52 protein-coding genes and 2 riboswitches (1 of these 54 cut by a window edge) are annotated in these 57,671 nt (G+C 41.6%); of the genes, 8 read left to right on the forward strand and 44 right to left on the reverse strand.

Going from position 1 to position 57,671, the window contains the following annotated elements:
* Positions 1-180: 180 nt before the first annotated feature.
* From B1R93_RS12345 to secA, 13 genes are all read right to left on the reverse strand, one after another.
* Positions 181-342 (reverse strand): sporulation histidine kinase inhibitor Sda, encoded by a 162-nt coding sequence (locus tag B1R93_RS12345; protein WP_245308275.1) that lies wholly within the window; start codon positions 340-342, stop codon positions 181-183.
* 21 nt (positions 343-363) lie between these two features.
* Positions 364-448: riboswitch (cyclic di-GMP riboswitch) on the reverse strand.
* Positions 449-492: 44 nt separating this feature from the next.
* On the reverse strand, positions 493-717 hold the full coding sequence (locus tag B1R93_RS12350; RefSeq protein WP_088104252.1) for a DUF2198 family protein: 225 nt from the start codon (positions 715-717) through the stop codon (positions 493-495).
* A gap of 27 nt (positions 718-744) precedes the next feature.
* Complete coding sequence (locus B1R93_RS12355; protein ID WP_088104253.1) at positions 745-1,941, reverse strand: PDZ domain-containing protein; 1,197 nt, start codon at positions 1,939-1,941, stop codon at positions 745-747.
* 278 nt (positions 1,942-2,219) lie between these two features.
* On the reverse strand, positions 2,220-3,671 hold the full coding sequence (locus tag B1R93_RS12360) for a S41 family peptidase (RefSeq protein WP_088104254.1): 1,452 nt from the start codon (positions 3,669-3,671) through the stop codon (positions 2,220-2,222).
* Positions 3,672-4,237: 566 nt separating this feature from the next.
* Positions 4,238-4,978 carry a flagellar motor protein MotB gene (motB, locus tag B1R93_RS12365; RefSeq protein WP_088104255.1) on the reverse strand — a complete coding sequence of 247 codons (741 nt, stop codon included), beginning with the start codon at positions 4,976-4,978 and terminating at the stop codon, positions 4,238-4,240.
* Entirely contained in the window at positions 4,971-5,771 is an 801-nt protein-coding gene (motA, locus tag B1R93_RS12370) for a flagellar motor stator protein MotA (protein ID WP_088104256.1), read from the reverse strand. Before motA ends, motB begins: the two co-directional genes overlap by 8 nt.
* 122 nt (positions 5,772-5,893) lie before the next feature.
* Positions 5,894-7,174: a murein hydrolase activator EnvC family protein gene (locus B1R93_RS12375; protein ID WP_088104257.1), complete on the reverse strand. Its 1,281-nt coding sequence runs from the start codon at positions 7,172-7,174 to the stop codon at positions 5,894-5,896.
* Positions 7,175-7,237: 63 nt separating this feature from the next.
* A complete protein-coding gene (gene ftsX, locus B1R93_RS12380) occupies positions 7,238-8,131 on the reverse strand; it encodes a permease-like cell division protein FtsX (RefSeq protein ID WP_088104258.1) in 894 nt (297 codons plus the stop codon).
* Complete coding sequence (gene ftsE / locus B1R93_RS12385; RefSeq protein ID WP_088104259.1) at positions 8,121-8,807, reverse strand: cell division ATP-binding protein FtsE; 687 nt, start codon at positions 8,805-8,807, stop codon at positions 8,121-8,123. The genes ftsX and ftsE overlap by 11 nt, the downstream gene beginning before the upstream one ends.
* A gap of 933 nt (positions 8,808-9,740) precedes the next feature.
* Entirely contained in the window at positions 9,741-10,097 is a 357-nt protein-coding gene (locus B1R93_RS12390) for a c-type cytochrome (RefSeq protein WP_088104260.1), read from the reverse strand.
* Between the two features lie 60 nt (positions 10,098-10,157).
* Entirely contained in the window at positions 10,158-11,030 is an 873-nt protein-coding gene (locus B1R93_RS12395; protein WP_088104261.1) for a YitT family protein, read from the reverse strand.
* Between the two features lie 263 nt (positions 11,031-11,293).
* Positions 11,294-12,407 (reverse strand): peptide chain release factor 2 gene (prfB, locus tag B1R93_RS12400; protein WP_133058642.1). Its coding sequence is split into 2 segments (ribosomal slippage): positions 11,294-12,334 and positions 12,336-12,407, totalling 1,113 coding nucleotides; the frame shifts between segments, so codons are not numbered across the junction.
* Between the two features lie 82 nt (positions 12,408-12,489).
* Positions 12,490-15,006 carry a preprotein translocase subunit SecA gene (gene secA / locus B1R93_RS12405; protein ID WP_088104262.1) on the reverse strand — a complete coding sequence of 839 codons (2,517 nt, stop codon included), beginning with the start codon at positions 15,004-15,006 and terminating at the stop codon, positions 12,490-12,492.
* Positions 15,007-15,485: 479 nt separating this feature from the next.
* Here secA and B1R93_RS12410 point away from each other — a divergent pair, with 479 nt between their 5' ends.
* The gene (locus B1R93_RS12410) at positions 15,486-16,136 is read left to right on the forward strand and encodes a glycoside hydrolase domain-containing protein (RefSeq protein WP_088104263.1); all 651 of its coding nucleotides are present in this window, start codon (positions 15,486-15,488) and stop codon (positions 16,134-16,136) included.
* Between the two features lie 55 nt (positions 16,137-16,191).
* Here B1R93_RS12410 and hpf read toward each other — a convergent pair whose 3' ends face one another.
* The 6 genes from hpf to cspD all read right to left on the reverse strand — a co-directional run bounded on the left by hpf (position 16,192) and on the right by cspD (position 21,274).
* On the reverse strand, positions 16,192-16,743 hold the full coding sequence (gene hpf / locus B1R93_RS12415) for a ribosome hibernation-promoting factor, HPF/YfiA family (RefSeq protein ID WP_088104264.1): 552 nt from the start codon (positions 16,741-16,743) through the stop codon (positions 16,192-16,194).
* Between the two features lie 135 nt (positions 16,744-16,878).
* Positions 16,879-17,814 carry a 5-oxoprolinase subunit C family protein gene (locus tag B1R93_RS12420; protein WP_088104265.1) on the reverse strand — a complete coding sequence of 312 codons (936 nt, stop codon included), beginning with the start codon at positions 17,812-17,814 and terminating at the stop codon, positions 16,879-16,881.
* Positions 17,807-18,583 carry a LamB/YcsF family protein gene (locus B1R93_RS12425; protein WP_425348954.1) on the reverse strand — a complete coding sequence of 259 codons (777 nt, stop codon included), beginning with the start codon at positions 18,581-18,583 and terminating at the stop codon, positions 17,807-17,809. Before B1R93_RS12425 ends, B1R93_RS12420 begins: the two co-directional genes overlap by 8 nt.
* Positions 18,555-19,295, reverse strand: a complete 741-nt coding sequence (gene pxpB / locus B1R93_RS12430) for a 5-oxoprolinase subunit PxpB (protein ID WP_245308276.1) — start codon at positions 19,293-19,295, stop codon at positions 18,555-18,557. Before pxpB ends, B1R93_RS12425 begins: the two co-directional genes overlap by 29 nt.
* Positions 19,296-19,390: 95 nt before the next feature.
* On the reverse strand, positions 19,391-20,878 hold the full coding sequence (locus tag B1R93_RS12435) for an S-layer homology domain-containing protein (RefSeq protein ID WP_088104268.1): 1,488 nt from the start codon (positions 20,876-20,878) through the stop codon (positions 19,391-19,393).
* A 198-nt stretch (positions 20,879-21,076) separates the two neighbouring features.
* Positions 21,077-21,274, reverse strand: a complete 198-nt coding sequence (gene cspD, locus B1R93_RS12440) for a cold-shock protein CspD (protein WP_088104269.1) — start codon at positions 21,272-21,274, stop codon at positions 21,077-21,079.
* Positions 21,275-21,561: 287 nt separating this feature from the next.
* Here cspD and B1R93_RS23005 point away from each other — a divergent pair, with 287 nt between their 5' ends.
* Both B1R93_RS23005 and B1R93_RS12445 read left to right on the forward strand, forming a co-directional pair.
* Entirely contained in the window at positions 21,562-21,732 is a 171-nt protein-coding gene (locus B1R93_RS23005; RefSeq protein WP_165763802.1) for a hypothetical protein, read from the forward strand.
* 392 nt (positions 21,733-22,124) lie between these two features.
* The gene (locus B1R93_RS12445; RefSeq protein ID WP_088104270.1) at positions 22,125-23,078 is read left to right on the forward strand and encodes a DUF6612 family protein; all 954 of its coding nucleotides are present in this window, start codon (positions 22,125-22,127) and stop codon (positions 23,076-23,078) included.
* Positions 23,079-23,208: 130 nt separating this feature from the next.
* On the opposite strand, the gene fliT is transcribed toward B1R93_RS12445, so the two are convergent.
* The 18 genes from fliT to B1R93_RS12535 form a co-directional block, all read right to left on the reverse strand.
* Positions 23,209-23,589, reverse strand: coding sequence for a flagellar protein FliT (gene fliT, locus B1R93_RS12450; protein ID WP_088104271.1), 381 nt, complete (start codon positions 23,587-23,589; stop codon positions 23,209-23,211).
* Entirely contained in the window at positions 23,579-23,968 is a 390-nt protein-coding gene (gene fliS, locus B1R93_RS12455; protein ID WP_088104272.1) for a flagellar export chaperone FliS, read from the reverse strand. The genes fliT and fliS overlap by 11 nt, the downstream gene beginning before the upstream one ends.
* Before the next feature lie 24 nt (positions 23,969-23,992).
* Complete coding sequence (locus tag B1R93_RS12460) at positions 23,993-25,612, reverse strand: flagellar hook-associated protein 2 (RefSeq protein ID WP_088104273.1); 1,620 nt, start codon at positions 25,610-25,612, stop codon at positions 23,993-23,995.
* A 17-nt stretch (positions 25,613-25,629) separates the two neighbouring features.
* A complete protein-coding gene (gene flaG, locus B1R93_RS12465; protein WP_088104274.1) occupies positions 25,630-25,965 on the reverse strand; it encodes a flagellar protein FlaG in 336 nt (111 codons plus the stop codon).
* Positions 25,966-26,100: 135 nt separating this feature from the next.
* Complete coding sequence (locus tag B1R93_RS12470) at positions 26,101-30,450, reverse strand: OmpL47-type beta-barrel domain-containing protein (RefSeq protein ID WP_088104275.1); 4,350 nt, start codon at positions 30,448-30,450, stop codon at positions 26,101-26,103.
* Between the two features lie 82 nt (positions 30,451-30,532).
* Positions 30,533-30,620, reverse strand: a riboswitch (cyclic di-GMP riboswitch).
* Positions 30,621-30,853: 233 nt separating this feature from the next.
* A complete protein-coding gene (gene hag / locus B1R93_RS12475; protein ID WP_088104276.1) occupies positions 30,854-31,687 on the reverse strand; it encodes a flagellin Hag in 834 nt (277 codons plus the stop codon).
* A 461-nt stretch (positions 31,688-32,148) separates the two neighbouring features.
* Positions 32,149-32,385: a carbon storage regulator CsrA gene (gene csrA, locus B1R93_RS12480; protein ID WP_088104277.1), complete on the reverse strand. Its 237-nt coding sequence runs from the start codon at positions 32,383-32,385 to the stop codon at positions 32,149-32,151.
* On the reverse strand, positions 32,386-32,838 hold the full coding sequence (gene fliW, locus B1R93_RS12485; protein WP_088104278.1) for a flagellar assembly protein FliW: 453 nt from the start codon (positions 32,836-32,838) through the stop codon (positions 32,386-32,388).
* A 116-nt stretch (positions 32,839-32,954) separates the two neighbouring features.
* Positions 32,955-33,536 carry a DUF6470 family protein gene (locus B1R93_RS12490; protein WP_088104279.1) on the reverse strand — a complete coding sequence of 194 codons (582 nt, stop codon included), beginning with the start codon at positions 33,534-33,536 and terminating at the stop codon, positions 32,955-32,957.
* A gap of 17 nt (positions 33,537-33,553) precedes the next feature.
* Positions 33,554-34,750: a flagellar hook-associated protein FlgL gene (gene flgL / locus B1R93_RS12495; protein WP_088104280.1), complete on the reverse strand. Its 1,197-nt coding sequence runs from the start codon at positions 34,748-34,750 to the stop codon at positions 33,554-33,556.
* A gap of 16 nt (positions 34,751-34,766) precedes the next feature.
* On the reverse strand, positions 34,767-36,452 hold the full coding sequence (gene flgK, locus B1R93_RS12500; protein ID WP_088104281.1) for a flagellar hook-associated protein FlgK: 1,686 nt from the start codon (positions 36,450-36,452) through the stop codon (positions 34,767-34,769).
* A gap of 22 nt (positions 36,453-36,474) precedes the next feature.
* The gene (locus B1R93_RS12505) at positions 36,475-36,975 is read right to left on the reverse strand and encodes a flagellar protein FlgN (RefSeq protein ID WP_088104282.1); all 501 of its coding nucleotides are present in this window, start codon (positions 36,973-36,975) and stop codon (positions 36,475-36,477) included.
* A 21-nt stretch (positions 36,976-36,996) separates the two neighbouring features.
* Entirely contained in the window at positions 36,997-37,257 is a 261-nt protein-coding gene (gene flgM / locus B1R93_RS12510) for a flagellar biosynthesis anti-sigma factor FlgM (protein ID WP_088104283.1), read from the reverse strand.
* A gap of 106 nt (positions 37,258-37,363) precedes the next feature.
* Positions 37,364-37,795, reverse strand: coding sequence for a TIGR03826 family flagellar region protein (locus tag B1R93_RS12515; RefSeq protein WP_088104284.1), 432 nt, complete (start codon positions 37,793-37,795; stop codon positions 37,364-37,366).
* 59 nt (positions 37,796-37,854) lie between these two features.
* On the reverse strand, positions 37,855-38,568 hold the full coding sequence (locus tag B1R93_RS12520; RefSeq protein ID WP_088104285.1) for a ComF family protein: 714 nt from the start codon (positions 38,566-38,568) through the stop codon (positions 37,855-37,857).
* Positions 38,568-39,668 (reverse strand): ATP-dependent helicase ComFA, encoded by a 1,101-nt coding sequence (locus tag B1R93_RS12525; protein ID WP_245308277.1) that lies wholly within the window; start codon positions 39,666-39,668, stop codon positions 38,568-38,570. Before B1R93_RS12525 ends, B1R93_RS12520 begins: the two co-directional genes overlap by 1 nt.
* 641 nt (positions 39,669-40,309) lie before the next feature.
* Positions 40,310-41,017 carry a response regulator gene (locus tag B1R93_RS12530; protein WP_088104286.1) on the reverse strand — a complete coding sequence of 236 codons (708 nt, stop codon included), beginning with the start codon at positions 41,015-41,017 and terminating at the stop codon, positions 40,310-40,312.
* Between the two features lie 51 nt (positions 41,018-41,068).
* Positions 41,069-42,202, reverse strand: coding sequence for a sensor histidine kinase (locus B1R93_RS12535; RefSeq protein ID WP_425348960.1), 1,134 nt, complete (start codon positions 42,200-42,202; stop codon positions 41,069-41,071).
* Positions 42,203-42,459: 257 nt separating this feature from the next.
* Here B1R93_RS12535 and B1R93_RS12540 point away from each other — a divergent pair, with 257 nt between their 5' ends.
* Positions 42,460-43,092 carry a YigZ family protein gene (locus B1R93_RS12540; protein WP_088104287.1) on the forward strand — a complete coding sequence of 211 codons (633 nt, stop codon included), beginning with the start codon at positions 42,460-42,462 and terminating at the stop codon, positions 43,090-43,092.
* 60 nt (positions 43,093-43,152) lie between these two features.
* Here the strand turns inward: B1R93_RS12540 and B1R93_RS12545 are convergent, their stop codons facing one another.
* Positions 43,153-44,079: a DMT family transporter gene (locus tag B1R93_RS12545; protein ID WP_088104288.1), complete on the reverse strand. Its 927-nt coding sequence runs from the start codon at positions 44,077-44,079 to the stop codon at positions 43,153-43,155.
* Positions 44,080-44,381: 302 nt separating this feature from the next.
* Between B1R93_RS12545 and B1R93_RS12550 the strand changes: the two genes are divergently transcribed.
* Positions 44,382-45,347, forward strand: a complete 966-nt coding sequence (locus B1R93_RS12550; protein ID WP_088104289.1) for an LCP family protein — start codon at positions 44,382-44,384, stop codon at positions 45,345-45,347.
* 37 nt (positions 45,348-45,384) lie between these two features.
* Positions 45,385-45,540, forward strand: a complete 156-nt coding sequence (locus tag B1R93_RS23010) for a hypothetical protein (RefSeq protein ID WP_165763803.1) — start codon at positions 45,385-45,387, stop codon at positions 45,538-45,540.
* Positions 45,541-45,542: 2 nt separating this feature from the next.
* On the opposite strand, the gene B1R93_RS12555 is transcribed toward B1R93_RS23010, so the two are convergent.
* The 5 genes from B1R93_RS12555 to B1R93_RS12575 all read right to left on the reverse strand — a co-directional run bounded on the left by B1R93_RS12555 (position 45,543) and on the right by B1R93_RS12575 (position 52,274).
* Positions 45,543-46,619: a glycosyltransferase family 4 protein gene (locus B1R93_RS12555; protein WP_088104290.1), complete on the reverse strand. Its 1,077-nt coding sequence runs from the start codon at positions 46,617-46,619 to the stop codon at positions 45,543-45,545.
* 304 nt (positions 46,620-46,923) lie between these two features.
* On the reverse strand, positions 46,924-47,982 hold the full coding sequence (gene csaB, locus B1R93_RS12560; protein ID WP_088104291.1) for a polysaccharide pyruvyl transferase CsaB: 1,059 nt from the start codon (positions 47,980-47,982) through the stop codon (positions 46,924-46,926).
* A complete protein-coding gene (locus B1R93_RS12565; protein ID WP_088104292.1) occupies positions 47,979-49,937 on the reverse strand; it encodes a DUF5693 family protein in 1,959 nt (652 codons plus the stop codon). Before B1R93_RS12565 ends, csaB begins: the two co-directional genes overlap by 4 nt.
* Positions 49,938-49,968: 31 nt before the next feature.
* On the reverse strand, positions 49,969-51,540 hold the full coding sequence (locus B1R93_RS12570; protein ID WP_088104293.1) for a putative polysaccharide biosynthesis protein: 1,572 nt from the start codon (positions 51,538-51,540) through the stop codon (positions 49,969-49,971).
* Positions 51,537-52,274 carry a WecB/TagA/CpsF family glycosyltransferase gene (locus B1R93_RS12575; RefSeq protein WP_088104294.1) on the reverse strand — a complete coding sequence of 246 codons (738 nt, stop codon included), beginning with the start codon at positions 52,272-52,274 and terminating at the stop codon, positions 51,537-51,539. The genes B1R93_RS12570 and B1R93_RS12575 overlap by 4 nt, the downstream gene beginning before the upstream one ends.
* A gap of 292 nt (positions 52,275-52,566) precedes the next feature.
* Here B1R93_RS12575 and secA2 point away from each other — a divergent pair, with 292 nt between their 5' ends.
* Complete coding sequence (gene secA2 / locus B1R93_RS12580) at positions 52,567-54,945, forward strand: accessory Sec system translocase SecA2 (RefSeq protein ID WP_088104295.1); 2,379 nt, start codon at positions 52,567-52,569, stop codon at positions 54,943-54,945.
* On the forward strand, positions 54,942-55,850 hold the full coding sequence (locus B1R93_RS12585; protein WP_088104296.1) for an accessory Sec system S-layer assembly protein: 909 nt from the start codon (positions 54,942-54,944) through the stop codon (positions 55,848-55,850). Before secA2 ends, B1R93_RS12585 begins: the two co-directional genes overlap by 4 nt.
* 347 nt (positions 55,851-56,197) lie before the next feature.
* Here B1R93_RS12585 and B1R93_RS12590 read toward each other — a convergent pair whose 3' ends face one another.
* A protein-coding gene (locus tag B1R93_RS12590; RefSeq protein ID WP_165763804.1) for an N-acetylmuramoyl-L-alanine amidase crosses the window boundary here: on the reverse strand, positions 56,198-57,671 show its 3' portion. It continues 272 nt past the right edge of the window; the window shows 1,474 of its 1,746 coding nt (coding positions 273-1,746); the start codon falls outside the window, past its right edge; its stop codon occupies positions 56,198-56,200.

Genomic DNA, 57,671 nt, shown 5'->3' on the forward strand with positions numbered 1-57,671 from the left:
TCTAACCATATGGAACGCAAATAATACGAATAAACGTTCGTTTAATTGGTTTATCAGCGAAAATGTGGATGTTATCATCATTTTTTCGATTTTATCAGCGATTTTTAAAATTTATCATCATTTTTGACGACTTTATCATCAAAAAAAGACCTGCTGTTAACCACAGCAGGCCCGATTATATTACGTTTCACTTTTTTGTTCTTCTATTAGATGCGTTAAATTTCGTTGCTTAATTTCTTCTAATATAATTTGAATAAAGTTTGGATCTAGCTTAAATTCTTGGGCCTTTTTATACGTTTCAATTAGTAGATTATCGCTAATATGCATAAAAGAAGAGTGCATACAATTCCCTCCCTATAAGTTAACAACTTAGGTCGGTTGCACTACCAGCTCCAAACTATCTCAAGCGCCCACATACAGATAGTTTTTCATCGCTACCTTAAGTATTAATAAAATTATATCATAAAACTACTATTCATCACTATCATAATTTTATATTCCTGGTTTTCTTTTTAGAATATTCCTAGCAATATAAACGCCTATCCCAAAGGAAAGTAAGCCAATTGCCATTATATACCATGGTTTTTCATATATACCTAGAGCGAACAGCATCACCATCCACGTGACGATGCTTGCCCCTAGTAAACTAAACACGACGCGTGTGATTACAACCATAAGAAGGAACGGAAGCACCATCGCTAGCCAAACATCCATCATGAGATAGCCCCTTTACTAAAACAAAAGTTATATAACAGAATCCTGTAGCTCAATATCCTGCCTCACGACTAGCACACCTAGCTGGTGATGTTCACCGTCGTAGAGAGCGCCTTGTGCAAAGCGCACCTCTCCTGCTTCATCTAAGACATCCAGTTTACAAAACGCCGAGTTTCGCTGCAGCGCTTCATAAAAGCTTGTCTCATCCTTCACTGGCTGTCCATTCACTTTCACAATTGTCTCACCGACTTTAATCTCCATCTTCTCAGCCGGACTTCCTGGTATAATCCCAAGCACAACGCAGCCAGTCGGTCGAACAGCAAAATAAGAAGGTCTAGCTTCATCAAGATGCTTCGCAAGCACCCATAACAACTCACGAAAAATAATCGCAATTGCACCTAGAATCACAGCGACATACGGTTCAAAATAACTAACAACCGCCAGTAAGGCTAAAACTAGGCCTAGCACAACGACCCGCTGTCCCATCAACCGAATATGCTGTTGCGGTAATGTTGAGCGAACACTTTGCTGAAAGCCAATTAAAAAAGGGACAATTAACGGTTGAAAGCTTGTCTCTCCTAAAGAGAAGACCGGCCAATATGAAAAGCTCGGGATGATTCCTTCTGGTATGAACAAGCAGACAGGTACGATCCATAAGCGACGAACATCATGAAGGCCAACCCATTTCCCTCGCTTGCTACGCTGAATATGAGGCGACGTATAAATCGAACCATTCTTCTGAATTAATACCCCTTCTGCGATGACGAGAAGTGCAATTAACACTGCCACGTAGTATAGCGGGATTTGAACAGCATCAAGATAAAGCGTCGAAAATACACCATACTCATCTAGGAAGCCGCCAAATGGTTTAAATGCAAGAACAAGCAAAACAGCGCCTAACGCAAAAGCAGGAGACATCCATCTCACTTGAGCCGTTAAAAATGTGACGATATAAGCCAAACAGATGACAATAAGCATCGGTAACGTAAACACGAGTCCAAGAGCTATTGTCACAATTGAAACGATGACCCCGGTAATAATTGACGGCCAAAACGGAATGACAAGGTCTGCAATTCGCCCGTACACTCGTGTATGAAACGAAGCTCGTTCCCTCTTCACTCTTCGTCCGGCCATTAAAAAAATGACAATCAACCCAATATATAAAAGCGGGTGAGCAAAGAAGCTCCCGATTGATAAGACAATGGTTTTTAAGATGTCAATAGTCATAGCGGTTACGCCTCCAACCCTTTCACAAACCAAGCCTGCATCTTGTACAAGCCCTTTTATTTAGTTATACCTTAACCGTCCTTTTTAAAGCAAGACAAACCAAGTCGTTATCGAAACTAATTTCTTCTAGAAGAGAAAAAATAAAGCAGTGGCTCGGCACATTTGCTTACTATGAGACCCACTCATAGCAGCAACGGCTTCGCTCACTGCTTTAGGGGTACTCTACGCTTAAGGTATACCCCTTTTTATTCGACATCGCTCTGGCCAAATCCTTTATGTTACTCGCCTTTAGCCTGCTCACTTAGTAAATCAAGTGCCGTTTGAAGCTGAACATCATTTTCTCGTTCACGAACCTTTTCAACGATTTGCTGTTGCAATAGGGAGGCTGTTTCACCCGTAATCTCCCCTGTAGCATTAAGCTGCTGCTTCTGTTGAAAGGCTTTAACTGCTTCAACCGTTTGCTCGCCAAAGTAACCATCTGTTCTTCCAGGATTATATCCTAATCCTTCGAGCATCATTTGCGCACTCTTAATTTGGTCATTCATCATGTCATACTTTAATGTTTCCTCACCTGATAATGGAATCGTGTAAAAATAATCTGGCTGAAGTACTTCAACAGTTGGGACGACACCTTTTTTGTTAATGTCATTCCCCGCAGAAGTAAGCCATTTAAACAACGATAGCTTAAGCTCACTGCCATCACCGAGCTGAATCGTTTGCTGTACCGTCCCTTTTCCAAAGGTCGTTTCACCAACGACATCATATCCGCCACCTTCAATTAAGGCAGCTGCTAATATTTCTGAGGCTGACGCACTTGAACGGTCTGTTAAACCGATAATCGGATATGGCTTACGCTCCTTCAAGGTCGAAATGTAGCGGACTTTTTCCCCTTCTCGATTTTCAATTTGAACAATTGGCTTTTCATCTGGAATGATTAACTTACCAATCTCCTCGACACTATTCAAATAACCTCCAGGGTTTCCTCTCACATCGATCAACAGGCCGTCAATTCCTTGCGCTTCTAACTCTTTTAATCCTTCTGCAAAACGATCGGCTGTATCTTCTGAGAATGACGTAATATCAAGCAAGCCGACCTTTAACCCGTCGTGCTCAAGAACATCCACCTTCACTGTCTCGATTGGAATCTCGTCACGAACAACAGGAATCTCAATTGGCTCCGTTGTTCCAGGACGTTCAATCGTTAAGCGAACGGTTGTCCCTTTTTCTCCACGGATTTGTAACACGGCTTCATATAATGACAGGCCTTCAATTGTCTCGCCATCTATTTCAATAATTTGGTCATTCGGTTGTAACCCAGCTTTTTCCGCCGGTGACTCTCTGAATGGAGCAACAATCGTTACCTTCCCATCAGTCATACTTACCTCCGCACCAATGCCCTCAAAATGTGAGCCAAGTGATTCCATAAACTGCTGTGCTGTTTCTTCATCCATATAAACCGAATACGGATCATCTAGCGAGCGGAGCATTCCTTCAATTGCTCCCTCTAGTAACTCCTGCTCGTCCACTTCCTCAACATATTGTTCTTGGATAATGTTAAGCGCCTTCGAAAACTTTTCAAGCATTTCTTCATCAGATATCGTGCTCGTTTGACTACCACTTGTAGGGATTGACGCCTGTTCCGGTTCACCTGAAGCTGAATAAAAATAAAACCCACCCATACTAAGCGCAATAACGAACGCAATAATTATTAAGTAACGTTTGCTGCTCATTCTACCACTCCCGCTTCTTCTCAATCCAATCTAGAGTCAACACGACTCTCATACAATCTCTCCCAACATCCTATGAATAGCTTGTACGAAATATGTTGATGCTTACCTACCATTCTAGACAATGACCCTTAGTAAGTCAAAAATCTTCTGTATGTTTCATTTTATATTCTATTGCTAAACAAGGGAATGAATGGTCACTTCGAGGTAGTAGTGCTGGCAGCCTATGAAAAAGAGACTCTTTGTCATGTGGAACGCCTTGCTATGAGGAGGGCACTGAAAAAGGGTGGGTTTCCCTTTTTCCAGTGTCCTTTAAGTAATGTGCGTAGCCGTTGCCCGATTTTGAAAGCCTTGCTACGAGTGGTTTTTCCGTAGCAAGGCGTGCAACGTGCGAAGCCATTACTTCTTCTTTGAGTTACTGCTATGAGTGGGTTTTTCATAGCAGGCGAGCAACGTGTGAAGCCATTGCTACTTAATAAGAGGCACTGAAAAAGGTTGGTTTTTACCTTTTTCAGTGCCTTCTGCTTTTCCCTTTTTCTGTGCCCTCTATAAAAGAGACTCTTTCAGAATCAATCTAGATTGTAGTTCGGTAAAATCATCACTTCAACTCGACGGTTTTTCGCTCTGCCTTCAGCTGAATCATTTGAGGCAACTGGATGATATTCCCCATAACCTGATGCACTAATGTTTTCAGGATTAAGATTTTCATTATCCATTAAAATTTTCATGAAATTGAGCGCTCGAAAGGCACTTAAATCCCAGTTAGAGCGGAAATGATTATTACTAATCGGGACATTATCAGTATGTCCAGCAACGACAATTCTCCGTGGTGGGTCCGTCACAAGCAACTCTGAGATCGTTTTTGCAAGCTCAACCGAGTCTGGGCGGACATCAGCACTACCAGAATAAAAAAGGGCATGATCCAAAATCGTTAATAGCAGTCCATCTGAGGATAAATTCGTCTTAAGCTTCGAGCTCAAATTATTCTCCTCAATATAGCGATCAATTTGTTCCTGAAGCTTCTTTAAATCTAAATGCTCCTGGGCCTTTAAGTCCTCATCATCCTCTTTTGATTTAGACTCCCCCGGTACTGGTACCTCTGGCAATGGATTTGGGTGCTCCATGATTCCTGAGCCTCCATTGAAGTTTTCATTGAAGGCAATCATCATTTGCTGATATTTCACAGCATCAACCGAGCTTACCGCAAATAGCACGATAAAAAGAGCCAGCAAAAGCGTCAGCATATCAGCATATGGAATTAACCACGTTTCATCGATATGTTCTTCATGATGCTGTTTCTTTTTAGCCATTGCCTCCCTCTCCTTCATTGATCAGGTTATTAATCTTTTCTCGCTCTGAATTTGGAGCGTAAACAATTAATTTTTCTACAATTGCACGTGGCGCAACACCCGCCTGAATCGATAATACACCCTCGATCATTAAACTCTTAATCATAATTTCTTGCTTCGATTTACGCTTTAATTTGTTCGCGAACGGATGCCATAGCACATACCCTGTAAATATCCCGAAAAGGGTCGCAACGAAAGCCGCAGCAATCGCATAACCTAATGCGTCAATATCATTTAAGTTTCCAAGTGCAGCAATTAACCCTAATACGGCCCCTAATACCCCTAACGTCGGGGCATATGTACCAGCCTGCGTAAAAATTAACGCCCCAGACAAATGCCGTTCTTCCATCACAGCCAAATCTTCTTCCATCGTATCTTTAATAAATTCTGGCTCTAATCCATCCACGACAAGCTTTAATCCTTGCTTTAAAAATGGATCCTCAATCGAATCTAATTCCTGTTCAAGCGATAATAATCCTTCCTTACGAGCAGTTGTACTCAGCTTTACAAATAGTCGAATTAACTCAACCATCGAAGGAAGATTTTGCGTTTTCAATAGTACTTTAAATAGCTTCGGGACTCGTTTAAGTTCATCACCCGGAAAGCCGATCATAACTGCTGCAGCGGTCCCTATAAAAATAATAAAAAGAGCTGCAGGGTTCATTAACACCCCTAAGCTTGTCCCTTTCGCGAGCATCCCCGCAATAATTGCAACTACCCCCAACACAATACCTGTTACTGAAGTCTTATCCATGATCTCACCCTATCTATTAAATTACTACTTCTATTATACGACATTTTAAATCCGACGTCTTTAGACAAAAAAAAACAACTTCCCTAATTTAGGGTAAGTTGTTTTTAAGTTTAGGTTGTTGTTTACCGTGGAATATAATTAAGAGGGTCGACTGCATTCGACTTTGACCCGTTCCATCCACCTTCATGAACTTCAAAATGTAAATGAGCGCCAAACGAACGACCTGTATTTCCCATCATACCGATACGTTGTCCTTTTGACACACTGTCTCCAGCAGAAACTTCACGATTTTCTAAATGGGCATACAGCGTCGTAATTAACTGACCATCAACATAGTGAGCAATTAAAACAGTATTTCCATAACTATTAGAATAGTAGGAGCTTACAACAGTCCCGTCCTGTACCGCCACAATTGGAACGTCACCAGAACGGCCATTTTTCCCGATATCTATTCCATGATGCATCCGTCCACCAAAAGTGGCACGCGGCCCATAGGTTGACGTAATCGAACCTGTTGCTGGACGCATGAAACCAGCTTCTGTTACAACAGGTGTACTGTGTACTTGTCCTGAACGAGATGCCGCTTCCTGACTGCGACGATTTTCCTCAGCTTCGCGGCGCTTTCGCTCTTCATAAGCGGCAAGTTCCTTTTTCAAAGCTGCTTCTTGTTGACGTAAAATCTCATCGGCATTTTCAAGCTCACCAAGCTCCTCGTGAAGCTCGCCTTCTTTTTGCTCTAATCGCGTCATGAGTTTGTCTTTCTGATTACGCTGCTGCTCAAGCTCAGCCATTAAATTTTCTAAATCAATGAGGTGATTCTCTAATTTCTTTAACTCTGCCTCAACCGCTTCCTTCGCTTCCTCTAATTGACGCTGATCTTCAATATGCGCTTCAAGAATGTTACGGTCCTGCTGCGCAATAACAGACAAAGCGCTAACACGGTCTAAAAAGTCACCAAAGCTTTTCGCTCCTAAGATAACCTCAAGATAATTGATTGTCCCACCCGTTTGGTACATCGAACGAGCTCGTTCCTTTAATAGGCCATCGCGTTCAACGATTCTTTCTTCTAAGACAACAATTTTTGCTTTTAAGGCTTCAATATCCTCTCGTACACTCTCAATTTCAGTCTGTTTTTCACGAATTTTTTGATTCGTAGTTGCAACTGCATGGTCAATTTCGCGAATTTCATTGTTAAGCTGTTCCTTCTCACGTTCTAGCTTTTCAATTTCCTCTTCCGTTTTCCGCGCCTGTTCTTGCTTCTCTTCCCGTTCACTCTTGACATCCGAAATTTGACTTTTAATCTCGCTATTTGCCTGGGCTAGATGATCAAGTGGACGCCAACCAAAAGAACTAACTGCGACTAGTACTGCGACTAAAACAACTCCAATTCTTCTTCGCCTCATCCAATCGTTCCTCCTCTGAAACTATGTAAAGGAGAGATTTGCTCTCCTCTTACTCTCTTTTTTTTAAACCTTCAAAAACTTACGAACTGACATCATGCTTCCCCATACACCGATAAAGGCACCGATAATGAGAAGCAACCCAGCAATGTTCCACACATGCGGGAACACTGGTAATAATGAGAAAAAGACTAACTCTGCTCGCTGTCCAAAGTTTTCATAAATGTAGGAATAGCCAAGCCCAATGAGGATAATTGGTACAATCGCACCGATAATCCCAAGCAGCATTCCTTCAACGAAAAATGGCCAGCGTATAAAGCCATTCGTTGCACCAACAAGCTTCATAATCTGAATTTCTCGTTTTCTCGCAACAATTGTGAGCTTAATCGTATTAGCAATTAAAAACATCGCCGTAAACATCATCCCAAGTACTAGCAAAAGCCCGACTGTTCGAACAAAATTTGTGACCGCAAACAAGCGCTCAATCCAATCTTTTCCGTAATTGACTCGCTCGACATAAGGCATTTGTTCAATTTTCACTGCAACTTGCTCTGTTAGCTGAGGATCCATGGCTCGTACAACAAATTTATCATTCAACGGGTTTTCAGCCCGTATTGATTCAAAGACGGCACCTTGCTCGTCCAAGCTATCAATCAACTCATTTAACCCTTCATCCTTTGTCATGTAATCAATGCTTTCAACATGAGGGGTTGTCTCAATTTGTGCCCGTAGCTCGTCCTGCTGCTCAGGAGATGCCGTTAAATCAATATACACATGAATTTCAACATCGCTTTCAACTGTTGAGGCGATATTGTTCATATTCATAATTAGCAGTAAAAACACACCTACAACAAACAACATGACAGCCACAGCGCTAATCGATGCAAATGTCATCCAACCATTTCTACCTAAGTTCTTTGTACCTTCTTTTATATGACGCCTAAGGGTTCTAACTTTCATAGCCGTAAGTCCCCCTTACCTCGTCTCGTACAACCCGTCCGCCCTCAATCGCAACGACACGCTTCTTAATTGTGTTAACAATATCCTTGTTATGCGTCGCCATTACAATCGTGGTGCCACGATGATTGATTTCATCCATAATGTCCATAATCCCCCAAGCTGTATCTGGATCAAGGTTTCCGGTAGGCTCATCAGCAATTAACACCTCAGGACTATTCACAACCGCACGTGCAATCGCTACACGCTGCTGCTCCCCACCCGATAGTTCACTTGGTAAAAATCTTGCTTTATTTTTCAAGCGGACAATGTCGAGAACATCCATTACTTTTCGTTTAATCGTTGCTGGGTTCTCCTCAATGACTTCAAGCGCAAACGCCACATTCTCAAACACTGTTAATGATGGCAGCAGCTTAAAATCTTGGAACACGACTCCGATTTTCCGACGAACATATGGGATTCGCTTCTCTTTAATTGTTGCTAGATTCGTATCATCTATAAAAATTTCACCTTTTGTCGGCTTCTCCTCACGATACATCATCTTGATGAACGTCGATTTACCAGCTCCACTCGGCCCGACAACATATACAAACTCACCCTTTTTTATCACGATATTTATCCCGTTAATCGCCTTTACATTGTTAGGATAAACTTTCCAAACATCTCTCATCTCAATCATGAATCATCACTTCCTTGCATTATAAAGGCTTTGCCTCTACTAGACTCCTTGTTAACTAGATTAACTCCGGGTTGGTGAGGAAGGTCAATCATTTATCTCCTACTATATGGAAGCAAAAACACCTAGGTGTTTTTACACAGTTATTTACAGTTATTACCATATGACGTAATGTGACAAGAACTCATCTCACTAGGCTTGTCTCAATTTTACACAAAATGTTGAACCCTTAAATATTGTAAAGGTTTTTGTCGTAACCTCATCTATTATAACATTATTTAAAAACGATGCAGGTACAAAATTATTACAATTTCATTTCATAAAGCGAACGTACGTTTGTACTATCGGGGCAGGTGCTGAGCAGAGTACAGTTTGAGCGAATATTGAATCTGTGAGTTTGCTGAGTATGCGGGGAGGCAGGAGGGCACTGAAGTAAGCGGGAGAGCTTCTTGTTCATGCGGTTTCAGCGATTTTTGCAGTTTTATCAGCGAAAATGAGCTAGGTATCATCATTTTTTCAGTTTTATCATCAAAAATGGGGCGCTTTTCTGTGGGAGGACTCCTCCTCCATTCTGTTTCAGCGATTTTTGCGATTTATCAGCGAAAATGAGGGTGGTTTCATCATTTTTTCAGTTTTATCATCAAAAATGGGGCGCTTTCCTGTGGGAGGACTCCTCCTCTATTCTTTTTCAGCGATTTTTCCAGATTTATCAGCGAAAATGGGCTAGGTATCATCATTTTTTCAGTTTTATCATCAAAAATGGGGCGCTTTTCTGCGGGAGGACTCCTCCTCTATTCTCTTTCAGCGATTTTTTGCGATTTATCAGCGAAAATGAGCTAGGTATCATCATTTTTTCGAATTTATCATCAAAATTGAGGCAGTTATCATCATTTACCCAAAAAAAAGCTGTGCCAACATACTGGCACAGCTTCTTTCTTATTGAATTTCAAGCCACTTAGCTAAGTTTGCGGCTTCTTCTTCGGATACGTTCGTTTGTGGTGGCATGGCGCCTTGTCCTTTATGGATGACAGTCTGAATTTCGTCGGCTGATAATTCTCCTCCAGCTAATGCTGGGCCTGCTCCACCTTCAAGGTTTCCGCCGTGGCAGCCGATACAGCTTTTCTCATATGTTGCACGAGCCGCTGTGGCATCAACATCACCCGCTGCTTCTTCGCCTCCAGTCTCTTCTGCCGGTGCTTCTTCAACTGGTGCTTCCTCTGGTGCTGGCTCGTTACCGCCGCCACAGGCTGTAAGAGCAAAAACTGCGCCAATCGTAAGTAAAAATTTCTTCATGCTCAATCCTCCTTTATCGTTTGATAACCCGCCACTATATTATAGCGGACCCACTCTGTTTTAGGTTCGTTTAAACCCTTCTCCAAGCACCTCGGTTGCGTTTGTTACAACGACAAACGCTTGTGGATCAACGAGTCTGACTACTTGTTTCAATTTTGTGACCTCACGTTGATTCACTACACACATGAGGACTGGTCGTTCCTCTGAGGTATATCCACCATAGCCAACAAGCTGAGTAACGCCTCGATCGACGTCGTTTAAAATGCTTTCGCGAACTTTTTCTTGATGATTGGAGATGATGAGTGCTACCTTTGCATATCCTACCCCGATTTGAACTAAATCAATCGTTTTCCCGGTAACAAAAAGTGAAATTAACGCATAAAGCGCGAGCTCAAGCCCAAACACGAGCGCAGAGGTCACGACGACAAGGCCATCAATAAAAAATACGCAAACTCCTACTGAGATGCCAGAATATTTATTGATGATTTGAGCTGCTAAATCAGTACCTCCTGTGCTAGCATTGGCGCGAAAAACAATACCTAAGCCGAGACCGATCCCAATCCCACCAAAAAGCGCACCAAGAAGAGGGTCTTGAAAGCCGACAGACCACTCCCTTGTCAAAAATACGACGAGCGGCAAAAAGGCTGTACCAACTAACGTTTTCGCCCCGTACTTTAACCCACCGAGAAGAAGAATGCCTAAAACGAACAATGGAATATTAAAGGCCCATTGTGTAAACGCTGGTTCAATTCCAAAAACATAATTAGCAATTGTACTAATCCCGCTTACACCACCGGAGGCGATTTTATTCGGAAGTAAAAAAAGGTTGAAGGCAATGGCAACAATGGCCGAACCAACTAAAATATACGTATAATCAATCACCGATTGCATCAGCGCCGTACGCGGATGATGCTGTCTTCTCTTTTTATTCATTTTCCCCACCACTCTGTTTTATTTACATACTAGTTTAGTCTAAACCATTACGTAGTATAGCACCACCTTCCGACAGCTGTAAACGCGATTACTTTAACGCGAAAATGTAACGACGCACCTTTGCCGTCGTTCGGAAAGATTACGCATCTCAGTCCTCTTGGCTGGATCGATTCAGTTTGCAGAGAAGTGCTTATCTACTTCTTCATCACTTGGCTGGTTAGTGAAAAAAAGCCCCCAAGTCCATTCGACTTGAGAGCCTATCATTATTCTGTAGCATACGATAACGAGGAGCGTAGGTAGGCATTAATAAACCCATCAAGCTCTCCGTCCATAACGGCATTTGTATTACCGATTTCATAGTTGGTGCGGTGATCCTTTACCATGCTGTAAGGATGGAATACGTAGGAGCGAATTTGACTGCCCCAGCCAATTTCCTTCTGCTCGCCACGGATTTCTGCTAGCTCCTGCTGCTGCTCCTCAATTTTTAATTGATAAAGCTTTGCTTGCATCATCTTCATCGCGCGTTCACGGTTTTTAATTTGCGAGCGTTCCGTTTGACAAGTTACAACCGTGTTTGTCGGTAAATGTGTAATCCGGACCGCGGAATCGGTTGTATTAATATGCTGGCCACCCGCTCCACTTGCACGATACGTATCTACCTTTAAATCCTCAGGGGAAATATCAATTTCAACGCTATCATCAAGCTCCGGCATGATTTCACACGAAACGAATGACGTATGACGGCGCCCAGAGGAATCAAACGGCGAAATCCGGACGAGACGGTGAACGCCTTTTTCAGCCTTTAAATAACCGTATGCATTGTGACCTTTAATTAAAAGGGTCACGCTCTTCACACCGGCTTCGTCACCAGGCAAATAATCTAACGTTTCCACCTTATAGCCCTTGCGCTCGGCCCAGCGTGTATACATCCGTAAAAGCATGGAGGCCCAGTCTTGAGACTCCGTACCACCAGCCCCTGGGTGAAGCTCAAGGATCGCATTATTTTTATCATATGGCTCACTTAAAAGAAGCTGCAGCTCAAAGTCATTAAGCTTTTGAGCTAGCTCCTTCACCCCTGATTCAAGCTCTGCCTGCAAATCAGCGTCTTCTTCTTCCTTTACAAGCTCATATGACACTTCCAAATCCTCATATGCTGATTCAAGCTTTATAAATGTATTAACCTGTTCCTTCAACGCATTTGCCTCGTTAATCACGACTTGAGCGGCATCCTGGTCATTCCAGAAATCAGGGTCGGTCATCTTTTCATCAAGCTCGGCAATTCGCTCTTGCTTCTGATCGAGGTCAAAGAGACCCCCTAAAGTCTGTGATTCGTTTTGCCATTGCTGATAATTCTTGCTTTACTTCTACTAATTCCATTTCCACACCTCATCAATTTCGTTAACCTACATTTTATTTAAGGTTTCCCAAAAGGTCAAAACAGACCTTTCGGGTTCTCCTATTATGCATTCACACCGCAGCAGTTTTTATATTTTTTCCCGCTTCCGCATGTGCAAGGGTCATTACGTCCAATCGTTTCGCCTTTTCGAATTGGCTTACGCTTCGGCTTCTCACCGTCTGAGCTTTGCTGAGCAGAAGTTCCCTTTGCCACCTCTTGACGTTGAAGGTTTTGTTGAACCTGAGCCTTCATAATATACATCGCGACTTCTTCCTCAATTGAAGCAATCATTTGCTCAAACATTTCGAAGCCTTCGAAACGGTATTCACGAAGCGGATCGTTTTGTCCATAGGCGCGCAAATGAATTCCTTGGCGAAGCTGGTCCATTTGGTCGATATGGTTCATCCATTTACGGTCAACCGTACGAAGCATAATCACCTTTTCAAACTCGCGCATATGCTCAGGTGTGAACTGCTCTTCCTTCTCATTGTAATTTTCCATTACTTTTTCGGTAATGATTTCGATCATTTCCTCAGGGTCCTTACCTGCTAAGTCCTTCTCAGTAATGTCATCCTCATGTAAAAGATGAGCCTTCAAGTAGTTCGCGATTGCTGCAATATCCCAATCCTCTGGCACTTCACTTTCTGGAGTATGCGCCTTAACTGTTCGTTCAATCACAGATTTAATCATATTTTCAACAATTTCACGAAGGTTTTCTGACTCAAGAACCTCCATCCGTTGCTTGTAGATGATCTCACGTTGCTCACGCATAACATCATCGTATTGAAGAATTTGCTTACGTGCGTCAAAGTTATTTCCTTCCACACGCTTCTGAGCCGTTTCAACCGCGCGCGAAACGAGCTTACTTTCGATCGGCTGGTCTTCCTCCATCCCAAGACGCTCCATCATTGCACGCATGTTATCTGAACCGAAACGACGCATTAGCTCATCTTCCATTGATAAATAAAATTGAGAGGAACCAACGTCCCCTTGACGACCAGCACGACCACGGAGCTGGTTATCAATGCGCCGACTCTCATGACGCTCTGTCCCTAAAACATGAAGACCGCCAATCTCGCGAACACCTTCACCTAGCTTAATGTCCGTACCACGACCGGCCATATTCGTCGCGATTGTCACCGCACCCTTTTGACCTGCATTTTCAATAATTTCGGCTTCACGCTCGTGGTTTTTCGCATTTAACACGTGATGAGGCACTTTCCGTTTCGTCAGCATTTTTGAAACGAGCTCAGAAGTCTCAACACTTACTGTACCAACGAGCACAGGCTGTCCCTTTTTGTGAAGCTCTTCAATTTCCTTTACAACCGCTCTAAACTTCGCTTCCATCGTTTTATAAATTAAGTCTGGACGATCATCACGAGCAATTGGTTTATTCGTCGGAATGACCATAACGTCCATTCCGTAAATGTTGCGGAATTCCTCTTCCTCCGTTTTCGCCGTACCTGTCATCCCAGCTAGCTTTTCGTAACGGCGGAAATAGTTTTGGAACGTAATCGAAGCAAGTGTCATGCTTTCACGCTGAATAAATAGACCTTCCTTCGCTTCAATCGCTTGGTGTAAGCCATCACTGTAGCGACGCCCTTTCATTAAACGTCCTGTAAATTGGTCAACAATAACAATTTCGCCATCCTCGACAACATAGTCTGCATCGCGCTGCATAACTACATGCGCTTTTAACGATTGGTTCAGATGGTGGTTTAATTGCACATGCTGCTGGTCATACAAGTTTTCGATGCCAAACGCTCGCTCCGCCTTGTTGACCCCTTCTTCTGTAAGCTGGACATTTTTCGTTTTCTCATCAAACGTGTAGTCCTCGTCCTTTTTTAAAATACGAATGAAGGAGTTTGCTTGCTGATAAAGCTGAGTCGAACGCTCAACCGAACCAGAAATGATTAACGGCGTACGCGCTTCATCGATTAAAATTGAGTCAACCTCATCAATTAAGGCAAAATGAAGTGGGCGCTGTACCATTTGCTCTTTGTAAAGCACCATATTATCACGTAAATAATCAAAGCCAAGCTCATTATTGGTTGCATATGTGACATCGGCTAAATAAGCTTCCTGCTTTTCTTCCTTGGAAAGACCGGCAACATTTAAGCCGACGCTAAGCCCTACAAAGCGGAATAATTCTCCCATCGTCTCACAGTCACGACGCGCTAAGTATTCGTTCACAGTCACAACATGAACCCCTTTACCAGTAAGCGCATTTAAATAAACAGGCAGTGTTCCAACAAGCGTTTTCCCTTCACCTGTCTTCATCTCCGCAATATTTCCTTGGTGAAGCGCAATCGCCCCAAGTAGCTGAACGCGATATGGTGTCATTCCTAACACACGCGTTGACGCTTCACGGATAACCGCATACGCTTCAGGTAAAAGATCATCTAAGGATTCACCATCCTGATAACGCTTTTTAAAATCGTCTGTTTTTTGACGTAATTGCTCATCTGATAAAGCTTTTATCTCGTCGGCATATCCATCAATTTGGTCAACAATTCGTTCATTTTTCTTTAGTTGTCGCTGACTCGGATCCCCGATTACTTTTTTCAATAGTCCTATCATCGAACTCGTCCTCTCTTCATTCAGTCCACTCATCGAGTAAACATGAGCATTTTCCTATATTCTCTATTTAGGCTGACGCTGCCATAGAAAGACATTTCACTTTTTTCCTGCAACACCTTCGGCTACCGGCGCTACATGCGTATCGCCTATGAAACCTTGAGCCTCCTGATGTCGGCTGCCGGCGCTACATGCGTATCGCCTATATTTTATCAGTTTAGTGGGGGGCTTACAAGGTAAACAGCACTTGGCAGACGCGGTTTGGGCGGTTTCTAAAGAAAAATCGACGGTAGTCGTTTTTTTCTTGCAAGATTGCCTGTCTTCCAGACTACTCCAAGCGCTCCTCTTTAGCCAAAATAAGTGCTAGTCACTTTTCTAGCATACGGTCCATCGTGAAAGCTCCTATAAATCCAAAAAAACTTAAAAAATCGTTCCCACCCACTTCTTTCCTTGCATAATGTAGCGAGGAGAGGAGGATGACAATGGCAACGATAAACTGGGGTGTTGATTCAGCTGCAGCCGTAACGGAAGGTCTATATCAATGTGTTGTTGACAACTTTGGGCAACCTGACTTTTGGGGTCGTTATTTACGTGAAATCCCAAATGTGAATGATGGTTTAACACCCGAGGAAGTACAATTTATTCGCAATCGTGGAATGAAGATACTCCCGATTTATAATAATTTTACTGAAGCTCTTGGAACGAGGGCAGGAACCGTCTCTGCACGAAACGCAATTTTTCATGCACGGCGTTTGAACATCGAAAATGGGAGCTTTATTTTTGCAAACATCGAGCACTTCTTTGACGTTGATGCCGACTGGATGATTGCATGGGTTGAAACCTTATACAATAGTCCGTATCGCCCTGGATTTTATGGAGATCCTGACAAAGGGTCCTTCAATCAATCCTATTGCGAAGCAGTATCCCGTAATAGACGAGTATTTGAGCAGTCTGTTATTTGGAGTGCGGAGCCTGAGCCAGGCCCTTCCCCGAAATTTAGAATTCCTCGCTACAATCCGAGTCGCCCTAACTGCGACGCAAATGTGTGGGCATGGCAATATGGCCGCGATGCTGATGAATGTCCAATTGACACCGTCTTAATGGAACAGCCCTTATTTGCAAACTTAGGATAATCTAACAGCAGGAAAAGGGAGCGCAACCCGATCGGTTACACTCCCTTTTTTCGACTTACGCTTCTGGCTCAATTAAGCCGTAGCGCCCATCTTTACGACGATACACAACATTGGTACCACCGCTCACAGAATTAGAGAAAACAAAGAAGTTATGGCCAAGCATGTCCATTTGTAAAATAGCTTCCTCCGCATCCATCGGCTTAAGGTTGAACCGTTTTGTTCTAACGACTTCTAATTCATCTGAAATCGGTTCCTCTTCCTCAATTGGCTCAAGTTCATTTTTAAACATATATTTTAGACTACCTTCTTGTCGAAACTTTCGATTGACCTTCGTTTTATGCTTGCGAATTTGGCGTTCAAGCTTCTCAATCACCTTATCAATGGCAGCATACATATCGATATGAACCTCTTCACCACGTAATAAAAGCTGCGGCATTGGGATCGTAATTTCAATGATATGTTGCTCGTTAAGTACCTGCATTCTGACATTAACATCTGCAACAGGCGTTGTGTCAAAATAGCGCTCAAGCTTCCCAACCTTTTTTTCTACGTACTCTCTTAGTGCTGGAGTTACTTCGATGTTTTCACCACGAATATTATATTTCATAAAGAACTCCTCCTTTTCTATGTACTTAATATTCTACATACCCATAAGTTATTCCTTCTCAAACCACAAAATAAATTTAAATTTTTAAAATTTTTAGATAAATATGTCGAGCTTGTGAACTTCGTAGGTAGAATACTACAGTAGCATGAGCCAAGACGCTTGATTTCTTAGCATCCGCTGTGCCGTCTCAACATCAACCTCCTGAAATGAAACGCTCTGGCCTGGTTTTAATTGACCGAGTCTTGGCAGATCAACATCAATTACATGAGCAATTCTTGCATACCCTCCCGTTGTTTGCCGATCTGCGAGGAGGATCATCGGTTGACCATTCGCAGGAACCTGTATGGTACCAAACGTCACAGCATCTGACAAAATATCCGCTTTACTAGAATGCTCGATTGGTACGCCAATGAGACGACAGCCCATCCGGTCTAGCTCATTTGATAAAGTATAGCTTATTGATAAAAAGGTAGCGATTCCCGCTTTCGTAAACGATTCGAGATCAGGACCGAGTATCACCCGAATCGGCTTGTCTTCATCATAGCGAGGGATCGCATCCGGATGTAAGCTTCTCCCCCTCGATTCACGAGAAGGCACTGTCCCTGCTTGTAAAAGATCGCCTTTTTCAAGCGCACGTCCGCCCAATCCACCGAGCTGCCCTTTTACATACGTAGAACGACTTCCTAATACGGGCTCCACATCAAAACCACCTTGAACTGCGATGTAGGCACGCATCCCCATCATGGGCTTTCCAAATGAAAGCTGTTGTCCCATTTTTATTCGGAACGAGCTCCAGAGCGGGGCACGATGTCCATCAATCGTAGCAGAAAGATCTGCGCCACAAATGCTAATCACTCTATCCGCTAACGCGAGCAGCGTTGGACCAGCTAGAGTAACCTCTAACACCGCCGCATCACCTTGATTGCCTACAAGACGATTACTCACTTCATACGCAAACGGATCCATCGCACCAGATGCGACGATGCCGGACTGCTGATAACCGTAGCGACCCGCATCCTGAACGGACGTGAGCAAACCCGGCTTTAACACCTGAAAGAACGCCTCACCCATTACGCCCACCTGCCGCTTTTATCTCTATCCCCTCTTGCTGGAGCTTTTCCTTGAGCATGTTTACAAAGGCTAACGCTTGCGGTTCATCACCGTGGACGCAAATCGTATCCGCTTTAATAGGGACAAGGGTACCGTCCGTTGCTGCGACCTTTCCTTCCTTCACCATCATCAATACTTGCTGCAATGCTTGCTCACGATCACTAATGATCGCATTCGCTTCTGTTCTCGGCGTGAGCGTCCCGTCCTGTTGATACGTCCGATCGGCAAATACTTCATGGGCAACCTGTAATCCGACACTCTCTCCCGCCTTGACAAGCTCACTCCCTGAAAGACCAAATAATAGTAGCTCCCGATCAAAATCAGCAACCGCTTCGGCAATCGCCGCTGCCACTGTTCGCTCCTTTGCGGCAACATTGTATAGCGCTCCGTGAGGCTTCACGTGCTTCATCTTCACTCCGGCTATCCGACAAAAGCCTGATAAAGCTCCTAATTGATAGAGAACAAGATGATAAATATCCTCAGGGCTCATTTGAATGAAGCGACGACCAAAGCCTTGTAAGTCGAGATAGCCAGGATGGGCACCAACGGCCACTCCTTTTTCCTTTGCGAGCTTTACCGTTTTCGCCATCACGTTATGATCACCAGCATGATACCCACAGGCAATATTCGCTGACGTTATCGCATCAAAAACGAGCGCATCCTCACCGACCTGAAACGCCCCGTAGCTTTCTCCAACATCACTATTGAGATCCACCCGCATGTTCCTCATCCCCTTCACTGCATTGAATCGTATATTCTCCTCTTTCGACTACTTCTTTTATTTCTTCGTATTCCACCCGTGTAATCGGCTCAAATTTCACCAAATCCCCTACCCGGAAAATCGTTGGCTCCTCCCGGTACGGATCATAAAGAGACAACGGTGTCCGCCCAATGATTTGCCAGCCACCAGGGGTTTCGATTGAATAAATACCCGTTTGCTGCCCGGCAATTCCAACTGAGCCTGCCGGAGTCACTGCCCGCGGTTCAGCAAGACGCGGTGTAGCCAAGCGCTGATCTAATCCGCCTAAGTAGGGAAAGCCTGGTGCAAAGCCGAGCATATAAACTAAGTACTCCTTTTCACTATGAAGCGCGACCACTTCCTCTGTCGTAAGCTCTCCGCCAACGGCGTCAATGTCTGGACCGAATTCTCCGCCATAGCACGTCGGAATCCGCACGACTCTTGAAGCTGGCAGCGGTTCATCCTCCATTTTTTCAATAGACGCCTGCAAAATCGCTTGCATTTCATGATAGAAAAGCTTATGTGGCTGATAAAACACGGTAACTGCGGTATAGCTCGGAATCCATTCAACGATGCCAGGATGCCGCTCGCGCTCAAGCTTACGACAAAGCTGTCGTACCTGCTGATGAATCTTCAAAGAAACGACATCACCAAATCCAACCCGTATGCCACGGTCACCAATTGGTTTAAACGTTACCTCCACACTTCCTCCCCCCAATCTCCTTATAATATATAGTAAACGAAAAAAGGCTTTTCCGAAAAGATGCATTATCACCCTTTGGAAAAACCTTTTACTAACTATCGTAATCGAAAGCTCTCATCCATCGCACGTGCCATAAACACAGCAAATTGTCCGCGAGTAACCTCTTGAACTGGAGCAAACGTCGTCTTCGTCATCCCCGCTGCAACACCAGCTCCATACACACGATGTACAGCATCCTCATACCATGCTCCTTTTGGAACATCGGTAAATGGATGAGTAGATGTTGGTGCTGGGAATTTGTATAAGCGCTGCAATAGGACCGCCATTTCCCGACGAGTTAATGTCGCTCCAGGCTTAAACATCGTTTTGGAAACGCCACTAAACAACCCTTCATCAACTGCTGCTGCAATTGCTTGATAATATGGATGGCTTGTTGGCACATCATCAAAGCCTGGGTTTGGTCGGTTCGTTAACGATGCCCCATTCGCTCGAACAAGAATGAGTGCGGCCTGCCAGCGTGTAAGGGGATCATTCGTTCCAAATTTCCCGTTTGCATAACCAGCAATAATCTCTTGATCTACTAAATAATGAATCTGTTCCTCAGCCCAATGCCCACTAGGTACATCAGAGAATGAACGGGAAGGACTTGCCTCACTCGGCTCTAAATAGCTCGAAGCAACGTACCCCGTCACGCCATCCTTTGTTTTCACACGATACCAAACGAAATGATTCTTTCTTGATTCATTCTCTTCATACATAAACCGCTCATCAATGGTCACCGCTTCACCCTTCGCTATGCGTGCCACAATCGAGCTATCACTTGTTGCTCTTTGACGTACCCTTACATCATCAGTCGTCGCTGCAACCACCTGACCTGCTTTGAAATGGTGCTTCGACTTCGTAAGCCCCTCAAACTCATAGTGCTCTGTTACAAATTCAATATTATCCGAACTGTTGCGGTCGTAGTGAAAATCTTCTGTTGAAAACGATAATTCTGCTAAATCTAGTAATCCATACGTGTTCATTACTCGGAACACCTTTTCTTGATACGCATCAACATTCCGCTCACCCGTTTCTTGTAAAATTGGGCTATTTACCGGTTTAATACCGTTATAGGCCATCACCGCAAAATACCAATTCTCAATAATATCTCGTTCATTATCATTGATTTTCGGTAAATCATTACGATTAAACATTTCACTCAAGAGCTCTACGCCCGCCCAAATATTATAGACAAGGTTTGTTTTCAACATTTGCTCGTTATAGATTGATTGATTCGTTAATTGCATCACGCCAATCCCATTATCCTCTGTTACGATCGCTTGTCCATTTTCATCAAAATGGCGCCAGTCCCCACTTTCCCCTTCTGCCACCGCTTTGACAACTTCGGGAGGCACATCAAAATCAAGTGCGGTTTCCGTTAACAAACAATTCATCGTTTGAAAGCTTGGATTCACCCCAGGCTCAGCATGATATTGACATCTTTCCTGAACCGATTGCGCGGCACTAACAAACGAGCTTCCTAATAGAACAGACGCTCCTACAATAGACATGACGACCCATTTCATCATTGTATTTTTCATTCTGAACTCCTCACCCTACTAATCTTTTTTTCAAGTTATTTACATCTTATCATAGAAACGGGTCCCACTAAAGAGCTAACCATTTAAATGGTAGATTTGTATTAAAAATGAAAATAAAACCCAACAAAAAACCCACCTCGAAATGAGATGGGTTGAATGGTTTTAGCTATGATTCAATTTCCTACCCAGGAATGTGAATTAAAGCTTAACTACGTTCGCAGCTTGTGGACCACGTGCGCCTTCAACAATTTCAAATTCAACTTCTTGACCTTCGTCTAGAGATTTGAACCCGTCAGCGTTGATAGCAGAGAAGTGTACGAATACGTCATCTCCATCTTCGCGCTCGATAAATCCAAAACCTTTTTCTGCGTTAAACCATTTAACTTTTCCTTGCATGCTTTCACATTCCCTTCGTAACTTAATTCATGTGGATAATTTCCACACTTTCACTATAACAGCGCTTTTTAGCAATGTCAAACGCTTTCTATCGCGCGTTTCTGTCATTCATTGTAGCTTTTTGACGAATTAGCGTGTCCTATTGGTAACGCTTACTATTTTGAGCGATTTTAAGAAAAATTGATATTTTTGATTCATCGGCATTCCCTTTAATTACAATAATACCCAAACAATTTTCACAATATTCACGCATATACTACAGCATCAATACATGTAGGAGGACAAAGATGTATAGAATTCTCACACTTTCCGAGTGGCTACATTTTAACAGCTATTATAATTATGTACATTACAAAGAGACACAAATCGAAAAGGGATGGTCCATCAACAAAATCAATGAAAGCTGGATTGATATTTTAAAACAATATAGAAACTATGCCGTTGAACACCTTGAATAAATCGTCATATCTCACAAAATATGTTAATAGTTTGTAAAAACTTCTATATTTTTACAGTTTTGTGTTGTAACCTGCCGTATATCCTAATACAATGGTTGTAGATATTACTAAAACTGTATTTTTACTTCTTTTTTATATACCTTTTCCTAAGTAATCAACTTTGACAGTCCTACGTCAAATTGATTACTTGTGATGATGCCCCACCCCCTGGGGATTCTGTTCATCATATACATCGACGCAACGATACCTTTTTCCTAAAAAAGAAGGAGGTATCGTTGCGTCATTTTATAAGAACGTCTTTTTCCTCTTTGATTTGAAGGCCACCTTTGGTAAAATAGGAACATTCGTAACGAGCTCGATCGTTTTTGCTTGTTCAAGTTAGGAGGAAAATCATGACTAAGAAGTGGTTACTAGCTGGAGTTTCGACGCTATACCTGCTTTCTGCTTGTAATGATTTAGAACCAACAGTCATTATTGAACCAGAACTCAATGAAGAAGAACCTCAAATAGAAGAGACACAAGAAGAACCTCCAGCCGAAGAGGAGGAGCCTGAGGTTGACGAAATCCTGACAAACATGCTTAAAGCAGCCGAACAAATTGAAAGCTTTTCAACTAGCATTTATATAGAGCAAGTCACATATAGTGATGAAGACGAACCAGTCACTCAAACAGTCAAAAAGACAATTGACGCCATTAAAGAGCCCTTTAGCTTTTATCAACAGACAAGCATGACCATTCCAGAAATCGGTGACCTTAAAGCAGAAATCTATTACACCGATCAAGGCGTCTTTTTAAAAGACAACATTGAAAACATGTGGGTAAAATACCCTGATGAATTGAAGGAAGATTTACTCGCTCTACAAGCAAACCAAATTCGACCAGAGGAACAAGCCAAGCTCTTACAAGCACGCTCGAAAAATATAATCCTGCTCGAAAACGACGAACATTACATCGTCATACTTCCTGATGTCGACGAGGAATTCGCTAATACCATACAACAAGCCATCGTCCGACAATCAACAACACCAATGAGCGAAATGTTAACCATTTTAGACCTAACAGACGTGAAATACCATTTATACATAAACAAGGAAACCTTTTTATATGAAAAGCTAGATGTCACCTTACAGTTTGAAGGCGGGCTTGAATCCACCGAAAACCTCATGCTCACCCAAAAGGCTACCATCGAATTTAATCAATTTAACGATTTTGACGAAATCATTGCTCCTGAAGAAGTAATCGAAACAGCCGAAAACTTCAACATAAATCTCGATGATTTCGAAGGGCTAGCTGACTTTGAGATGGGCGAGTTAGGTGAGATTGGTATAATTGAGCCTGTTGAATAGAGAAGGGTTGTCGTTTAAGCTTAAGCTGAGAAATCGCCTCACTACGTTGGTTGACGTGGGGAGGCGATTTGTGGTTGCTAATTGTCCGAATAACGAAAAAAGTCAACCAAATTAGGTTGACTTTTTTCGTTTAAATTCCACGTTTATCGATAAACGCTCCTTCATTCATCGGGGCATCATATGGATTATCGTAGCGCTTATTGACCTTTTTCTTATAATTCATTTGGTCTATATCTCGTTTTAAAAGAATCGAATCCGATTTTAATTTACTCTCTACTTGTTGGTTCAATGTCAAAATCTCACTCGCAATTGTACGTTCATCTTCTGTTTCAGCCGGTCTGTTAATAGATTGAATTGCCTCTTCCCTCAGCGTTAACAACCGCTCAACCTCATTAATATAAGACTCACGGTCTTCTATATTAGAAGGCAAGCTTAAAGTAAGGTGTGATAATAAATCCCTAGTTAGGCCTAAAAGAGTATCAAGTGCTTGTTGGAGTGAGTTACCCTCCATGACGTTGCTTCCGATCAATTTGGATCGCTTCCTTCCAAGTATCTCGAAAACTAACAATCAATTCCTCTGCTTCACCTAACTTTGAAAGACTGTTTTCTGTATTCGCATCTGTTAAACGAGATAGAATAAAATCATATAAAGCTAGCATGTTTTTGCCTAGTTCATTGTCTGTTTTCAACGTAACCATTAGCTCTCGAATAATATTTTGAGCCTTTACTAGGTTAATATGACGTGTTTGAATATCCTCTTTTTTCATGGCGTCCTTAGCAGCATTTACAAACTTCAAACAGCCATTATAGAGCATAAGTGTCAATTCCCCAGGTGATGATGTTACTGCTTTATTTTGTTGATACGCTTGCTGCGGATTATTAATAGCCATAATTATATTTCATCCTTCCTTTACTTACATCATTCCCATGCCTAGTTGGTTCATTAACGCAGCACCTTGAGCATTAGCTTGATTCATTGCTTGTTCCATACGAGTGAACTGCGACCAATAACGATCCTCGATCTGAGTAAGTCGTCGTTGGAAATTATTTATTCGGCTATCGATTGAAACCATTTCTCGGCCAATTGTAAATTGTTGATTCGTCCGGTGCTCATTACCAGCACGTCGAACGATGTTGTTCATTGAATCATTTAAGGATGTTCGGATTCTAGCGACAAGTCCTGTTTGAGATGAAATTTGTTGGTTTTGTTCTAGCGTTCTATTTTCTTTTGGAATATCTGTTAACGTTTTATCCGCCGTATTATTGAATAATTGATAAACTGAATCAGGATCAGTTTCCAAAGCCGCGCGAAGCTTAGTTTCATCGATTTCAAGAATACCACCCATGCGGTAATCCTTAGCTGTCGTTATTCCAATCTCCGTCAATTGATTATATTGCCCTGATGTTTCAACAGGTGTATAGAGTTCTAATCTCATTTTATCAATCACACTTGATACCATTGAATCTCTGCGAAGCAGTCCGCTCTTTGCTTTTTCATCCCAAAGCTCTGCCTCTCGTTCGCTCATTTCTCTACGCTGTTCGTCTGTTAATGGAGGAAAGTTACGATAACGCTCTTCACTTAATTTTCCTCGTAAATTTGTAATCGTTTCATTGTATTTATCAACAAAACTCTTTATATTTTCGAAGGCTTGGTCAGTATTAGATGATACTGAAAAGGTTTCAAACGTATTATTAGTCGTTTGCTGCGCATTAATAGTGATACCACCAAATGTTACAGTGTTTGAACGTTGCTCCTTCTCAATAGGGGCATCACTTCTAGTCGGATCTAAAGATAGATTACGGAATTTAACGATAGCATTTTGTCCACCAACTTCAGAAGCTTGGTCAAGTTTTAATACATCTGTTAAAAAACCTGTGTCCCCACCAAATTCAATTTGTGGCGCTGCTGGATCTGCACTACTCGTAAATTTACCTGTTTCGGTTCTTTCAATAACAACCTTGTCATAGGCACTATCATAATAAGCTTTTACTCCTAAGTTCGCACCGTTAATTTCTTTAAATAACGCATCCAGGGACTTGGAAGAATCCACGTTAAACGACTTACTTTGGGCATCTCCATTTGCGTTATAGGTCGTAATTGTAAAAGACTGTCCATCATAGGTTGAAGGATCTACTTTAAAAGCATCTGTTTGACTTGCTAGCGTCCCAGTTGTGCTAATTTTTTTCCCGTCCGCAGATATGTTCTCGGTACTAATATTCCTAGTTTTTGTTGCTACCTGCTGAACCTCAACCTCATAATTTCCATTTTGGACACTTGAATTAGCAGTGGCTGTGAACGCTCCACTGCTTGGGTTCGTAACACTTCTTGTGTTAAAAGCAGCCGTTAATCGTAAGGAATATGCTGAACGTTCTAAATTTGTTAGCATCGTATTTACTTCACGATAGGCATCCCTTTGCCACTCTAATGTTTGCTTTCTTTGAAACATACGGTCTAATGGTTGACGCTCAACTTGCATCAACTGTTTTATAATCGACTCTGTATCTAACCCTGAAGCTATTCCACCAATTCTCATTCTTTAATGACCACCTTTCAAATTTTCTTATCGATCATAATCCCTATCATATCCAACATGACAGCATGCATGTCTAGTAGCTTCTTTGATGGAATTTCTTTAATTACTTCATTTGTTACTTCATCAACAATCGTAACATAGTATTCTTTTAACTCTTCATGTAATTGAAATTTAAGATGAGAGTTACTCGATTTCATTAATGAATTAACACTCTCTAATTTTTGTTCAACTTCATTGAAACTAGGCGCCTTTTCACTCTTTGAAATTGATTCCTTGTCACTGTAATTTGTCTCTCTCGTATTTTGTTGTACATAAGAAGATGATGAGCTGGCGTATGAACGACCGATTTCCATCAATTTGCCCTCCCTAATGCCTTTTTAACATATATCGGTCACAAATGCTGAAATGTTAACTAGATTAGAAAAAATAACAGAAGAGAAACAGAGGGAATCCGAACTAGTTGGATTCCCTCTGTAACGATAAGATTCTTATTTCTTCTTATTTAGCTGCACCTTTACAGTAGCATATCCTACAACTAAATGGTCTCCTAGCATCCCCCGGAATTCAAGAAGTTTTTCACTTTCACTCCAGTCGAAATCCTCGCGATTAAATTTAAACTGTCCTTTTTGAGCTTGGTTTTCATGGCCAGCACTTTTAGAAATAGCTTTATTCCCATTAAGGGTAACACTATCTAGCTCGAAAAGATTCGTGTTAAACTCAGCTGGAAGATTCACTTTTACAGTGAAAACACCCTTATTATCAATAATTACTTTTGGTAAAACTTCTAAATCCGCTAATATATAAACAACAATTTCTTTTTCAATTGTTGTAACCCAGCCTGCATTATCTTCAACGTCAACTTTAATCGTATAGATACCAGGCTGATTTAAGGTTAACACATCACCATTGTCAAATTGGTGATTATTTACTGTCATTGTTTCAGTTGCAATGCCAGAAACATTGTCTTCTGCATGATATAGAAGTTCAAGCTCAGTTCCTAGTGCATATTCTTCTTTTAAATCTAGTGAAACTATTGGGGCTGTTTTGTCAATTTTCACAAACTCTACATTTACTTTTTCAAAATTCCCAGCGTTGTCTACGCTATAATGTGATATAGCATGCTCACCTTCTTCTGATATCGTAAAAGTAGTACCCCTATCGTACTCTGATCCATTAACTGCAAAATAAGTAGCAGCAACTCCACTCTTACTGTCCGTCGCAGTTAATTCTACCTCTACTGCTTCCTTGCTCCATGCTGTTTGAATATTAGATGTAGTATCTGGTCCAGTTTTATCTATTTTCACTTCTATCGTTTGAATTTCTTCCGTGTTGCCTACTTTATCAACAGAATAGAACGAAACCTTATGAACACCTTCTTCATCAATGTTAAATGTAGTTCCCTCAACAAAAGCACTATCATTTAAAGAGTAATAAGTGTTTGCAACTCCAGTTTCGTCATCAGTTGCTGATAATGTTACGACCACGTTTTGATTTACCCAATCACTTGGTGCTTCAATTGATGTCACAGGAGCTTCCGTATCCACAATCAATTTTGCCAAGACGATATTCGATCGGTCTGATTCACCAAAAGAATTACTGTATGATGTTACATAATATTCATGATTCGCATAAGACATATTTGTAATCGTATAAGACAGGTTATTCACCTTTTCAGCAACAAGTACAGACTCACCATCAATGATTTCATAGATGTTATAACCATTAGCATAGGTGACAAAATCCCATGAAATTCTGGCGCTCGTTTCATTTAACAGATTCAAGCTTGCAACTGGTGGCTCCATGATAGGATACACAATTGTTTCTGTTATACGATTTGATGGTGTAGACTCACCAAAGCGTGTACTATAAGCTGTAACTTCAAAAGAGTGTGTTTCTTCTGTTAAGTTATAAACTTTGAAGCTACGTGCTGTCCCTTTGTAAATCAACTGTCTGTTATTATTTGTAATTTTATAGAGACGGTACTCATTCGCCCACATAGCCGCAGGCCAAGTTAACGTCATATTATTTGCATTAAAAACCGTTCCAGTTAGTTCTGGCGGTTGTACGGTCGGCCACGTAAGTGTCAGAGATATCGAACTTCCATTAGGTGATTCACCAAAGCGGTTACTATAAGCATGAACTACATATTCATAATCACCTTCTGGCATATTAATAAACGATACTGCTGTTCCTGTCACTGTTCTTTCTAAGACAGGTTGTCCGTCGATAATTCGATATACATTGTATGCTGTTGCATAAGTAGCAGCTTTCCATCTTAACACAATATCATTTCCATTGTTAATACTATTCGTTACATTTTCAGGTGACTGCATTATTGGATGAACAATTTCAACAGAAACCTTACTTCCTTCAGGTGATTCACCATAACGAGTGCTATTGGAATGAACAATGTAATGATACTCACCTTCAGGCATATCGTTAAACCTAGTTGATGTGCCAGTTACCGATCTTACCAAAACCTTTTCTCCATCAATCATTTGGTACACGTTATAATTTGTTGCATAGGCAGTTGCATCCCACTTTAATGCAATATCATTCCCGTTGACAATTGTGTACGTGAAGTTACTAGGCTTTTCCATAGCCGGAAAACCAACCGCTTGGTAAACCAGACTTCCTTCACTTGATTCTCCAAAACGGTTGCTAACAGAATGAACGACATACGTATGTTGGCCTTCTAATTCATTAGAAAGTATTGTGGATAAACTTGATACGGTCCTTTTCAACTCTTTTTGTCCGTTTATAAGCTCATACACCTTGTAACTAGTAGCATAAGGTACTGCTTCCCAAGTTAAGACAACATCATTTCCATTTTGGACTTTTGATGCAAAGTTTTTGGGAGCTTCCATCGTAGGGTGAACCAAAGATATCGTTACTTCAACCCCTTCTGGTGACTCACCTAATAACGTTGATACAGAGTGAACAGCGTAATGATATTCACCTGCAGCGGCATTAGGAAAAGAAATTGCCGTGCCAGTTACGTTTCTGCTTAAAACCTTTTCCCCATCTTTAACTTGATAAATATTATAGCTGTTTGCGTATTGAACACTAGACCATTTTAAGGATATATCATTTCCATTGTTGATACTGTACGTTAAATCGGTTGGGGCTTCCATCGATTGTCCGTCTAATGTTACCTTTACTGGTGTCCCTTCACTTGACTCTCCAAAACGAGGCGAAAACGCATAGACGATAAATTCATATTCGCCAGGGGCCATTTTTGTATAAGTCACACTTTGACCTGACAACGTATTTTTCAAAACTTTTTGTCCATCTATAATTTGGTAAACTTTATAACTTGTTGCATAAGAAGCCGAATCCCAACTTAATGTAAAATCAGTAGCATTTTTCATAACATGTTCTACATTTTTTGGAGGCTCCATCGTAGGATGAAGAAGTGAGATATCTAGTTTACGGCTCTCAGGTGACTCACCAAACCTTGTTGAAAAAGAATGGACTTCGTACTGATATTCACCCTCTGGTCGGTTAGGGTATGTAACACTTGTCCCACTTACTGTACTTTTTAAAACCTTTGCTCCATTCTCAACTTGATAAACCTTATAGCTGTTGGCATTGGCTACGCTATCCCAGTTTAGAACGATGTCATTTCCATTTAGAATTTTATAAGACGCATTTATTGGTGCTTCCATCGTTTCAGTTTCAATAGTCAAGGAAACTTTACTACTTTCACTTGATTCTCCATAACGATCACTAAATGAATGAATCTCAAAATCATAATCGCCACTAGCCATGTACGAATATTTAACACTTGTATTCGTTACGGTACTCTTTAAAACTTTTTCTCCATTTATTAATTGATAGATTTTATAATTTGTTGCGTATGGAACGCTTTCCCAGGTTAAAACAATATCATTAATGTTTTGAATCATATATTCAAAGTTATTCGGAGCTGCCATTATAATGTCACTCACTGATACTGTGAGTTGGCTTCCCTCTGCTGATTCTCCGAAACGCGAACTGTTTGAGCGAACTTCAAAGGCATGGTCACCAGCAGACATATTCGAAAACTTCAACGTCGTACCAGTAACTGTGCTTTTTAAAACTTTCTCACCATTAACGATTTGGTAAACGTTATAATCCGTCGCGTAAGAAACAGAATTCCATTTTAATGTGACATCACTACCATTTGCTAAAGTATAAGTGAAATTGCTTGGTGCCGTCATTGTTGGATAAACAACTTCTACATGAACTGGATTAGACAGAGAAGATTCACCATATAGAGAATTTCCAGCTGAAACTGCGTACGTATATTTACCTTCAGAAACATTACTTATCGTATAAGTACGTGCTGTTACCGACGTAAGCAATGTCTTTTCACCATCACCCGCTATTTGATAAATGTGATATTGTTCCGCATATTGGGATGCTCCCCAATTTAATACGATATCGTTACCATTTCTAATCGTATTGCTTAACGTTTCTGGTGCCATCATTTCTGGATAGACAATGTCAAAAGAAACTGGTGCACTTGGACCTGATTCACCATCTGAACTTAATGTTGAAACGACAAATCGATAAGACCCTTCCGATAAATCCTTTTGAGTATAGCTAGTTGATGTGGTCATACCATGTAGAATAAGCTGACCATCTTTAATTTCATACACGTTATATCCAGTCGCTCCGAAAACGGAATCCCATGACAATTTCACATCATCAGGTGTTATGTGTTGAACAGCTAAATTACTAGGTGGTAAGTTGCTGTTAGACGACGCAAATACGTTTGCAATCGGAAATAAAATTTGTGATAAAATCATAAAAAGCGTTAGAAATGTCACATTTCTAAATAACTGTTTACCCATCAATAGTCCCACCTTATATTATATAATTGTCCAAATAAAAAAGAACCTATCAAGGTTCATAGGTTAGAGAACTATGATTCCTTGCGGCAACCGGCTACCATCCACAAATATAGTGGTTAAGGCCCATGGCTTTGCGTCTCATAGTTTCCTATGATTTGCCCTTTTCACTTGGTATAATACTATTATACTAGGTATAAGGGGGCTGGTGAATAGTTCATTATAACTGTTTGTTGCTGATTCCATAAATTAATTTTAGCTATATCTCCGTATATCTAACCAAAACTTCCTACTTAGTCTCAAATCTTTTATTTGAGGCTAGTCAAAATCATTTATTATTTTAAGAATCAAACAGCATGAAAAAGAGACCCTAGTAAACTAAGGTCTCTCTTTCTATTACTTAAAATTAACGAAGTAATTGTAATACAGCTTGTGGCTGTTGGTTAGCTTGAGCTAACATAGCTTGTGATGCTTGATTAAGGATGTTCGAACGAGTGAACTCCATCATTGACTTAGCCATGTCAGTATCACGGATACGAGACTCAGCAGCTTGTAAGTTTTCAGAAGAAACGTCTAAGTTTTTAATTGTGTGCTCTAAACGGTTTTGATTAGCACCTAATGCAGAACGTTGAGCAGAAACAGTGTTAATTGCCGCATCAATTTTTGCAACTTCAGTATCAAAATCAAACATAGCTGGGTCACTTACATCAACAGTATCAACAGTTAGTGTAGTTGCATTCATATTACCAATATTTAAAGTCATTTGTTGTGTAGCATTAGCACCAATTTGGAAAGTTAAATCTGCAGTACCCGCAGCATATGAACCGTCTAGTAGATTTTTCCCGTTAAATTGTGTACGTCCTGCAATACCATCAATTTCTCCAATAAGTTCAGTAATTTCATCTTGGATAGCTTGTAAATCTTCAGCTTCATTGGTCCCTTTGTTCCCAGCTTGAACTGTTAATTCACGCATACGTTGTAAAATAGCATGAGTTTCAGTTAAAGCACCCTCAGCAGTTTGAATTAAAGAAATACCATCTTGAGAGTTTTTAGAAGCCATGTCAAGACCGCGAATTTGACCACGCATTTTTTCTGAAATTGCTAATCCCGCAGCATCGTCGCCAGCACGGTTAATTTTTAAACCTGAAGAAAGTTTCTCCATTGCCTTTGCAGCAGAGTTGTTGTTCATACCCATCTGACGGTGAGAGTTCATTGCATTAAGATTGTGATTGATAATCATTATATTTTCCTCCTTGAATGTGTCCGCCCACGTCCTTGTGGTTGGATGTTAAATTAGAGCTTTCCGCAAAGAATGTCGGCCGCCATTCCTTACTTCCTGCTTACAATATTTATATCGGACGGTTTTCAAAGATGTTTAGTGCTTTTCTATTAAAATATATTTTTTTTTTTAGATTATTGTCGTTTCTTCTGTTCTGTTTATTTGTCCTAGTTTGATAACTTAATTAAAACCCTCTGTAATGATGAGGGTCTATTATTGAGAGCACTGAAAAAGGTGGTTTTTCGAGGGCACTGAAAAACCTTCTCTAGTAACTCAAAGAAGAAGTAATGGCTTCGCTCGTTGCGCGCCTTGCGATGAGAAACCCGCTCAAAGCAAGGCTTTTAAAATCGGGCAACGGCTACGCACATTACGTAAAGGCCACTGAAAAAGGAAAAACCACCCTCTTCACTGGCCTCCTATTATTACTTTTCTGGATCAATCGTACGAAAAAACCCTTTAATCGCATCAATTGAAACCGTCTTGACTGCCTCATTATTTTCTTCCTGAATGGCTAAATACACTTCCTTACGGTGAATGTCTACGTGGCGGGGAGCATTGATTCCTACCTTTACTTGGTCACCTTCAATTGAGAGAATGGTGATTTCAATATTGTCTCCGATTTGAATGGCTTCTTTTGATTTTCGTGAGAGAACGAGCATTTACTTTCCCTCCTTGGTAGCTGTTTCGACAGGTTTAAAAATGGGGTGCTTTGTTTGGTAGCTGTCGTCGCTTAGGACGATTTGCTTTCCTTTTCGTTCTTTCGTATTTACGATAATAGGACCTTGGAGATTCGCCGTTGTATCTGAAAATGGCTCTCGGACTGTTAATGTGACGAAGATGGCAACCTCTTCTTCCTTCTCAATCTCTAATTGTTCAAGCGTAGAATCTGGTATCTTGACTTGATAACTTTTTACGAATTCAAAGGGATTTACAACAATAAATGCAGTATCGACACTTTGAACCGACTGTAATACATAAAATGGTGTTTCTGTATCAAAGGGTAATAGAACAAAGCTTGTCTCATCTTCAAAGGCGGGGAGCCCGTTCTCGAATTGAATCAGTTTATCCTCTGTTACTTCAACAGAATTGGAATACTTTGTTTCAATAATCATACTTGGAATCACCTTTCCATATCTCATTTAGTTTTATCATTGTATCATATGAGCAATCGTTTTGCTGAAAGGGTCCGCACAAAAGAAAAAACCGCATTCCAGCGGTTTTCATGTTGTTACAAGCCCTTATTTAAAATTCCACCCACAGCCTGAAACGAAATCTGCTCCTTCTGGCGAACATACACATCTGTTTGCCATTTCGGAATTGAAATATCTGGCTCATGAGGTGTGACTCTAATTTCTGGCTTTTTATTCGGTACCCGGAAGTTAACCTCGCTCGGTTGATAATCGAAATTAATTTTGAAAGCACTTCGCGGCATTTGGACGAGCGTTAATTGTTTTTCTGGTTTTTCACTATTTTGCTTCGCAATCCGCGGAAACGCGCCAAAGCCATTTTCAATTTGCATCATTTGCTTTCCTTGCTGCGCTGTTTTTGCGACATACTTTGCCACGACACCTTCTGTTTTATTCCAATAGTCATTGGCTAGACGAAGGGGTGTTTTTAAGTTGGCATCTGCAAATGCCTCGGTTTGGTCAATTGAGAGCTTAGATGCGGTTGTGCTGATTTCGATTAACGCTGCATGCTCTTGATTGATTTGCAGGTTGGCATGATGCTGTTTTACTTTCATAGGAGGCTGCTGCGAGCGTAGGCCGATGTAGGCATCGTTTTTTTGGATATCAATCGTTGGTAGTCTCACAGCAATCTCTCCTTATTTTAACGTAAGAAATCTAGTAATGTCGGCTGCATAATTCTTGCACCAGATGAAAGTGCAGCACGGTGCACACTTTCTTGCGTAGTCAAATCAATAATAACTTTTTCCATATCGGCATCTTCGTTATCAGAAAGGATCCGGTTTGCCGTAACTTCCTGTTCCATGATGCGGTTTTCGATCATTTCGACACGGTTTACGCGAGCACCAAGCTCGGCACGCTCTGACACCATATTATTTAGATGACCTGCAAAATTATTAATGAACCCAGACAGGTCTTCCCCTTTTACAGTGGAGTCTTCAAGGGCACGTTCTAACCGAATAATGTCACCGAATAATGTGTTATTAAAAATATTACTTGGGTTAATATTTACCGGAATGGAAACCCCTTTAAGTAATTCGATCTCAACTGGGTCTTCATTGATTGATACAGCATTCTGCTTAGCAACAACGATATCATTCTGACGTAACGATTTCTTTACGTTTTTTGGACTCATAGGGTCATTTGGATCGTATTTTGGATTTGCCTCAGAAAAGCTCAGGCTTCCGTTGTTTTGATCGATGACAATCTGTCTTGCTTTTTCATCAAAGTCTGCATCACCAAATGCAGGCATCGTTTGCGCTGAATCTTGGAACGTTAGCGTTCCGTTTCCATCATCGTTCACTAGCTTATACGCTCTTCCATCATAAATGACATCAACGGTATTTGGAGGAATCGTTCCATCAATAATTGATTGGGCCCCTAAATCCATATCCTTCATATCAACAATTGGCGCATTCGTCGTGTCTGTTCCATTAAAAATATATTTATTACTATTCTTCGTGTTTGCTAGTGATTGTAAATGCTCACGTAGCTGTTTAATTTCTTGGGCAATGTTAGCTCGCTCGCTTGAGTCATACGTATCATTTGCCGCTTGTGTCGCAAGCTCACGAATACGTTGTAATGCCTCGGTTCCTTTATCAATCGTCGCATCAGCCGTATCCATCCAGTTGTACACTTCACGAAGGTTACGTTTAAATTGCTCTACCTCGGTTACTTGAGAGCGGTAACGCATCCCTTTCATCGCCACAACTGGGTCTTGAGAAGCACGTGTTATTTTTTTTCCGGTTGCTAATTGGTCCTGAATATTTGCAAGACGGTTATAGCCTTGATTTATATGTCCTAATGTATTTCTTGATAGCATCGTTTGCGTTACACGCATTGAGTTTCACCTATCCTTATCGACCGACTACGCCCATACCGTTAATAATACGGTCAAGCATTTCGTCAACCATTGTAATATTACGAGCCGCCGCATTATAGGCGTGCTGGAATTGAATCATTAGCGTCATTTCTTCATCAAGTGAAACGTTGCTTACAGAATCACGTCTAAACTGGACACTTTCTCGTAGTGCTTCAGAGCTTCCTACCATCCGGTTTGCCTCTTGTGCCGATACAGCCATATCACCGATGACGCCTTGATAAAAACTACTCATCGTTGCTGAATCGTTACCAAACGTTAAGACTGCATCCTTAGAATTCGCTAGACGTTGAGCATTCGAACCGTCACCGGCAAAAGCACGTGCAACACCATCAACAAAATTATTATCATCTTGTAAAATAGCATGAACCGCTTCGTAATCTACTGGACTTTGTTTCATTAAAGTTTGGTATTCATCGCGTTTTGCTGCAGTTAACGCATTCACATTAACTGATGCTGCTGAAATATTATTTAAACTATTCGTAATGTTTTCATGAATCTTAATAGAACCTGCTGGATTACTAGAATCGAAGCGGAAAAAGTCACCGCCGACCTCCGTTTTTCCATCAGTCGGAAGCGTGAATCCTACTTTATGAATGTTATTAATCTCCGTAGCAAACACTTCTGCCATCGTATTTAAATCGCGAATCATGTTAGGGTAAAGTCCGGTAACATTTGCTGCATCTGGGCCATATCCATATGACTCTATTAATCCACGCATTTCCCCACGTGGGAGTTCATTTAAATCGACATCGTAACCTGTAACGCCACCGTCATTTGAAAATGAAAATTGTTCAACAAAATTATTATCTGTTTTAACTGATAGTTGCATCGGTGCTTGGCTTCTTGTGCCATCGACAAGCAAGACACGCGACTGTGGGTCTGCCGGGTCCGTTAAATATGGATTGCCATTGTCATCTACTAAGTAGACAGATACAGCTCCCTCAGAAGCTGAATTAGGATTTCCACCACTTTGAACCCGTTCCACCTTTACATTAATAAGCGTTGATAATCTATCAATAAGACGATCCTGCTCGTCATATAAATCATTTGTTACATACCCGTGTGGTTCGGCATCACGAACTTGTTTGTTGACATTGTGTAACTGATTTAAAATCGAGTTTACTTCTTTTTCTGTTACACTAATTTCATTCTTATAATCATTTCGAATCGCATCTAATGAATCGTTTAAATAATTGAACGTTTCGGCAACCGCAATTCCGCGCTGACGAACAACAGAACGAGCACCTGCATCCTCAGGATCTACGTTTAAATCCTGAAGCGAAGTCCAAAATTTATCTATTTGCGACGAAAGGCCATCCGTAGACGGTTCATTTAAAATATCTTCCATTTTCTCAAGTGACTTGCTTCGCATTTCCCAATAGCCAACCTTATTACTTTCATTTCGGTATTGTACATCAAGAAATTGCTCACGAACACGTTGCACTGAATCTGCTTTTACACCTGTTCCAATTTGTCCTGGTATTTTCGGACGATTCATCCCAATACTTGGATACGGCTCTGTCTGTGTAAAATTTACGCGCTGTCTTGAATAGCCTTCTGTATTTGCATTAGCAATATTTTGCCCAACTGTATGAAGCGCATATTGCTGTGTCACCATTGAGCGTCTTGCCGTTTCAAGCCCATGGAATGTTGATGTCATGACTAGTCCTCCGTTCTATCCTTTACGCTTTAGAATCAAAAATTGAGTGACTCGGTTCATAAGAACGTTCCTCCCGAGCTTGAGGGCGTTTGTAGCTTACATCTTCTGCATTTGGTATGAGTAAATCAAGAGACAGGTTCACAAATTGTAATGACTCTTGAATTAAGGATTGGTTCAGTTCATTTTGTTTCTTTAATTCATTCACTTCCTGAACGAGTACCTTTTGTAGCCTTTGAAGCAGGTTCGCTTCGTCTGATGAGACTAAGGCAATCATGCTACTAATCGTGGCATGTTCATTGGCTTCCCCTTGTTCAGCAAAGAAGGCATGCACTTGCTTTTCACGCATTAATTCCGTCGTGCGTAGCTTAGAGGCTAGCTTCGACTCTTCACGAACAAGCGCTTCAAGGGCAGGCATGTCCCCTTGCTTAATAGAATCAACTTTTTTCGACGCTAGTTCATTTAACTGCTGATGAATGCGGATTAATTCAGCCAATGATTGAATAATTAGCTTAACGGCTGACATGCCTCCCCCTCCTTCTTTTGTTTACTCGTTCCAGTAACCATAAAATTTTGCTGCAACTGCTTGAGGATTGACTTTGTATTCACCAGCCTCAATCTGCTTCTTTAATTGCTCGACTTTATCAATTCGCTCCTTCTCAATGCGTGTTCCTTGCTGCATTTCTAGTGCTTGACTAGAGATTTCGAGCTTATCGCGCTTTCCACTTACGGCCGCTGCTTTGTCGCTTTTTTCGACTTGCTTTCGGTATGGATTTTGTTGAATTGATTGATATGGATTGACTTTCATTTTTACTCACCTCGCTGTTTTTCAAGCTTTTATACTAAGTCTATGACTAAAAAACGTACCATATAAGGTTCATTCTTTATATCGGCACGTTTTTTATTTTATTTAACTATTTTTTTACCCTATCACTTAACGAATGATACGCACTATGCTGCTGTCGTTTTTCCTCTTTCTCAAGTGCCTCTAGCCGTTCCTTTTCTCGCTCAATTTTTTCGAGCCCCCCGGTAATATTCCCTTTACATGATTCGCAAAGACGGCCTTCTTTTATAATGCTGCCACAAGATTCACATGGGTAGCCTAAATTCGGAAATTGCCTCGTCAATAAACGACCCTCGCGAACAAACTGATGAATTTGCTCTAGTGGGACTTCCGTTTGTTCATGAACCTCTCGTAATGTTGCCATGCGATTTTGTTTCTTCCGCATGAAGGTTGTTACTTTTTCAAAATGCTCTTCCTGTATTTTAAAGCAGTGATTACAGATCGGACGAAGAGCTTTTACAAATAATCCCCCGCACTTCGGGCAATTTGCTACATCCTTCATTCCAACTCCCCCTTTTTGTTTCTTCTATTATATCGAGCTTGTTTCTTTCTGTCAGTGCTTTAACGCGCGATGGTTAATGAAGCAACCTGGTTAAAGCCGTTTTGCTTTAACGTTACTGCAGCCTGACGTACGGTTGTTCCTGTAGTATATATATCGTCAATTAAGACGACTTTTTTTAGAGTTTCGCCAAGATTGATGTCAGGGTTTATTGAAAAATTCGGTTCAAGCACTTGAGAAATCCGTGCTTGTCTCTTCAGCTTGCTTTGTTTTGTGTTCGTTTGTTTTACTAATAATGGTAACGTTTGTGCCCAGCCCTTGAGAAGGAGTTCGGATTGATTAAAGCCACGCTCATGTAGCCGTTGTGGATGAAGTGGGATTGGGACAGGGACGTAATCTTGGAATTTCTTCTCATAAACCTTGCGTAGCTTGTCCGCAAAAAACTCAGCAATCACTGCATCACCACGGAATTTATAAACGGTCAGCCACTCCTTTAAAAAATCATTGTAGTGATAGAGCGAAACATTTCGTTCGAGTAATCCTTTCGTATGTTCATTCTCCTCCCATCTGATACAGTCGGAGCAATTTCCATTTTGCTTGTAAGAATCATCTAATTCAGAGAGAAGTCGTGAACAGCTAGTGCATATTTCGCCTTTTAGCTCGACTAGCTTTTGTTCGCACGCCTCACAAATCAGTTGATTATGATCAATGAAGAAAAGCGTTCTCCAGCTTGGAGGTTCGATAAAGGCTTCGGAACACGACAAACAAATCGCCATTACTCATCGCCCTCCCGATTCATTTGTTGGATATGTCTCTTCGCAGCAAGCATCGCTTTCGTTCGACCGTAATGAAAAAAGAGAACGTCTCCGGTCGGATCGTCTGTACTACGACCGACACGACCAGCGATTTGTACTAATGCGGATTCGGTAAAAACCGCATCCTCTGCTCCTAATACAGCGACATCTAAATTGGCAATGGTGACTCCGCGTTCAAGAATGGTCGTTGTGACGAGCAGCTTTATATCGCCCTTTCTAAAGGCTTCTACTGTCGTATGACGATTCGGATCTGTGGCATGTACGGTTTGATGAGGAAGGCTGTGCTTGTGAAGGGCTGCAGATATTTGCGTTAACAGAGCAACCGAGGGAGCAAAGAGGAATACCGGCTTTCTCTGTCGCTGCTTGAGCCAATCGAGTACGTTTTGAGGGAGCGTTGATTTTTGTAGCTTTCGTCGCCAATGGCCACACCAGCGAAAGGTTGGCACTGGGAGAGGATGGCCGTGGTAGCGTTTTGCAATTTTAATTGTTTGTAAGCCCGGCGTTTGGCGAAGCGGTTTGTCAGGGGTGGCACTTAAATAGATCATCGTTGCATTCGGTTTTCGTGCTTCGGTAACAGCATATTGCAAACTTTTATCATAGGAATACGGGAAGGCGTCGACTTCATCGACGATAATAACATCAAACGCTTTGTAAAAACGGAGTACTTGATGGGTTGTTGCGATAATAAAGGGGGTGGACGGATCCTTTGCATCACTTCCTCCATAATAGGAGGCGATCGGAACCGTCGGAAACACGTTCGTTAAACGTGGGGTCAATTCTTTTACGACGTCAGTTCTCGGGGTAGCGAGCAATACACGATACCCTTTTGTAAACGCATGCTCAAGGCCGTGAAACAGCATTTCTGTTTTCCCCGCGCCGCAAACGGCCCAAATAAGGAGAGCACTTTGTTCTTCGATTGCTTTTATAACAGCTTCGGATGCTTTCGTTTGGCCTGGGGAGAGCGTCCCCTTCCAGTTAAGGACGTGTGAGTGGTGGCTGCTTGTACGCGGTTGGATTTTTGTTGAGTATAAATGCTCACAGCTTCTAACCTTTCCTAGCATGATACAGTGCCGACAGTAAGTGCAGATGCGTTGGCAGCGGGCGCAGGGATGTTTGGCAAATCGCTCGGGATGTTGATTTCCGCAGCGAACACAGAATAGCCGGTGATTCTGTGTGATAAGCGCCGGTTCCTTAAGAATGGTTTCAGCTTGGAGATAGGAGTCGAGTGCTGTTTGCAGCATCGAGATTTCGTCTCGGAGAAGTCTTCGGCCGTAGAGTTCAGCTAGCAGGGCCTTTTGAGGGGGATGTGGCATGTTTTGCACCTCTTTATAATTGGAGTGAGAGGGCGATTTGATGATAAATCGCCAAAAATGATGATAACTTTGAAAAAATGATGATAAAATCAAATTTTTGATGATAAGTAGACGGTTTTCGCTGATAAAAGCAGGCCTGCAGCGGAGGAGGCTGGCGGCGCTGCTGGCGCAATCGCCTATTAAACCGGAGCCTCTCTAACGCTCGGCTGGCGGCGCTGCTGGCGCAATCGCCTATTAAACCGGAGCCTCTCTAACGCTCGGCTGGCGGCGCTGCTGGCGCAATCGCCTATTAAACCGGAGCCTCTCTAACGCTCGGCTGGCGGCGCTGCTGGCGCAATCGCCTATTAAAAAAAGAGATACGGTTTGTTCCGTATCTCTTGGTTGCGCTATTAGCGAACGATGACGTAGCCTTTTTTGATTGCTTCGACGACGGCTTGTGTTCTGTCGTTTACATTCATTTTTTGTAAGATGTTACTTACGTGGTTTTTCACTGTTTTTTCACTGATGAAGAGGGACTCGCCGATCGCGCGGTTGCTTTGTCCGTCTGTCATAAGCTGTAACACTTCGCATTCTCTTCTTGTGAGGATGTGTAGTGGTTTGCGGTATTCGACTTCCCGATAGCCGATTGATTCTTCATGTCTGTCATCCTCTGTTGCAAGACGACGGTATTCTTTAATTAAGTTATGCGTAACTTTCGGATGAATGTAGGCTCCGCCTGAAGCAACGACCTTTACGGCTTCGATTAATGCGTCTGCATCCATTTCCTTTAACAAATAACCAGATGCTCCTGTTTTCAACACATGTGTCACATACGTTTCATCATCGTGAATCGATAGGATTAACACCTTTACTTTCGGATATGCCTTAATTAATTCACGGGTTGCTTCTACTCCGTTCATTTTTGGCATATTAATATCCATCAGGATGACATCTGGACGATGCTCCGTTACTAGCTGAAGTGCTTCTGATCCGTCTTCTCCATCTGCTACAACCTGGAAGCCTTCTTCCATTGCTAAAATTCGTTTTACACCTTCGCGAAATAACTGATGGTCATCAATGAGTACGATTCGTATTGTGTCTTTTTTTGTATCATTCATTCTTCATTTCACCTCTCCGTAATTATGACTCTAGCAAAATCATCACTTCAACTAGCCAATCGAAGAAAATGGTATATCTATTAATACAACAGTTCCTACATTAACTTTTGATTGAATGGTTATTTGGCCTTTAAGCATGTGGACACGTTCCTTCATTCCTATTAAACCAAAAGAACCTTCTTTTTTACTTGATGTATCAAACCCTTTTCCATCGTCTTTAATTATCATTATAACCTTTGTTGGCTTGATTTCAATTTTCACTTGTATTTCTTTTGGCTGTGCATGCTTATAGGCATTTTGTACTGATTCCTGTACGAGTCTAAATAATGCAATTTCAAATTTTTGGTCTAATCGTTTTTCCCGTCCAAAATGTCGAAAGTCTACAGCTACTTGAGAATGCTCCTCAAATGTCTTGAGATATTTGTCTAAAGTTGGAATTAAACCTAAATCATCCAATGCCATCGGGCGCAAATCATAAATAATTCGCCTTACTTCAGCAAGTGAATTTTTTACCATTTTTCGTACGTCTCGAATCTCATTTAATGCTTCTTCAATTCCCTTTTCATTATAAATTCGTTCAATTAGCTCAGATCGAAGCATCACATTCGCCATCATTTGAGCTGGTCCGTCATGAATTTCCCGGGAAAGTCGTTTTCGTTCCTCCTCTTGTGCTTCAATAATTTGAAGACCAAATGCTTGCTTCTCCTTTGCTTCCGCTAATACCTCATTGACCTGCTTTAAGTCACTTGATAAGAAGTTGTAAACGACAGACATTTGACTAGCCAGTTGCTCCGAGCGTTCCATTGTATCCTTCAAGTTTAAGAGACGACGCTCAATATGATCACGTCGCTCACGTAGCTGTTGTTCTTCCTGCTGTAATACGGCTAATTGCACTTGATAATCATTTGCTTGCTCATACGCACTGCGAACCTCTTCGCTCGTATAGCGTTCAAAGTCCTTGCTTACTTCAGCTAAGCGATTTCGAGCAAAGCGCGCATGAAGCTGCGTTCGGTCCGTTTTCTCGATCACTTTAGCAACTTTCAAACGGACTTCCTGTAATTCTCTTTCTAGAGTATGATACTCTAGTCTCGATTTCTCCCCTATTTCAAAAATCTGCTCTCGGCTTTCACCGACAGTTTCGACTGTTTTATCTATAATCTCGTCCAATCTACAATTGTCAACCAAACGAATCACCAAACCTTTTTCGCTATTGCCGAGATAGTCACGAACATAACGGAATGCAAAAGGCTTCGTTTGCTTCCCTTTCAACTTTCCGCTATCCTTATCTTACAACATCTCGTCAATAATACCCAATCTTTTTCGATTGTTTGGCGCTGAAATTTAATAAATAGTCGTTGACATGTCTATCGTACCAGACCAATATTACATAACGATTGCGGATATTTGTAAAACTGTCAAAAAAGCGAGGGAGAAGTCAAAGGATGCTACCAAACTATCTAACAGTTAAAGGATTAGGAACACATGAACTAATCATTCAAAAATCGAGGTTTATCGCTACATTTTCGCGTGCAACAACGGAAGAGGAAGCGCAGCATTTCATTGATTCAAAGAAAAAAGAACATTGGAATGCGAATCATAATTGCTCAGCCTATTTAATAGGAGAACGTGATGAAATTCAAAAAGCGAATGATGATGGGGAGCCAAGTGGTACTGCAGGTGTGCCTATGCTCGAAGTGTTAAAGAAACGAAATCTTAAAGACACCGTTGTCGTTGTCACTCGCTATTTCGGTGGCATTAAGCTAGGTGCCGGAGGACTTATTCGTGCTTACGGAAGTGCGGTTAGTGAAGGGTTGAATGAAGTCGGTATCGTTGAACGCCGGCTCATGCAGGTCGTCCATACCGAGGTTGATTATCATTGGCTCGGTAAGCTTGAAAATGAATTGCGTCAGTCTCCCTACATTCTAAAAGAAATTAGCTATCTCGAGCAGGTTGACGTGCAAACGTATGTCGAAGTTGCGCAAGTTGACGCATTTAGTGAGTGGATGACAAATTTAACGAATGGCCAGGCAACCATTCGTCATGGGGAGATGGAGTATTTAGAACAGGAGATCTAACCTACTATCTTCGCGACTACATTGCTTCGGGGGGTGACCTTTTCGATCACCCCCCTTCCTTTACATCGCTCCCTTTACATTCGGAAGCTCCTCTGTTTCGACTTTCTTCTCAAGTCCTATCCAAACAAGGCCTGACATGATGATGATGGCTCCAATAACTTGGGCAAGCATAATCGATTCACCGAAGAATAACGCTCCGGTTACAGCTGCAGCTGCCGGTACAACATAACGGAAAAAGTTTGATTTCGTAGCCCCGACTTTGTTCATCGCAAAGTTCCAAGCGACGAACGCAAATAACGTACAAAGCAGAACATTATAAGCAATCGCTCCCCATACTGGCATGGAAAGACTCGACCACTGAACGTTACCCCAGCCTCCAAACGTAAACGGGAACAACCAAATCGTTCCGAATAGGATATACCATGTTGTCACCTTCATTGGTGAATACTTTTTCATTAGTGGCATACATGCTAAATTAAACAAGGCCCCTATTAAACTAATCGATAATGCTAAAATGTTTCCAAGCATATACTGTGAAGAGAGGTCAAGGCTGTCGTTTCCACCTAAAATAATTAACGCAACCCCGACTAATGCCACCGCTCCACCAGTCACGACCTTCTTAGTAATAACTTCTTTCGTAAAAAGTGGTGCAAACAACGCGGCAAAAATAGGCCAAGGTGCGACATTTAGTAAGGAAGCATTCGCAAGGGTCGTGAATTTAATCGAGTACATCACAAGCAACTCCAATGCAGTTACACCAAATAAACCGATAACCGCAAGCTTAAGCAAATCTCGCTTCTCGACCTGGACACTGCCCTCTAAACGCTTAAGAATTAAAAATAAAAACGGAATCGCCAGTCCGAAACGTAAAAATACGAAAATCTCTGCAGAAAACACATCCATCGCCCAGCGTGAGATGCCGAAATTCGCACCCCAAATAATAGCGACGAGGATGAGCGCTAAATAATACATATAATTTGTTTTCACTAGATGCTCCACTCCAATTGTAAAATCAGTACGTTTATTACATTACTCCTTTGTTCAACGATATACAATGTTTAAGTATGCCACTTTCTATTTTATTTTTAGAAAGCCTGCTTGAGACCATCTATTTGGTGAACAATCTGCCTGTAAATAACTGGTCTATTGCGATAAGAGTAGTCGTCTACTATCCTATTTTTTCCCCTTTACGAACCTAGCAAATTCCGATATTATGGGAGAAGTGTAGACTCTTGTCTATTTATGTCCATGTTTCGGACATTACTTTAACTATGAAGTGAGGTATTGCGATGTCGCAATCAAGAATAAATCGTCGTAAGTCGCGAATGAAGCGATTTTTCCGCACTCTCATGCTGCTTGGGATTTTATCTTTACTGACATTTGGTGGTGTAGCTGGTTATTTTGTTTATAAGCTAGCGAATGTATCAACAGAAACTCAGGTGGAATTAGATCGCGGAGTTAAATCGGAAAAGCGGGAGGAAATTGTTAAGCCTGGAAAGGATAACATTTCAATTTTATTTCTAGGTGTTGACGACCGTGATGGCAATCTCGAAGGGCGTACAGATGCCATGATTTTAGCTACCTTTAATAAAGAGCACGGTTCAGTTAAGCTTTTAAACATTCCACGCGACTCCTTAGTAGAAATACCAGGGAGAAGAAACCGTGATAAAATTAATCATGCTCATGCGTTCGGCGGGCTAGATTTAGCTGTTGAAACAGTTGAAAACCTTTTTGATATTCCTGTTGATTACTATGTTAAATTAAACTTTAAGGCCTTTATCGAAATCGTAGATGCCTTAGGCGGTGTCGAGGTTGAGGTTCCATTCACTTTTACGGAAATGGATAGTAACGACCAGCAAGGCGCGATAACTTTAAATGAAGGAACACAACTTTTAAACGGTGAAGAAGCACTTGCTTTTGCCCGGATGAGAAAGAAAGACCCGCGAGGCGATCTCGGACGTGGTGAAAGGCAGCAAGAAGTTCTTAAAGCAATTATTACGAAGGGCGCTTCGCTTTCTTCAATTACTAGCTACAACGATGTGATGAACAGCATCGAAGACCATATGACAACAAATTTAAGCTTTGGTAACATGCTCGCACTTCATTCATACTCAAGCGCGTTATCAAATATCGAGTCACTACGGCTTGAAGGCAGCGATGCTCGCATTAACGGTGGCTATTATTATGAGTTAAACCCAGAATCGGTTCGAGAATTATCAGCAACGTTCCGCGTTCATCTCGGATTAGTCGAATAGTACAGCAAACCTCTCCTTATGGGGAGGTTTTTTTGTCATGATAGCACGGAGACTTCATTTATCAGCGAAAATTGAGATATATCATCATTTTTTCAGTTTTATCATCATTTTTTCAAATTTATCATCGTTTTTCCGGAATTTATCATCAAAAAAAGCAGCAGCACACTGTTGGTGTGCTGCTGCTGGTCTATAATACTACGATGTACGACGTTGGTTTTGAAGGCGGCGTACAAATTTAATCATCGGACGATAGTCTGCACTGATAAGCCCGACACGCTCAACAACAAATTCAATTGCGATTAAGAGGACAGTGATAATCAGTAGTGATATCCATAATGTAGACATCGTTAACATCACGGCCGCTAATCCGAAAAATGCTGTCATTGCATAAATAGCCAGCACGGTTTGTCTGTGTGATAAACCGATGCGAAGTAAGCAATGATGCAAATGGGATTTATCAGGAGCCGAAAGTGGTTTCTTTTGAACAATTCGGCGAATAATCGCAAAGAATGTATCAGAAATGGGAACAGCTAAAATAATAACTGGGATAACGAGTGAGAATACTGTTATGTTTTTAAAGCCTAGTAACGAGATAACAGCAATCATGTACCCAAGAAATAACGCGCCTGTATCTCCCATAAATATTTTTGCTGGATTGAAATTATGAACCAAAAATCCGAGCGTGCTTCCTAACAGGATAACACCTAATGATGCAACGAAAAGGTTGCCATCAAAAATCGCTAATCCTGAAATAGTTATAAGAACAATTGAGGAAACTCCAGCAGCCAGACCGTCTAATCCATCAATCAAATTAATTGCATTTGTGACACCAATAATCCATAGCAACGTTAACGGAATACTAAGCCAGCCTAATTTCAACACACCATCAAAAGCATCGAACGGTAAGTTAATGAAACTTACCCGAACCGCGTCTCCACCAATTCCTACTACAACAACAACGGCCGCTAAAATCTGGCCTAGTAATTTCCATTTTGCGGATAGCTCGACCATATCATCTAAAAATCCAGTTAAGACGATGATAAAGCTACCAATTAAAATTGGAATGACATAAGGACTATCTGGTGTTAAGACAACAAAGCCAGTTAGAAACCCTATGTATATCGCTAATCCGCCAAGTCGTGCCATGACTTTTTGGTGTACTTTACGATGATTAGGTTTATCAGTTGCTCCAATCTTAATCGCGAACCGCTTTACAAGTGGTGTAATTGATACAGCCACAATAAAGCATATCAGTAATGCCCATGCGATCATAAATTGATCCTCCTTAATTATTACATTCTCCAAAAGTGGATTTTTTATTTCTTTTTTTGTTTTTTCTTTTACTTTCGGTTATTTTGATCGGATGTGATTCTTCCAATCTACCACCTTTACGGATTATAGCACATCGTTGTTAACAAGAATAGCAATTTTCAAAGAAAGAGAGGCGAATCCCACAATTTCACATGGAGGACATAATTACCCCATTTCTTGCCACCATTCTTACATAAAACGCCCCGAACGAATCCTATGTTTCATCATTAAAAAAGATGTCCACATATTTGGACATCTTTTTCGATTATTTATTTAAGATTGCCAACACATTTGCGGCCGTTTGCTTTGCTTGTCGTTTTGCATCCTGAGTATAGCTCATGAGCTTCTCTTTTGCAGCGTCCATATGCTCAAGCTGACGATTTATGACCGAAACGAACTCCGCTGCTTCCCACTTCTCATTCACATGAGCGGCAACAGGCTGCTTGCAAAGCTGGGCAAACGAATCAATTTTCGGATCGTACGAAAGTGCAACAAACGGCTTATCAACAACCGCTGCGAAAATGAGGGCATGCAATCTCATGCCAATTAATAGATGACTGTCCTCAATCCAGCGTACCTTTTGATTTATCGTTCCATCATGCGGAGCAATAAATGCATGGTGCTTCATTAGCTTAACCGTTTCCTCTGATGTTGCTTCATCATGCTCCCCGTGCATCGGAATGAATAAAATTTCGTAGCCTTTTTCCACAAAAACATCAAGCCCGGCAGCTACTTCTTTTAAAAAGTTATGCTCACTTGGCCAATCTCTGACCGATACTGCAAAATAGTCACCTTCGACTAAACGACCGTTTTCCTCTTCAACCGCAATTCCTAAAACCGGGTCTGGAACGAGCTGGATTGACTTTTTCACACCAATCTTTCGCAAAAACTCAGCCGACTCCTCGTCTCTCACCGTTAAGAGTGCTGTTCCTTCTAAGGAAGCTTTCACAATACGCTGATTAAACGGACGGTCTACCGGACCAACGCCTTGAGCATAAATAAAATACGGCTTCCGAAAAAACTTCGCGATCCACATAATCGCTGAGTAATATATCACACTGCGATTTCCGGTTTTATCCTGAAGGAGACTTCCACCTCCGCTAATCACTCCATCTGCTGCTTTTATCACTTTGGCAATGTCCGAAAGCTTCCAACGATTTACTGCTTGAACACCGTATTGCTTAGCGGTTTTCTCAGGTTGATTTGATAACACTGTTAACTCAATTTTCGGATCGAGCTCACGAAATGCAGAAATAATTGAATATAAAATCGCCTCATCGCCAACATTATCAAAGCCGTAATAGCCAGAAAGTACAAGCTTCACGCCTTCCACCTCTTTTCCACTTCTGGATATACATAGTGCTCAATTAGCTTAAAAATACCGATGAACGCGAGCCCAACGAGGAAGCCAAGCAACAAGCTATATCCAGAGCGGATAATCGAGATTAATAACGGAGTATGCAAATGTGTGAACGTTCCAACAAGAGAGGCGAAACCAAGAAATCCTAAAACGAGAAACACAGGTGCTGCCTTCTTTTTCATCATCTTCATATAAAGTCCTAAAATAAAGAACGGGAAGCCAATTAAAAATTCAGAAGTCCTCGGACGCACGTAAAGAACGTTCTCAAGCCATTGTCTAAATTGCAGTTCAAATGGAAGCGTCATACCTGCGTTTCCTGTCCGGAATACGTAAAAGCCAAGCATACCAACTATTAACACCATAACCGCAAGATGCCAGTATCGAACGGGCTCTAATAAAAATGAACGAATAAATTGGGCAAAGAGTACTAAGCCACCTATAACTATTGGTAACGCTGCTAACACTTTAACACCGCGGAATTCATCGACCTTAACCACATAAACCGTTCCATAAAGCATATTCACAACAAACCAAGCGCCAATAAGGGCAATCGCCGCTGCGACGACATAAGCAACGATTAAATCACTCCAGTTGTTCACTTTTCGAACCGATAAGCCAGCATAAATGGCTGCACCAATAGCTGTCAGTAACGCTAATCCTTTTAACGCGACATCCATTCCTAAAACAACATAAAGCAGACCTAAACCGACGGCACCTAAACCTGCGAGCCAAGCGAGCTTAGGGAAAATCCGCTCCATCATTAACGTAAGTAAGGCTGCTGCCCCTAAAATCGTCAATACGAGCACGTAACTAGGCTGAGAAAATGATTGATACGGACGGGCCTCTCCTAAGCGTTCCTTTCCAAGCTCCGTTGTTAACTCATCAAGCATCTCGAGCATAAATGTTAAGCCACGTTCTGCTTCGCCAGGATGATGATACCTTTGGTTTGCTGCTGAAATGAGCGGATTAATATACATGATCCGAATATTCCGCTCTTTATAGCTGCGGATTCCTTTATCAACCTCAGTTGCATAGGAGGCCTCCGCTCCTTTTCCAAGCGTCATACTAAATAAACGAACAACATCCTCTTCTAGCTGCCCTAATTTCAGCATCGGATTCATATTCAATTGTGCGTTAAAATCAATGGATACGACTGAAAATCCTAGCTCCTTTAACGAACGGGCAAAGACCTTCATTTGCGGAATATTTCCTGAACCAACAACCTCAACCCCTGAAAAGAGAATTTTGTTGGCGCCTAATTCATTTGCTAACACATCAAGCTGCTCATATAAATAATGCTTTTCATTTTCAATATTTGAAAACTGATTCGGGAGACGAGGAATAATGTTAATCCCCGCATGATGGAACTCTTGTAATACCCCAAAATCAAAGCCAATTGGCATCGCTGCTAAACTTACTTCATAAGGTAAAAACATAAACACGTCATCACCATACGTGTAAAACGACACGCTTAATTCGCGAGACAAAACGTCCTGTTCCTTCATTAACTTATAATGATTGTTGTACGCATGCTCAATTTGCTCAACAAATTCATGATCTGGTTCAAGTACTTTTATGAATTCACCACTTTTCTCAGGAAGAACGGCATCAGATTGTGGATGCTCATGAACTATCTCTTGGCGCTTCGTTCTCTCTAATACTCCTTCTGTGACAAGGTTTGAAATCGTCACAGGTTCAAAGCTCATCGATGTTAGTCCGTGCTCCTTCAACTTAGCTATAATTTCTTCCCTCGTTAAAGTTTCATCAAGCATTCCTTCCCATTGCAAATATTGTTCATATGCCATGGCAACTTCATAAGTAGGATTGTTCTGCTCTACCTGGATTCGTTCTATAATGGAAGGAATCGATACAAGTAGTGCAAGAATGATCAACCCCCAAAGGCCTTTCTTTACCAACATGATTACATCCTTTCAGGTTTAGTTTACGGTTTTATCCATGTTGTTTCGTATGCTTTTTAATTAATTTCGACACAAGCGGTAATGACTGAAGCATACTGCGGTCCAGTCCTTTTAACACAACCACTAAAGCAAAATAAATAAGTCCACCAACACCGATAGAAAATCCGACCATCAATAATGAAGAGAGGCGAGACCATTCATTAACAAGCATAATGACAACAGGTAAATATAACACGCCCCCCATGACCGCACTTGAGCCAATAAATACAATGTGCTCACGTTGAATCAAGCGGAACGGAATTGTTCTATAAAGAACAATGACATTTAACAGCGTTACGAGCATGTAAATCACAAGCGTTGAAATCGCAGCCCCCATAATTCCATATTCGGCAACTAACAGGATATTTAAGACGATTTTTAAAGCAGAGCTTACAAGAACGATAATCGCAGCGGCTGTCTCACGATTCGCTCCTTGCAGCATTCCTGTCGTCAACACCGAAAATGCGGTAAATAACGAGCTTGCCGACATTACCGCAAGAACATCACTCCCAAGGTAATCACCGAATAACACGAAATTAAGCGGATATGTTAACACGACTAAGCCTACCGCCGCTGGCCAGGATGTTAAATGGGTAAACAGGTTTGCACGATTAATAATGTCAGACGCTTTTGTTTGATCATTGATCGCTAACGCCTTCGTAATAGCAGGAATTAACGGTAAAATTAAGGCGCTCGCAAACACGACAGCAATTTGCACTAAAGCCTGTCCTCGCCCGTAAATTCCGTACAAATCAGTCACTTCTCGCTCACTACTTCCTAAACTGACAAGCTGTCTCGGAATCGTAAACGAATCGACGACATTTAATAACGCCATCGTTAGAGCACCGAAGCAGATCGGAAGCGAAACGAGTAAAATTCGCTTTGACCATTGCTTAAACAGCGTCCAATTATAGGTGGGACGCTGTTTTGCTAAAAGCTTGCGTCGACTGAATACGGTCCTTAAGTATACGAGTGAAAAAAGCACCCCAATAATTGAGCCAATCATGACCCCACCAGCAACAATGTCGTAGCTAAACGCCTTTCTCGTAAAATAGATGGCCGCAACGACAATTAAGATAACCCGAACAAATTGCTCGATCACCTGTGATAATGCAGTAGGTACCATATCCTCAAAGCCTTGGAAAAAGCCGCGGTACACCGCCATATACGGAGCTGCAATAAGTGTAAACGATACAACGATTATCGAAGGCTTCGCGTACGTACCACCAAGTTGTGCCGAGATAAAATCAGCAAAGCCATACATTAAAGCAAAACTAACAACACCAAAGATAATCCCTAACATACTCGCTGTTCGAAAAATAATGGCTACTTCATCATGACGTCCATGCGCACGAGCTTCTGAGATCAATTTCGATATTGCAAGTGGAATCCCCGCAACCGTCACCGTTAAAATTGTCATATACACAGGGTAGACAACGCTAAAAATTCCTAACACTTCATTACCAGCAATGTTTTGTAGCGGAATTCGAAAAAAGCTTCCTAATAGCTTTGATAAAAAGGTAGCAATGGTAATCCAAAGGGCTCCTTTTAAAAATGTACTCATGAAGTCCCCTTGCGTTTTTCACGCCATACCTTTCCTGCAAAAATCGGTAAAGCTAGCATGCGGCGCCAGCGTGAAGGCTGCTTCACCAAACGATAAAACCACTCTAAGTGAATTTTTTGCCAAAAGACCGGTGCGCGCTTTACTTCGCCAGCCAACACATCAAAGCTGCCACCAATCCCCATAAACAACCCTTTTTCAAACGAATCCATCTTCTCTGCGATCCACTTCTCCTGACGCGGAAACCCTAACGCCAAAAACACCATATCTGGCTTTGCTGCTTGAATTTCATTTTCAATAGAAGGATCTTCCCAATCAAAATAACCGTGATGCGAACCAGCAATGTTTACCTGTGGAAACTGTCGCTCGATTTCTGCGATTGTTTTTTGTAGCACTTCATCCTTCGCACCAAGCAAATAAATGCTATACTGCCTTTCATTCGCAAGCGCCAATAGCTCCATAAACATATCGAAGCCAGTAACTCGCTCTGGCAGCGGCGTTCCGAGCATCGCAGCCGCTTTTACGACCCCAATACCATCAGCTGTAATATAGGTCGCCTTTTTTAAATAGCCACGGTAATCCTCATCCTCTTCTGCGTATAGAACAATTTCCGGATTTGCTGTAACCACAAACGTTTTATCCTCTTGTTCAAGATGCTTCGCTAACCGTGCCACCATTTCATTCATCGTCGTATGTAAAAAATCAACACCAAGAACGGATACACGTTGATCCGACATGGTTATCACCAACTTTAATTATTATTTTCAAGCAACATGCAACAAACAGACCGTTTGCATGTTAACCATCCTCGTAGCAAATCATATCAAAAAAAGAAACCGATGGGAATGGGATTTTATCGAAGAATTGGGTAGTTGGCAGTTTTTCCTAAATACATTTTCCGCTTCAGCCTGCATGGTCGTGTCAAAAAGGTAAAAACCTACCTTTTTTTACAAGCTCTTATAACTTATATGAAAGAAGAAACGAGACGTGTTATACTATGAGTTGATGTCATATGAAGGAGAGAACATTATGCTACGCTCATTAAAAAAACTTATCGGGGATGAGCAACAACGCAAGATTAAAAAATATCAAAAATTGGTCATAACGATAAATGAAATGGAAGCTGACCTTGAGAAGCTTTCGGACGAGCAACTTAGAGAGAAAACAACATATTTTAAAGAACAATTACAAAATGGAAAGTCTTTAGATAGTATTAAAGTTGAAGCCTTTGCCGTCGTTCGTGAGGCAGCAAAGCGGGTTATTGGTCAGCGTCACTATGATGTTCAGCTAATCGGCGGCTTTGTATTAAACGATGGCGATATTTCTGAAATGCCAACAGGAGAAGGTAAAACACTTGTTGCATCCTTACCTAGTTATTTACGTGCCCTTGAAGGAAAAGGGGTTCACGTCATTACGGTTAATGAGTACTTAGCAAGACGTGACCGTGAATTAATCGGTCCCGTTCATGAGTTTCTTGGCTTAACAGTTGGACTAAACGTCCCGCAAATGGACCAAGAAACAAAAAAGGCAGCCTATGCCGCGGATATTACGTATGGCGTTGGGAATGAATTTGGCTTCGATTATTTACGTGACAATATGGTCTACAGTGCTTCTGGTCGCGTACAGCGTCCGTATCACTTTGCGATTATTGATGAAATCGATAGCGTCTTAATTGACGAAGCGAAAACACCTTTAATTATTGCCTCAAAAACACAAGTCAATGCAAACCTTTACTATATTTGTGCAAGAGTTGTAAAAAGCTTTAAGGAAAAAACCGACTATTTATATGATCCTTTATTAAAAGCAGTAAGCTTAACAGACGATGGCATTACGAAAATCGAGCGAGCCTTTGGCATTGATAATCTATATGATCTTGAGCATCAAACGCTTTATCATTTTATGATTCAAGCATTACGTGCTCGTGTCATGTTTAAACGCGATGTTGATTATATCGTGAAAGAAGGCGAAGTTCATCTTGTTGATATGTTCACTGGCCGTGTAATGGAGGGCCGATCATTTAGCGAAGGCTTACATCAAGCGTTAGAAGCGAAGGAAGGCCTTGAACTAACAGAGGAAAACAAAACGCAGGCTTCGATTACGATTCAAAACTATTTCCGAATGTACCCAACCCTATCAGGGATGACTGGGACTGCCAAAACTGAAGAACGTGAATTTCAAATGCTGTACGGGATTGATGTTGTTCAAGTTCCAACAAACAAACCACGTATTCGGATTGACCGTGAAGACAAAGTATTCTCGACAACCGAAGATAAGTACCGTGCTGTTGCTAAAGAGGTGCAAAGACGCACAGAAACAGGACAGCCTGTGTTAATCGGAACAACATCGATTATCCAATCAGAAATGATGGCTGCCTATCTTGATGAATTGAACATTCGCTACGAGCTGTTAAATGCAAAAAGTGAGGAAAAAGAGGTTCAACTTATTTCACAAGCAGGTCAACGCAACCAAGTAACGATTGCGACAAACATGGCTGGACGTGGAACGGACATTTCCCTTGGAGAAGGCGTTGAAGATCTCGGCGGGTTATGTGTTATCGGAACAGAGCGTCATGAAAGCCGCCGAATTGATAATCAGCTGCGGGGCCGTTCTGGTCGACAAGGTGACCCTGGTGAAACTCAATTTTACATTTCCATTCAGGATGACATGATTCAGCGCTTCGGCTCAGAGGATATTGAAAAATTTGAACACGAACAAAAGCTAACAACCAATGAGGACGGGCTTATTCAAAACAAAGCGATCCACCCGCTCATTGATCGAATTCAAAGTCAATGTGAGGATCACAACTATGCTGCCCGTGAATACACATTAAAGCTAGATGATATTAGCAACGAACAGCGCGGTGTTATTTACAAATTAAGAAATAACATTCTTGACGGTGATGATAGCCTGCGCCATATCATCCCAATGGTCGAAGCAACGATTGATGACTATATTAGCAGCTACTTTACGGACGATCTTTTACCCGAGGATTGGAACATCGAAGAATTTTCAGAGCAAATCCAGCAAATCCTTCCTACGTTCAAGCCGTTTGAGAAACGACCTGAAGACGTAAGGGAAATAAAAGAGCACGTTAGTCAATTCGTTGAAAGCTATAAAGCTACCATCGATTCATTAAAGGAAAACGAAGGCATCGAAGCCTCAGGAAAGCAATTTTTATTATTGAACATCGATCACCACTGGCAACAACATCTTGAAGAAATGGGACGTTTAAAGGAAGGCATCGGGTTACGCGGCTACAGCCAAGAGGATCCCATGCGGATATACAGCCGCGAAGGCTTTGAGCTCTTTTCGATGATGTATAAATCATTGCAGCGTTCCATTAGTATCCAATTCGCCCGACACGCAAGCCGGTTGATCGAAGAATTGAAGGAGGACGTAAGCGAATGATTCCATTTTTTAATAAAAATAAAGACAATAAACCAAAACTAGAAGGCCAAGAAAGCGCCGTCTCTTCAGAAGACCTATTAAATGAAGTTGGTTCTGATGATGACGAGTCTGTTCAAACAGATCTCTCGATTCATCCGGATTGGAATATTGCGAAAGAGGATCAATATGCGTTTCAATTTCTAAATATGGAATGCCCTCCTCTTAAGCCAAGCCAGCTATCATTAGCAGGCATTAGCTTAATGCAGGATGGAGAACATCAATATCGTGTGACAGCGTTTATCCGTAATAGCTTAGACAAAACAATTGAACTCGGTGAAATGAATCTAGTACTCATGGATGAAAATGAAAAAATCCTTGGTCGAAAGCTTTTTAACCTAAAAGAGGTTGGTGAGCTTCCACCAAGAAGCAGCCGCCCATGGTATTTCACTTTTTCAGCGAAGGATTTATTCACAACCGAACTACCAACAACCGGCTGGACACTTGCCTTTCTAATAGAAGAAAAAAACACAGACACGACACACCGACTTGATTTGGCACCAGCTTGGAAGCAATCTTTAAACAAAGCAAGCAAACAACAGCTCGAGAAAATTGTTGCTGACTTAGAGCCACCAAAAGAAGGGGAAGTCAACCTCATGGGGCTTCAAGCAAAGCAAACCGAGGAAGGTGAGCTTCACGTAACAATGCTCATCCGTAACGGCAGTGACCAAAACGTCAACCTTGAACAGCTTCCGCTTCATGTTGAGGATGCAACTGGTGAACTTGTAGCTCAAGGCAGCTTCAAGCTCGAAGACTTTGTTGTTAAGGCCAATACAACAAAGCCTTGGACGTTTATCTATCCAAAGTCACTCGTTCAAAAACAACAACCTGATTTATCAAAATGGAAAGCCTTCACTCCAAACGCATAGCGAGCAAAGCCACCTCCCTTCGCAGGCAGGTGGCTTTTTTGTGGAAAAATAAACCGATGTGGATGAAATCGGTGGGTATGTGAGTAAAATTGAAGCCGTATTTTACTTTTAATAGATTTTCATTGTGGATAGGAGACGATTCTATGGATAACCGTTGTATATGTGCATAATCTTTTTCTTTTTTGTGGATTGACGTTTTGTTTTCGAGCTCTTTTTTACTAAATTCTGTGGATAAGCTGTTGATTAGCGAAAAGCGAATTCGCCCCTGAATCCGATGCTCCCGCACTTTAACCCTTACGTATAAAAGGCGCCCCGACTCGCAGGACGCCTTTACTTAATCTAGTATTCTACTTATTAAAATACTGCTCTAATCCCTCATACACGGCTTCGGCTGATTTTTTTCTAAACTCATCGGTTTTCATCAGCTCTGCGTCGCTTGAATTCGTCACGAAGCCTAACTCAAGAAGGACGCTTGGAATTTTCGTTTGTTTAATAACCTGAAAATTTCCCTGCTTCACGCCGCGGTCAGTTGTGTGAAGCTTTTCGATCAGCTTTTTATGAATTGCTTGAGCGAGTCCTTCACTACCTTCTGCTGCATATGTGCTATTCCAATACGTTTCTGTTCCGTTTGCTGTTTTTGATTCCGCTGCATTGGCATGGACACTTATAAAAACATCAGCATTGGAATCATTTGCGACTTTTACACGATCACCTAAGGATGGATAAACATCCGTATCACGAGTCATAATGACGTGCACACCAGCCTCGCGTAGTTTTTTCTCAAGACGAAGACTTACATCTAAGGCGATATCGCTCTCGTGTAAATCATTTGCGACTGCACCAGGATCCTTGCCACCATGGCCTGGGTCAATGACGATTTTCTTACCGGATAGTATATTTCCTTTTATCACCGGGGTAACCGTAATAATTAATTCCCCTTCCGTGTCAGAAACAGAGGCTTGAAAGTCATTTGAGACTGTAAAGCTCAAGGTTTTGCCTTTCTCATTTTCACTAACAGTTACATTTGATAACCCCGTAATACGTTCCTTCGGCTTGGTAAGTTCGTGTGCCTCTGTCTGAATTGTCATGTTGTTCTCAAATTTTTCTTCTGAAGTCTTAATAAAACCTCCAAGTTTTCCATACGTAATCGTCGTTGATTGCCCAGTTGTTGATACAACAGGCTGAGTCATGAGACGGTATGGCGATTTACCATCTTTTGCTAAGTCTAGATAAAAGGCATGAACATACGCATCTCGGCCTTCATATTTAATTCTTGCCCAGCGCTCGCTAAAATCAGTGATTTCAACAGGAGTGCCTTTCGTTAATTTTCCTAAAGAGTTAAAATCTCGGCTTGGACCTGAGCGAACATTTAACGTATCCGCTCGGGCGATAACACCAGTAAGTGCGCCTGGAGTCGTCGTTGAATCGGAAACAGGCTTCTGTCTCGTAATCGAGATTTCCTTCGTTTGTTGATTCCATTTTACATCCGCACCAAAGGTTTCTGAGAAAAAGCGTAACGGAATAACCGTGCTATGTTCGAATAAACGGGGTGACGGACGAACTTGAATAATATCTGCATTCACCTTTGTATCTTCAGAGTTTAAAGTAAATAAGACTTCTTTCCCTTGGTCGGTAGCGCGAACCTGTTTCTTTGCTTGATTCCATTCAACCTTAATCCCTAAAGCTTCACCAATTGCTCTAAACGGAACTAACGTGCTGTTATCGACCATAGGTATTTTTGAAATGGGGTACGTTAATGGTTCACCATTAATAAAAATCTTGATGTCCGCTGAAGTGGAAGGCTTTGTTGGATTCGTAGAG

This window comes from Halalkalibacter urbisdiaboli, from assembly GCF_002156385.1.
GTDB classification, from domain to species: Bacteria; Bacillota; Bacilli; order Bacillales; family Bacillaceae_D; genus Halalkalibacter_A; species Halalkalibacter_A urbisdiaboli.

Coding starts and splice junctions, on each gene's coding strand:
- B1R93_RS12345 (WP_245308275.1), bottom strand. CDS start 342: ATGCACTCTTCTTTTATGCATATTAGCGATAATCTACTAATTGAAACG.
- B1R93_RS12350 (WP_088104252.1), bottom strand. CDS start 717: ATGATGGATGTTTGGCTAGCGATGGTGCTTCCGTTCCTTCTTATGGTT.
- B1R93_RS12355 (WP_088104253.1), bottom strand. CDS start 1,941: ATGACTATTGACATCTTAAAAACCATTGTCTTATCAATCGGGAGCTTC.
- B1R93_RS12360 (WP_088104254.1), bottom strand. CDS start 3,671: ATGAGCAGCAAACGTTACTTAATAATTATTGCGTTCGTTATTGCGCTT.
- motB (WP_088104255.1), bottom strand. CDS start 4,978: ATGGCTAAAAAGAAACAGCATCATGAAGAACATATCGATGAAACGTGG.
- motA (WP_088104256.1), bottom strand. CDS start 5,771: ATGGATAAGACTTCAGTAACAGGTATTGTGTTGGGGGTAGTTGCAATT.
- B1R93_RS12375 (WP_088104257.1), bottom strand. CDS start 7,174: ATGAGGCGAAGAAGAATTGGAGTTGTTTTAGTCGCAGTACTAGTCGCA.
- ftsX (WP_088104258.1), bottom strand. CDS start 8,131: ATGAAAGTTAGAACCCTTAGGCGTCATATAAAAGAAGGTACAAAGAAC.
- ftsE (WP_088104259.1), bottom strand. CDS start 8,807: ATGATTGAGATGAGAGATGTTTGGAAAGTTTATCCTAACAATGTAAAG.
- B1R93_RS12390 (WP_088104260.1), bottom strand. CDS start 10,097: ATGAAGAAATTTTTACTTACGATTGGCGCAGTTTTTGCTCTTACAGCC.
- B1R93_RS12395 (WP_088104261.1), bottom strand. CDS start 11,030: ATGAATAAAAAGAGAAGACAGCATCATCCGCGTACGGCGCTGATGCAA.
- secA (WP_088104262.1), bottom strand. CDS start 15,006: ATGATAGGACTATTGAAAAAAGTAATCGGGGATCCGAGTCAGCGACAA.
- B1R93_RS12410 (WP_088104263.1), top strand. CDS start 15,486: ATGGCAACGATAAACTGGGGTGTTGATTCAGCTGCAGCCGTAACGGAA.
- hpf (WP_088104264.1), bottom strand. CDS start 16,743: ATGAAATATAATATTCGTGGTGAAAACATCGAAGTAACTCCAGCACTA.
- B1R93_RS12420 (WP_088104265.1), bottom strand. CDS start 17,814: ATGGGTGAGGCGTTCTTTCAGGTGTTAAAGCCGGGTTTGCTCACGTCC.
- B1R93_RS12425 (WP_425348954.1), bottom strand. CDS start 18,583: ATGAGGAACATGCGGGTGGATCTCAATAGTGATGTTGGAGAAAGCTAC.
- B1R93_RS12435 (WP_088104268.1), bottom strand. CDS start 20,878: ATGAAAAATACAATGATGAAATGGGTCGTCATGTCTATTGTAGGAGCG.
- cspD (WP_088104269.1), bottom strand. CDS start 21,274: ATGCAAGGAAAAGTTAAATGGTTTAACGCAGAAAAAGGTTTTGGATTT.
- B1R93_RS23005 (WP_165763802.1), top strand. CDS start 21,562: ATGTATAGAATTCTCACACTTTCCGAGTGGCTACATTTTAACAGCTAT.
- B1R93_RS12445 (WP_088104270.1), top strand. CDS start 22,125: ATGACTAAGAAGTGGTTACTAGCTGGAGTTTCGACGCTATACCTGCTT.
- fliT (WP_088104271.1), bottom strand. CDS start 23,589: ATGGAGGGTAACTCACTCCAACAAGCACTTGATACTCTTTTAGGCCTA.
- fliS (WP_088104272.1), bottom strand. CDS start 23,968: ATGGCTATTAATAATCCGCAGCAAGCGTATCAACAAAATAAAGCAGTA.
- B1R93_RS12460 (WP_088104273.1), bottom strand. CDS start 25,612: ATGAGAATTGGTGGAATAGCTTCAGGGTTAGATACAGAGTCGATTATA.
- flaG (WP_088104274.1), bottom strand. CDS start 25,965: ATGGAAATCGGTCGTTCATACGCCAGCTCATCATCTTCTTATGTACAA.
- B1R93_RS12470 (WP_088104275.1), bottom strand. CDS start 30,450: ATGGGTAAACAGTTATTTAGAAATGTGACATTTCTAACGCTTTTTATG.
- hag (WP_088104276.1), bottom strand. CDS start 31,687: ATGATTATCAATCACAATCTTAATGCAATGAACTCTCACCGTCAGATG.
- csrA (WP_088104277.1), bottom strand. CDS start 32,385: ATGCTCGTTCTCTCACGAAAATCAAAAGAAGCCATTCAAATCGGAGAC.
- fliW (WP_088104278.1), bottom strand. CDS start 32,838: ATGATTATTGAAACAAAGTATTCCAATTCTGTTGAAGTAACAGAGGAT.
- flgL (WP_088104280.1), bottom strand. CDS start 34,750: ATGCGTGTAACGCAAACGATGCTATCAAGAAATACATTAGGACATATA.
- flgK (WP_088104281.1), bottom strand. CDS start 36,452: ATGACATCAACATTCCATGGGCTTGAAACGGCAAGACGCTCAATGGTG.
- B1R93_RS12505 (WP_088104282.1), bottom strand. CDS start 36,975: ATGTCAGCCGTTAAGCTAATTATTCAATCATTGGCTGAATTAATCCGC.
- flgM (WP_088104283.1), bottom strand. CDS start 37,257: ATGAAAGTCAATCCATATCAATCAATTCAACAAAATCCATACCGAAAG.
- B1R93_RS12515 (WP_088104284.1), bottom strand. CDS start 37,795: ATGAAGGATGTAGCAAATTGCCCGAAGTGCGGGGGATTATTTGTAAAA.
- B1R93_RS12520 (WP_088104285.1), bottom strand. CDS start 38,568: ATGGCGATTTGTTTGTCGTGTTCCGAAGCCTTTATCGAACCTCCAAGC.
- B1R93_RS12525 (WP_245308277.1), bottom strand. CDS start 39,668: ATGCTAGGAAAGGTTAGAAGCTGTGAGCATTTATACTCAACAAAAATC.
- B1R93_RS12530 (WP_088104286.1), bottom strand. CDS start 41,017: ATGAATGATACAAAAAAAGACACAATACGAATCGTACTCATTGATGAC.
- B1R93_RS12540 (WP_088104287.1), top strand. CDS start 42,460: ATGCTACCAAACTATCTAACAGTTAAAGGATTAGGAACACATGAACTA.
- B1R93_RS12550 (WP_088104289.1), top strand. CDS start 44,382: ATGTCGCAATCAAGAATAAATCGTCGTAAGTCGCGAATGAAGCGATTT.
- B1R93_RS23010 (WP_165763803.1), top strand. CDS start 45,385: ATGATAGCACGGAGACTTCATTTATCAGCGAAAATTGAGATATATCAT.
- B1R93_RS12555 (WP_088104290.1), bottom strand. CDS start 46,619: ATGATCGCATGGGCATTACTGATATGCTTTATTGTGGCTGTATCAATT.
- B1R93_RS12565 (WP_088104292.1), bottom strand. CDS start 49,937: ATGTTGGTAAAGAAAGGCCTTTGGGGGTTGATCATTCTTGCACTACTT.
- B1R93_RS12570 (WP_088104293.1), bottom strand. CDS start 51,540: ATGAGTACATTTTTAAAAGGAGCCCTTTGGATTACCATTGCTACCTTT.
- B1R93_RS12575 (WP_088104294.1), bottom strand. CDS start 52,274: ATGTCGGATCAACGTGTATCCGTTCTTGGTGTTGATTTTTTACATACG.
- secA2 (WP_088104295.1), top strand. CDS start 52,567: ATGCTACGCTCATTAAAAAAACTTATCGGGGATGAGCAACAACGCAAG.
- B1R93_RS12585 (WP_088104296.1), top strand. CDS start 54,942: ATGATTCCATTTTTTAATAAAAATAAAGACAATAAACCAAAACTAGAA.